The organism is Pseudomonas sp. A-RE-19 (assembly GCF_019956555.1).
Lineage (GTDB): Bacteria > Pseudomonadota > Gammaproteobacteria > Pseudomonadales > Pseudomonadaceae > Aquipseudomonas.
Genome location: NZ_JAHBDQ010000026.1, coordinates 1 through 55,719 on the forward strand (window position 1 = coordinate 1; position 55,719 = coordinate 55,719).

50 protein-coding genes, 2 tRNA genes, 1 rRNA gene and 2 pseudogenes are annotated in these 55,719 nt (G+C 59.1%); 24 read left to right on the top strand and 31 right to left on the bottom strand.

The annotated features are described in order from the left end of the window. Positions 1-204: 204 nt before the first annotated feature. The 4 genes from rrf to KGB14_RS17600 all read left to right on the top strand — a co-directional run bounded on the left by rrf (position 205) and on the right by KGB14_RS17600 (position 4,033). Positions 205-320, top strand: a 5S ribosomal RNA gene (gene rrf, locus KGB14_RS17585). 147 nt (positions 321-467) lie between these two features. Beyond that, positions 468-1,127 (top strand): paraquat-inducible protein A, encoded by a 660-nt coding sequence (locus tag KGB14_RS17590; protein WP_223488024.1) that lies wholly within the window; start codon positions 468-470, stop codon positions 1,125-1,127. Further along, positions 1,114-1,737, top strand: a complete 624-nt coding sequence (locus KGB14_RS17595; RefSeq protein ID WP_223488025.1) for a paraquat-inducible protein A — start codon at positions 1,114-1,116, stop codon at positions 1,735-1,737. Before KGB14_RS17590 ends, KGB14_RS17595 begins: the two co-directional genes overlap by 14 nt. Beyond that, the gene (locus KGB14_RS17600; protein WP_223488026.1) at positions 1,730-4,033 is read left to right on the top strand and encodes a PqiB family protein; all 2,304 of its coding nucleotides are present in this window, start codon (positions 1,730-1,732) and stop codon (positions 4,031-4,033) included. Before KGB14_RS17595 ends, KGB14_RS17600 begins: the two co-directional genes overlap by 8 nt. Before the next feature lie 113 nt (positions 4,034-4,146). Here KGB14_RS17600 and mksF read toward each other — a convergent pair whose 3' ends face one another. From mksF to mksB, 3 genes are read right to left on the bottom strand one after another with little or no spacing between them, the layout of a single operon-like run. Next, entirely contained in the window at positions 4,147-6,987 is a 2,841-nt protein-coding gene (gene mksF / locus KGB14_RS17605) for an Mks condensin complex protein MksF (RefSeq protein ID WP_223488027.1), read from the bottom strand. Beyond that, positions 6,984-7,685, bottom strand: coding sequence for an Mks condensin complex protein MksE (mksE, locus tag KGB14_RS17610; RefSeq protein ID WP_223488028.1), 702 nt, complete (start codon positions 7,683-7,685; stop codon positions 6,984-6,986). Before mksE ends, mksF begins: the two co-directional genes overlap by 4 nt. Continuing rightward, complete coding sequence (mksB, locus tag KGB14_RS17615) at positions 7,675-8,952, bottom strand: Mks condensin complex protein MksB (protein ID WP_223488029.1); 1,278 nt, start codon at positions 8,950-8,952, stop codon at positions 7,675-7,677. The genes mksE and mksB overlap by 11 nt, the downstream gene beginning before the upstream one ends. A 206-nt stretch (positions 8,953-9,158) precedes the next feature. On the opposite strand from mksB, the gene KGB14_RS17620 reads away from it, so the two are divergent. After that, a complete protein-coding gene (locus KGB14_RS17620) occupies positions 9,159-9,899 on the top strand; it encodes an energy transducer TonB (protein WP_223488079.1) in 741 nt (246 codons plus the stop codon). Then, positions 9,892-10,344: a ribosomal protein S18-alanine N-acetyltransferase gene (gene rimI / locus KGB14_RS17625; RefSeq protein WP_223488030.1), complete on the top strand. Its 453-nt coding sequence runs from the start codon at positions 9,892-9,894 to the stop codon at positions 10,342-10,344. The genes KGB14_RS17620 and rimI overlap by 8 nt, the downstream gene beginning before the upstream one ends. Positions 10,345-10,466: 122 nt before the next feature. Here the strand turns inward: rimI and KGB14_RS17630 are convergent, their stop codons facing one another. Beyond that, complete coding sequence (locus KGB14_RS17630; RefSeq protein WP_223488031.1) at positions 10,467-10,871, bottom strand: serine kinase/phosphatase; 405 nt, start codon at positions 10,869-10,871, stop codon at positions 10,467-10,469. 182 nt (positions 10,872-11,053) lie between these two features. Between KGB14_RS17630 and can the strand changes: the two genes are divergently transcribed. Next, a complete protein-coding gene (gene can, locus KGB14_RS17635; RefSeq protein ID WP_048397734.1) occupies positions 11,054-11,698 on the top strand; it encodes a carbonate dehydratase in 645 nt (214 codons plus the stop codon). Positions 11,699-11,705: 7 nt separating this feature from the next. Here the strand turns inward: can and KGB14_RS17640 are convergent, their stop codons facing one another. The 3 genes from KGB14_RS17640 to KGB14_RS17650 all read right to left on the bottom strand — a co-directional run bounded on the left by KGB14_RS17640 (position 11,706) and on the right by KGB14_RS17650 (position 15,187). Next, entirely contained in the window at positions 11,706-12,230 is a 525-nt protein-coding gene (locus KGB14_RS17640; protein ID WP_223488032.1) for an SET domain-containing protein, read from the bottom strand. A 181-nt stretch (positions 12,231-12,411) separates the two neighbouring features. Next, complete coding sequence (locus KGB14_RS17645) at positions 12,412-13,584, bottom strand: hypothetical protein (protein WP_223488033.1); 1,173 nt, start codon at positions 13,582-13,584, stop codon at positions 12,412-12,414. A 184-nt stretch (positions 13,585-13,768) separates the two neighbouring features. After that, positions 13,769-15,187: a short-chain fatty acid transporter gene (locus tag KGB14_RS17650; RefSeq protein ID WP_223488034.1), complete on the bottom strand. Its 1,419-nt coding sequence runs from the start codon at positions 15,185-15,187 to the stop codon at positions 13,769-13,771. Positions 15,188-15,379: 192 nt separating this feature from the next. Here KGB14_RS17650 and KGB14_RS17655 point away from each other — a divergent pair, with 192 nt between their 5' ends. From KGB14_RS17655 to KGB14_RS28685, 3 genes and pseudogenes are all read left to right on the top strand, one after another. After that, entirely contained in the window at positions 15,380-16,693 is a 1,314-nt protein-coding gene (locus KGB14_RS17655; RefSeq protein ID WP_223488035.1) for an MFS transporter, read from the top strand. A 207-nt stretch (positions 16,694-16,900) separates the two neighbouring features. Continuing rightward, a pseudogene (locus tag KGB14_RS28680) lies at positions 16,901-17,539 on the top strand (PAS domain-containing protein); the annotation flags it as partial. A 156-nt stretch (positions 17,540-17,695) separates the two neighbouring features. Continuing rightward, positions 17,696-18,127 (top strand): annotated as a pseudogene (locus KGB14_RS28685) (methyl-accepting chemotaxis protein); the annotation flags it as partial. Positions 18,128-18,161: 34 nt separating this feature from the next. On the opposite strand, the gene KGB14_RS17670 reads toward KGB14_RS28685, so the two are convergent. From KGB14_RS17670 to ggt, 3 genes are all read right to left on the bottom strand, one after another. Then, complete coding sequence (locus KGB14_RS17670; RefSeq protein ID WP_223488036.1) at positions 18,162-18,533, bottom strand: type II toxin-antitoxin system HigA family antitoxin; 372 nt, start codon at positions 18,531-18,533, stop codon at positions 18,162-18,164. Positions 18,534-18,536: 3 nt separating this feature from the next. Then, positions 18,537-18,839, bottom strand: a complete 303-nt coding sequence (locus tag KGB14_RS17675; protein ID WP_223488037.1) for a type II toxin-antitoxin system HigB family toxin — start codon at positions 18,837-18,839, stop codon at positions 18,537-18,539. 275 nt (positions 18,840-19,114) lie between these two features. After that, positions 19,115-20,959, bottom strand: coding sequence for a gamma-glutamyltransferase (gene ggt / locus KGB14_RS17680; protein ID WP_223488038.1), 1,845 nt, complete (start codon positions 20,957-20,959; stop codon positions 19,115-19,117). A 166-nt stretch (positions 20,960-21,125) separates the two neighbouring features. On the opposite strand from ggt, the gene KGB14_RS17685 reads away from it, so the two are divergent. Then, entirely contained in the window at positions 21,126-22,235 is a 1,110-nt protein-coding gene (locus KGB14_RS17685; RefSeq protein ID WP_223488039.1) for a DUF2817 domain-containing protein, read from the top strand. Between the two features lie 115 nt (positions 22,236-22,350). Here the strand turns inward: KGB14_RS17685 and KGB14_RS17690 are convergent. Both KGB14_RS17690 and KGB14_RS17695 read right to left on the bottom strand, forming a co-directional pair. Next, positions 22,351-22,427 (bottom strand) — tRNA-Met (locus tag KGB14_RS17690). A 116-nt stretch (positions 22,428-22,543) separates the two neighbouring features. Next, positions 22,544-24,601 (bottom strand): methyl-accepting chemotaxis protein, encoded by a 2,058-nt coding sequence (locus KGB14_RS17695; protein ID WP_223488040.1) that lies wholly within the window; start codon positions 24,599-24,601, stop codon positions 22,544-22,546. A gap of 323 nt (positions 24,602-24,924) precedes the next feature. Here KGB14_RS17695 and KGB14_RS17700 point away from each other — a divergent pair, with 323 nt between their 5' ends. Further along, positions 24,925-26,139: an MFS transporter gene (locus KGB14_RS17700; protein ID WP_223488041.1), complete on the top strand. Its 1,215-nt coding sequence runs from the start codon at positions 24,925-24,927 to the stop codon at positions 26,137-26,139. A gap of 82 nt (positions 26,140-26,221) precedes the next feature. Here the strand turns inward: KGB14_RS17700 and ychF are convergent, their stop codons facing one another. The 8 genes from ychF to KGB14_RS17740 all read right to left on the bottom strand — a co-directional run bounded on the left by ychF (position 26,222) and on the right by KGB14_RS17740 (position 33,142). After that, a complete protein-coding gene (gene ychF, locus KGB14_RS17705; RefSeq protein ID WP_123501323.1) occupies positions 26,222-27,322 on the bottom strand; it encodes a redox-regulated ATPase YchF in 1,101 nt (366 codons plus the stop codon). Between the two features lie 23 nt (positions 27,323-27,345). Then, entirely contained in the window at positions 27,346-27,930 is a 585-nt protein-coding gene (gene pth / locus KGB14_RS17710) for an aminoacyl-tRNA hydrolase (protein WP_046030136.1), read from the bottom strand. Between the two features lie 169 nt (positions 27,931-28,099). After that, a complete protein-coding gene (locus tag KGB14_RS17715; protein ID WP_223488042.1) occupies positions 28,100-28,699 on the bottom strand; it encodes a 50S ribosomal protein L25/general stress protein Ctc in 600 nt (199 codons plus the stop codon). A 142-nt stretch (positions 28,700-28,841) separates the two neighbouring features. Further along, positions 28,842-29,783, bottom strand: a complete 942-nt coding sequence (locus KGB14_RS17720; RefSeq protein WP_003171603.1) for a ribose-phosphate pyrophosphokinase — start codon at positions 29,781-29,783, stop codon at positions 28,842-28,844. Positions 29,784-29,829: 46 nt separating this feature from the next. Then, positions 29,830-29,904: transfer RNA gene (locus KGB14_RS17725), tRNA-Gln, on the bottom strand. Between the two features lie 37 nt (positions 29,905-29,941). Beyond that, positions 29,942-30,793, bottom strand: coding sequence for a 4-(cytidine 5'-diphospho)-2-C-methyl-D-erythritol kinase (gene ispE / locus KGB14_RS17730; protein WP_223488081.1), 852 nt, complete (start codon positions 30,791-30,793; stop codon positions 29,942-29,944). A 2-nt stretch (positions 30,794-30,795) separates the two neighbouring features. Beyond that, complete coding sequence (lolB, locus tag KGB14_RS17735; protein WP_223488043.1) at positions 30,796-31,413, bottom strand: lipoprotein insertase outer membrane protein LolB; 618 nt, start codon at positions 31,411-31,413, stop codon at positions 30,796-30,798. 4 nt (positions 31,414-31,417) lie between these two features. Further along, on the bottom strand, positions 31,418-33,142 hold the full coding sequence (locus KGB14_RS17740; RefSeq protein WP_223488044.1) for a tetratricopeptide repeat protein: 1,725 nt from the start codon (positions 33,140-33,142) through the stop codon (positions 31,418-31,420). Positions 33,143-33,324: 182 nt separating this feature from the next. On the opposite strand from KGB14_RS17740, the gene hemA reads away from it, so the two are divergent. From hemA to KGB14_RS17770, 6 genes are all read left to right on the top strand, one after another. Then, positions 33,325-34,614, top strand: coding sequence for a glutamyl-tRNA reductase (gene hemA, locus KGB14_RS17745; RefSeq protein ID WP_223488045.1), 1,290 nt, complete (start codon positions 33,325-33,327; stop codon positions 34,612-34,614). Further along, positions 34,611-35,693, top strand: coding sequence for a peptide chain release factor 1 (prfA, locus tag KGB14_RS17750; protein WP_223488046.1), 1,083 nt, complete (start codon positions 34,611-34,613; stop codon positions 35,691-35,693). Before hemA ends, prfA begins: the two co-directional genes overlap by 4 nt. Continuing rightward, the gene (prmC, locus tag KGB14_RS17755) at positions 35,694-36,524 is read left to right on the top strand and encodes a peptide chain release factor N(5)-glutamine methyltransferase (RefSeq protein WP_223488047.1); all 831 of its coding nucleotides are present in this window, start codon (positions 35,694-35,696) and stop codon (positions 36,522-36,524) included. Next, positions 36,518-37,273 (top strand): molybdopterin-synthase adenylyltransferase MoeB, encoded by a 756-nt coding sequence (locus tag KGB14_RS17760; protein WP_223488048.1) that lies wholly within the window; start codon positions 36,518-36,520, stop codon positions 37,271-37,273. Before prmC ends, KGB14_RS17760 begins: the two co-directional genes overlap by 7 nt. Further along, positions 37,266-38,069, top strand: a complete 804-nt coding sequence (murI, locus tag KGB14_RS17765) for a glutamate racemase (RefSeq protein ID WP_223488049.1) — start codon at positions 37,266-37,268, stop codon at positions 38,067-38,069. Before KGB14_RS17760 ends, murI begins: the two co-directional genes overlap by 8 nt. Positions 38,070-38,173: 104 nt before the next feature. Further along, positions 38,174-38,692: an acyloxyacyl hydrolase gene (locus KGB14_RS17770; RefSeq protein WP_223488050.1), complete on the top strand. Its 519-nt coding sequence runs from the start codon at positions 38,174-38,176 to the stop codon at positions 38,690-38,692. A gap of 137 nt (positions 38,693-38,829) precedes the next feature. Here the strand turns inward: KGB14_RS17770 and KGB14_RS17775 are convergent, their stop codons facing one another. The 6 genes from KGB14_RS17775 to KGB14_RS17800 all read right to left on the bottom strand — a co-directional run bounded on the left by KGB14_RS17775 (position 38,830) and on the right by KGB14_RS17800 (position 44,514). Further along, the gene (locus tag KGB14_RS17775; protein WP_007905822.1) at positions 38,830-39,135 is read right to left on the bottom strand and encodes a YkgJ family cysteine cluster protein; all 306 of its coding nucleotides are present in this window, start codon (positions 39,133-39,135) and stop codon (positions 38,830-38,832) included. Positions 39,136-39,201: 66 nt separating this feature from the next. After that, on the bottom strand, positions 39,202-39,972 hold the full coding sequence (locus KGB14_RS17780) for an SDR family NAD(P)-dependent oxidoreductase (protein WP_223488051.1): 771 nt from the start codon (positions 39,970-39,972) through the stop codon (positions 39,202-39,204). A 64-nt stretch (positions 39,973-40,036) separates the two neighbouring features. Beyond that, on the bottom strand, positions 40,037-41,455 hold the full coding sequence (gene phrB / locus KGB14_RS17785; protein ID WP_223488082.1) for a deoxyribodipyrimidine photo-lyase: 1,419 nt from the start codon (positions 41,453-41,455) through the stop codon (positions 40,037-40,039). Positions 41,456-41,475: 20 nt separating this feature from the next. Then, positions 41,476-42,417: a MerR family transcriptional regulator gene (locus KGB14_RS17790; protein WP_223488052.1), complete on the bottom strand. Its 942-nt coding sequence runs from the start codon at positions 42,415-42,417 to the stop codon at positions 41,476-41,478. After that, positions 42,417-43,376 carry a YbgA family protein gene (locus KGB14_RS17795; RefSeq protein ID WP_223488053.1) on the bottom strand — a complete coding sequence of 320 codons (960 nt, stop codon included), beginning with the start codon at positions 43,374-43,376 and terminating at the stop codon, positions 42,417-42,419. The genes KGB14_RS17790 and KGB14_RS17795 overlap by 1 nt, the downstream gene beginning before the upstream one ends. Positions 43,377-43,527: 151 nt before the next feature. Next, positions 43,528-44,514 carry an NAD(P)/FAD-dependent oxidoreductase gene (locus KGB14_RS17800; RefSeq protein WP_223488054.1) on the bottom strand — a complete coding sequence of 329 codons (987 nt, stop codon included), beginning with the start codon at positions 44,512-44,514 and terminating at the stop codon, positions 43,528-43,530. 196 nt (positions 44,515-44,710) lie between these two features. Between KGB14_RS17800 and KGB14_RS17805 the strand changes: the two genes are divergently transcribed. After that, complete coding sequence (locus KGB14_RS17805) at positions 44,711-45,619, top strand: TIGR01777 family oxidoreductase (RefSeq protein WP_223488055.1); 909 nt, start codon at positions 44,711-44,713, stop codon at positions 45,617-45,619. A gap of 8 nt (positions 45,620-45,627) precedes the next feature. Continuing rightward, a complete protein-coding gene (hemH, locus tag KGB14_RS17810) occupies positions 45,628-46,653 on the top strand; it encodes a ferrochelatase (RefSeq protein WP_223488056.1) in 1,026 nt (341 codons plus the stop codon). Between the two features lie 88 nt (positions 46,654-46,741). Here the strand turns inward: hemH and KGB14_RS17815 are convergent, their stop codons facing one another. Further along, positions 46,742-48,016, bottom strand: coding sequence for a uracil-xanthine permease family protein (locus KGB14_RS17815; protein WP_223488057.1), 1,275 nt, complete (start codon positions 48,014-48,016; stop codon positions 46,742-46,744). 2 nt (positions 48,017-48,018) lie between these two features. After that, positions 48,019-48,657, bottom strand: coding sequence for a uracil phosphoribosyltransferase (gene upp / locus KGB14_RS17820; RefSeq protein WP_223488058.1), 639 nt, complete (start codon positions 48,655-48,657; stop codon positions 48,019-48,021). Between the two features lie 175 nt (positions 48,658-48,832). On the opposite strand from upp, the gene KGB14_RS17825 reads away from it, so the two are divergent. Next, positions 48,833-49,390: a hypoxanthine-guanine phosphoribosyltransferase gene (locus KGB14_RS17825; RefSeq protein WP_223488059.1), complete on the top strand. Its 558-nt coding sequence runs from the start codon at positions 48,833-48,835 to the stop codon at positions 49,388-49,390. Between the two features lie 100 nt (positions 49,391-49,490). Here KGB14_RS17825 and dauA read toward each other — a convergent pair whose 3' ends face one another. Then, positions 49,491-51,212 carry a C4-dicarboxylic acid transporter DauA gene (gene dauA, locus KGB14_RS17830; RefSeq protein ID WP_223488060.1) on the bottom strand — a complete coding sequence of 574 codons (1,722 nt, stop codon included), beginning with the start codon at positions 51,210-51,212 and terminating at the stop codon, positions 49,491-49,493. Between the two features lie 151 nt (positions 51,213-51,363). Here dauA and KGB14_RS17835 point away from each other — a divergent pair, with 151 nt between their 5' ends. Together KGB14_RS17835 and KGB14_RS17840 are read left to right on the top strand one after the other, a co-directional pair. Further along, positions 51,364-51,849: a leukocidin/hemolysin toxin family protein gene (locus tag KGB14_RS17835; RefSeq protein ID WP_223488061.1), complete on the top strand. Its 486-nt coding sequence runs from the start codon at positions 51,364-51,366 to the stop codon at positions 51,847-51,849. 63 nt (positions 51,850-51,912) lie between these two features. Next, positions 51,913-52,200, top strand: a complete 288-nt coding sequence (locus KGB14_RS17840) for a PA4642 family protein (RefSeq protein ID WP_223488062.1) — start codon at positions 51,913-51,915, stop codon at positions 52,198-52,200. 135 nt (positions 52,201-52,335) lie between these two features. Here the strand turns inward: KGB14_RS17840 and mqo are convergent, their stop codons facing one another. Both mqo and KGB14_RS17850 read right to left on the bottom strand, forming a co-directional pair. Beyond that, positions 52,336-53,844 carry a malate dehydrogenase (quinone) gene (gene mqo, locus KGB14_RS17845; protein WP_223488063.1) on the bottom strand — a complete coding sequence of 503 codons (1,509 nt, stop codon included), beginning with the start codon at positions 53,842-53,844 and terminating at the stop codon, positions 52,336-52,338. A 739-nt stretch (positions 53,845-54,583) separates the two neighbouring features. After that, positions 54,584-54,817, bottom strand: a complete 234-nt coding sequence (locus tag KGB14_RS17850; RefSeq protein ID WP_223488064.1) for a hypothetical protein — start codon at positions 54,815-54,817, stop codon at positions 54,584-54,586. Between the two features lie 205 nt (positions 54,818-55,022). On the opposite strand from KGB14_RS17850, the gene KGB14_RS17855 reads away from it, so the two are divergent. After that, complete coding sequence (locus KGB14_RS17855; protein WP_105347963.1) at positions 55,023-55,607, top strand: YajG family lipoprotein; 585 nt, start codon at positions 55,023-55,025, stop codon at positions 55,605-55,607. Positions 55,608-55,719: the final 112 nt, after the last annotated feature.

Sequence of the window (55,719 nt, forward strand, 5' to 3'; positions counted from 1 at the left end):
GCTGTGAGGCGTTGAGCTAACCAATACTAATTGCCCGTGAGGCTTGACCATATAACACCCAAGCAATTTGCTGACCTGAAGAGGCACCAGATTGCGGTGTGTGAAGACGAAACGAACCGAAAGTTCGAGTAAAAACACACAAACTATCGCATACCCATTCGCTGGAACGTGATCCGCAAGGAGAACGCGCCGGCTACCGAATTTCTTGACGACCATAGAGCATTGGAACCACCTGATCCCATCCCGAACTCAGCAGTGAAACGATGCATCGCCGATGGTAGTGTGGGGTTTCCCCATGTGAGAGTAGGTCATCGTCAAGATTAAATTCCGAAACCCCTATCTGCGTATGCAGGTAGGGGTTTTGTTTGTCCGCTGGAAAAAGCACGCTGGCGACAATACAAAATTGCACAGTTATTTTCGAGTCAGGACACTAGAATAGGTCCAACTTTTTTGGAGCCAGAGCCCTTATGCCAGATCCGGTTGACGCCCCCGGGCTGTCAGATGTACCACTGGACGACTTGGTAGCGTGTCATGAGTGCGACTTGCTGATGCGCAAGCCTGAGCTTGCTCATGGCGAGAAGGCCATCTGTCCACGTTGCGGTTATGAACTGTATGCCCATCGACACAATGTCGTGCAGCGCAGTCTTGCCTTGGTCATTGCCGCACTATTGTTGTTCATCCCTGCGAACTTTTTACCGATCATGCAGCTCAATGTACTCGGACAATCGTCGCACGACACTGTCTGGAGTGGCGTTGTCGGTCTGTTCGATACCGGTATGCGAGGTGTCGCGGTCGTGGTGTTTCTCTGCAGCATGGGGATTCCGCTGCTCAAGCTGCTTTGCCAACTGGTCGTATTACTGAGTATTCGCTTCGATATCGGACGCAGTTACGGTTTGCTGCTCTATCGCATTTATCACCATCTACGGGACTGGGGGATGCTCGAGGTTTACCTCATGGGCGTACTGGTTGCGATTGTCAAATTAGCCGATATGGCGGCGATCACCGTAGGTCTTGGTCTGGCGTGCTTTATCAGTTTGTTGTTGGTTCAGGTTTGGCTGGAAGTGGTGATGTCACCGCACCAGATCTGGCAGGCTTTATCAGGAGAAGATGCCCATGCGGGCGATTGATGCGGGCATTTTGATTTGTGCCGAATGCCACGAGTTGAATAAGCAGGAAGCCGATTCCGACGAGCAGGTCTGCACCCGCTGCGGTGCGCTGGTTCACGCTCGCCGCCCGAACAGCCTGATGCGTACCTGGGCGTTGTTGATTACAAGCGCGATTCTCTACATCCCGGCCAACGTGCTGCCGATCATGACCGTCAATTCCCTGGGCCAAGGCGATCCGAGCACCATCATGTCCGGTGTGATCCAACTGGTTCAGCACGGCATGATTCCAATCGCAGCCGTGGTTTTTATCGCCAGTATTCTGGTGCCCACGTTCAAGCTGGTGGGGATAGGTTTGCTGCTATTTTCGGTGCAGCGCCACCAGCCACTCTCGGCGCGCCAGCGCATTTGGATGTACCGCTTTATCGAGTTCATCGGCCGCTGGTCGATGCTGGATATCTTTGTGATCGCCATCCTGGTGGCGGTTGTGAATTTCGGACGGCTTGCCAGCGTCGAAGCCAATCTTGGCGCCATCGCCTTCGCCAGTGTGGTGATTCTGACGATGCTTGCCGCAGTAACTTTCGATCCCCGACTGATTTGGGATAACACGGAGTCGGACGACGACCATGACTGATTTGCCTAAAGCGAAAACCCGACCGGCCTCGAACTGGTCTGCCATCTGGGTGTTGCCCCTGATCGCCTTGATCATCGGCGCCTGGCTCGGCTGGCGTGCCTACAGCGAAACCGGCATCGAGATACAGGTGCGCTTTGAAAGCGGTGAAGGCATTCAGGCCAACAAGACCGAAGTCGTCTACAAAGGTATGTCGGTCGGTAAAGTGAAAGCCTTGAAACTCGATGACGAAGGCAGCTCCAAAGGGGTGATTGCCACCATCGAGATGAACAAGGACGTGGAGCAATACCTCAGGACCAGCACACGCTTCTGGCTGGTTAAACCGAGCGTGACGCTGGCCGGTATCACGGGCCTGGAGACACTGGTCTCGGGTAACTATGTAGCCGTCAGCCCAGGCGAAGGCGAGCCGACCCGCAAGTTCAAGGCCTTGGCCCATGAGCCTCCGCTGTCAGACGCCAAGCCCGGCCTGCACCTGACCATCAAGGCTGATCGCCTTGGCTCGCTGAATCGCGGCAGCCCGGTGTTCTACAAACAGATCCAGGTCGGTCAGATCAAAAGCTACGAGCTGTCCGCAGACCAGAGCACTGTCGAACTCAAAGTCTTCATCGAGCCGACCTACGCCAACCTGGTGCGCAAACACACGCGTTTCTGGAATGCTAGCGGCATCAGTATCGACGCCAACCTCTCCGGTGTGAAAGTGCGTAGTGAGTCCCTCGCCAGTATCGTCGCCGGTGGTATTGCGTTTGCCACGCCGGAAAACCGCAAGGACAGTCCACCTACCGATCCAAGCCTGCCGTTCCGTCTCTATGAAGACTTCGATGCAGCCGCCGCCGGTATTCGGGTCAAGGTCAAACTCAGCGATTTCGAAGGCCTGCAGGCCGGCCGTACGCCGGTGATGTACAAAGGTATTCAGGTCGGTAATTTGAAAATGCTCAAGATTGATCCGGACCTGTCCAGTGCGACCGCCGAGTTGACGCTTGATCCACTGGCCGAGGAATACCTGGTCACCGGCACACAGTTCTGGGTGGTCAAACCGTCGATTTCCCTCGCCGGTATCACCGGCCTGGAAGCACTGGTCAAAGGTAACTACATCGCCGTGCGTCCTGGCGACAAGGGTGGCGCACCGCAGCGCGAGTTCGAAGCTCGAGCCAAGGCGCCGCCACTGGATCTGCGTTCACCGGGCCTGCACCTGGTGCTGTTCACCGAGAACCTCGGTTCACTGGAAGTCGGCAGTCCGATTCTCTACAAGCAGGTTAAAGTCGGTTCGGTACAGAGCTATCAATTTTCCCGCACCAAAAAGCAGCTGGTGATCGGGGTGCACATCGAGAAGGAATACGAAGGGCTGGTCAATGCCTCGACACGCTTCTGGAATGCCAGCGGCATAACGCTCACCGGTGGGTTGACCGGCGGCATCCAGGTCAAAAGTGAGTCGTTGCAAAGCCTGCTGGCCGGCGGTATCGCCTTCGAAACCCCGGAAGCGAAAGCGCCGTTGCAGAAGCGAATTCCACGTTTTCGCCTGCATGCCAACCATGACGAGGCAACGCAGAAAGGCACCGTGGTGACGATCAAGGTCGATCGCGCCGATGGTCTGCGCAGCGGCACGCCGATTCGATACAAAGGTCTGGACGTTGGCAAGATTGAAGACGTCGACCTCAGTGATGACCTGCAATCGGTGCTGCTGAGCGCGCGGATCACCGAAGTGCCGGAGCGTATCGCTCGGGTGGGCAGTCAATTCTGGGTGGTCAAACCTGAGCTCGGTCTGATTAAAACCTCGAACCTTGAGACGTTGGTCACCGGGCAATACATCGAGGTACAACCGGCGCCGAAGAACCTTGGCCCGCAGAAGAACTTCGTGGCCCTGACCAATCCCCCGGAAACCGCCAAGGAAGAGGCTGGTTTAAGCCTGGTGTTGAGCGCTGCTCGTCGCGGCTCGCTGAAGACCGGTGTGCCTGTTACCTATCGCGAAATCACGGTAGGCAAGGTGACCGGCTATGAACTGGGCCAGACGGCTGATCGGGTGTTGGTGCACATCCTGATCGAACCGAAGTACGCACCACTGGTTCGCAGTGGCACGCGGTTCTGGAACACCAGTGGTTTTGGTTTTGACTACGGCTTGTTCAAAGGCGCGACCATACGCACCGAATCGCTGGAAACGCTGATTCAGGGCGGCATCGCCTTCGCCACGCCGGATGGCGACCGCATGGGTGTCCCGGCGCGGCCCGAGCAAACGTTCCCGTTGTTCGACAAGTTTGAAGATGAATGGCTGACCTGGGCGCCGAAGATTTCGCTCGGAAAGTAAGAGTGCCTGGCTATACGCCTTCGCGGGCAAGCCTCGCTCCTACAATGAAAAGATAAAAAAAGGCCGCGATCCATTGGATCGCGGCCTTTTTTATGGCTTTGGATTAAGTCAAATCAGACCGCATCCAGCTCTGGCTCATCAGCTTGTGCAACAACGGTTGCCTTCACTTCATCGTGACGACGGATGTACTTCCAGTCCGCCTCGTCGATGTAAATGCCGTTCGGGCCGCTGCCGCCTTCCAGGTCGATGGCGACACTGGCGCAGACTTGCGGCTTCACACTCGCCAGGATCGGCACGAAGCCCAGTTGCAGGCTGGTTTCCAGCAGCGCTGCCTGGTTCTTCTCGTCGATGTCCGCTGCCTCGTCGAGGTAGTACGGCAGGCGCACGCGACCGGCCTGGTCGCGATCCATCAAGTGCAGCAACAAGTACATGTTGGTCAGCGCCTTGATGGTCATGGTGGTGCCGTTGGAGGCGGCGCCGTCGATATCGGTGTGGATCACCGGCTGGCCGTTGACCTTGGTGATCTCGAACGCCAGCTCGAACAAATCCTTGAGGCCAAGCTGGTTGTGGTTCGCGGCCACCAGCCGCGCCAGGTATTCCTTGGCTTCTTCGTTCTTGTTGTCCTGATCGGCGCTTTGGCTCAGGTCGAAGACGGAGAGGGTTTCGCCTTCTTCGTACTGACCGGCACTGTGGATGATCTGGTCAATGTGCTTGAGCGCTTCCTTGTTCGGCGCGAGCACGATGCGGAAGCTTTGCAGGTTGGAGACCTGACGCTTGTTGATCTCGCGGTTGAACAGCGCCAATTGATGTTCGAGGCTGTCATAGTCGCTGCGGATGTTACGCAGGGTCCGGGCGATGTCGGTGACCGCCGCACGGCGCGCCTTGCCGAGGGTCAGGGCTTCGTCGGTGCGGTGTGCGTAGGCGTTGATCAGCAGTTGCAGGCGACGCTCCATATCGTCTTCGCTGTCGAACTTGGCCACGCCCTTGAGGCGAACCTGAGCGTAGAGCGCGTCGATCTGCCCGTCACTGCGCAGCAAACCTTGCCAGCTGTCCTGATAGTCATTGAGCAGCGGCAGCAGGTTGTCCATGGAGTCGTCGACCGGGTCCATGAACGGCGTGCCGAAGGGCAGGTCGGCCGGCAACAGCTGACGGCGGCGCAGGGCGTCGTCGAGGGTGCGTTGCTTGGCTTCCATGTCGCCGATCTGCCGTCCGACCAGTTGCAGCTTGGCCGACAGTTGCTGGACGCGTTCGGTGAAGGCATCGCTGGAACGCTTCAATTCGTCCTGAGCGGCTTCCATCTGCGCCAATTGCTCAAGCTTGTCGCCTTCTTCGGCGCTCAAGGTTTGCGCGCGGCGGAAATCTTCCAGGGCTTTCTGCGCATCCAGCACTTGCTGGTACAGCGCTTCGGTCTGGGTCTTGCTGGCCGCGCGGTCGGCTGCCACGGCCGCTTGAGTTTTCAGCTGCTTGAGTTCTTTTTCCAGGCGGTCTTTCTGATCGCGCAGCGCTGCGCGGTCGGCCAGGGCCTGCAGGGCAGGGGGCTCGATGTGCGAGATGTCGATGGACAGGCCCGGCACTTCGAAACGCTCGCCTTTGAAGCCATCAAGGATCAGTTCCATGGATTTGACCCACTGACCCTCCTCGTCCAGCGTAATGCCGTGTTCGCCCAGTGGCAGGCTGAACAACGCGCTGTTGAAGAGCCGCATCAGGCGCTCGACGTCCTGTTGCGAGAACTCTTCACGCAAACGGGCATAGCTGTTGTTGTCGGCGTGATCGAGTTGCTGTTTCACCGACTTCAGGCGTTTTTCCAGATCCCGCAGGCGTTCTTCCAGATCCTCGGCCGAGAACTGCCGCGACTGGGCCAGCGCACCGGCCAGTTCGTCGTGCGCATCCTTGGCCGCGAGCAGTTGTTGCTCAAGGACTTTGACGTCATCGACCAGGGCGAAGCGATGCTTGAGCACCGACAACTCGCCGAGCCAGCGCTGGATGCCGGTGATTTCCCGCTCCAGGCGCATCAGTTCCTGAGTGCCACCGCGTTGGTCGTTTTGCAGGGCGTCCTGCTCGTTGCGGTAGTGCTCGGCCTGAATCGTCAGTTCTTCCTTGCGCGCGCTGGCGTAGTCCGACCAGGTCCCGAGCAGGGAGTCGAGCAGCGGCGACAGGCGATGCAGTTTGCCGCGCAGGATGTCCCGCTGCTTCACACCGTTGGCCAAGGCTTCGACCAATGGGCCGGCAGCGACCAGGGAGTTGTAGTCCTGTTCCATGCGACGGACATCGCGGAAGGCTTCTTCGCACGCGGCGATGTAATCGACGCTGCCGGAACGCAGGCTGTGTTCGAAAGCATCGAGGAACAGTTGCTTGAGCTTGGCCGCGGTGATTTCGCGCATGTGCAGCAGGTTGATGAACAGTGCGCGGAAGGTTTTCAGGCTCTGCTCGCTGGTGGAGCGCAGCGGGATCAGGGTCAGGTCCAGCGGAATCGAGGTGTGACCGCCCACCAGCAAACGACGCAGTTCATCCGGCTTGAGTTCGTAGGCTTTCAGGCCTTCGCGCTCGAGGTTGGTGAACAGCTCTTTTTGCCGCAGGCAGGTGTCGTCTTTCTGATAATGAGCCAGGTCGAGCTTGCCGGCGTAGGCAAAGAACTGGTGACCGAAACCGCCGCCCGGGCCGCGGCCGACCACGCCAATCACGTGCGGGCCGTGGGGCAGGGACACTTCCACCAGGATGTAGCTGGTGTCGGAGGCGAAGTAGAAACGCCGGGATTGCTCCAGGCTGTACTTGCCGAAACTCATGTCCGACATGCGCGCCAGAATCGGGAACTGCAAGGCGTTGATCGAGGCGGATTTACCGAGGTTGTTCGCGCCGTAAACCGACAACGGCTCTTCCAGCGGGAACAGGCCAAGGCTGTAACCGGCGGTGTTCAAAAGGGCAAAGCGGCGAATGCCGTAGCGTTCCTTGCTCATGCGTCGGTCTCCTGTTCTTCGGCAATGGCGCGGGCCAGGGCGTCTTCTTCGCTTTCTTCAGCGAAGTCGCTCAAATCCAGCGGGTCGTCGGTTTGCAGCAGCTTCTCGTCGCTGTCGTCGTCGATCAACACCGGAACTGGCAATGGCAGCACGCTGTGCAGGCTGGCGGCCAGATCACGGTCCTGCTGAACCGACAGGCACACGTCGAGGAAGCGGTGCATCGGCGGCAGGAAACGGTAGATACCGGGCTCTTCGCTGGCGAAACCGAGCTGGGTCATGCGGCGCATGATCTTTTCTTCCAGTTCGTCTTGAGTCTGGACCTCGGCCTGAATGAACAGGTCGCGGTACTTTTCCAGCAACGAGGGCAATTCATCGCGACCGAGGCTGCCACCGTCGAGCACGGCAATCGGGTCACGGCCCTGATCCGCCAGATGCTCGACGAGGATGAAGGTGAACAGCGCCAGTCGCTGGGCAGTCTTGTTCACCGCCGCAGCAGCGAGGTCCGGGACGAAGTAGTAGAAACCCCGGGTGTCGCAGACCAGCTCAAAGCCCAATGCCTTGAACAGGGTGCGGTACTGGTCCTGGAAATTCGACAATTGGGCGTACAGCTCCGGATCGCGGCGGCTGACGTGATAGCCCTTGAACAGCTCGCGAAAAATTGGCGCCAGCTGGGACAGTTCGGAAAGATCAAGATGCATGTGGAATGCTCGCAGAATTCTCGGGCGCGTCATCGCGGGCCGAGAGCAGGGCGAAGGAGCGCAGGCTGACCTGATGCTCGTGAGTGTGGTAATCGCGGCGTTCCAGACGCTCGCGTTTGAAACGTTTCTCCCGCGACAGGCGCGAGAACCAATAAAGCAATTCGTCGGTGGCGCCGTCCGGCTCCTGCTCCAGCAGCCAGGTCATCAGGTCTGGCATCGGCAGGGCGTCTTCGCAGCGTTCGAGCATTTCCCGAACCGTGCGTGGCGCGCGGGGGGCTTCGCCTTTCTGGGTCTTGTGAGCTTTGGGGAAGCGCGCCGGTTTTGGCTCGAAACGGGCCAAGGCGTACACGTAGGCTTCGACCTGACTGGCGCTGCCAAGGAAGGTGCTTTGCGGGCGAGTGAACATCGGCATCGCGGCTTGCGGCACCGCATCGATACCTTTACGACGGATGGCCGCCAGGGCCAGCGCCGCGCCACGGGTTACGGCATTATGACGACGCGCTTCTTCACGCAGTGGCAGCAGCAATTCGCGGGCATGACGCAAGGTCAGCTGGGCGCTGGTCTGCATTTCGAGGATGCGCGCGTGGGTGCGCAGCAGCATATCGTCGTCGACCAAGTGGCCGAGGCGCTGCTGTTCAGTGAGCATCTTCAGCAGGACGTTTTCGACCTTGCGCACGCCTTGTTCGAAGGCGCCGTCGGCATTGACCAACTGAATCATCGGTTCGACGTATTCGTCCCAGGTCGCCAGCACTTCAGCGTAGCGCTGACGCAATGGAATTTGCCGGTCGCTGGTCTTGGCCCGTTCCGCGACGGCCACCAAAGCCTGTTCGTCGTTGGCGAGTTTTTTCAGTACATCCCGCACGCGCATGTCGAGCAAGCGCAACTGGCGCGCCAGATCGTTGCCGTCGCGAATGTCGAAGGCGTCCTGGATGTAACCGGCCAGGCGCTCGAGATGGCGCAAATAGGCTTCGATTTCCAGGCACAGGCCCAGACGGTGTTCACGGCGCAGGTAAGCGAGGAAGTCGTGGATCTGCGCGTTGAGCTCGAAACGGTTCGGGCTTTTCGCCACGGGAACCAGAATGTCGAGGCGGATCCACACGTCCAGCAGGCTGGTGATGTCCTGCGGTGTGCTGTCCAGTTGCTGGGCGGCCAGTTGCGTGCGCAGTTCGTTGAGGCTCAGGGTGCCTTGGTCGAAGTGCTCGCACAGTGGCTCCAGAAGTGCCCAGTGTTCAGCGAGGGCGCGCAAGACGCGCTTGGGTTCGATCATCGGAATGGCCGGCTGGTTGGCAATTAAAAGCGACGATTGTACTGCATCGCAGCCGTGTCGATTCACTCTCGGGATGGACTGTCGGCTTTCTATCGATCAAGCGTGGGCGATCTTGAGCGAAGGGCGGTAGAATCACCGCACTTTAGTTATCCACAAGTGGCTGACCTTTGCTTATCGAGTCCCGTCGCCGCGCTTATTTGACCGCCATGCAGGTGGTCAACTGGCTGCCGCGCACCGAATTGCCCTTTGCCGCACCATCGCGGCCCGAACTGCTGGAGATGCCCGAGCCGTTGGTCATCGCCCCGGTTGTACAGGCTCCTGTGGCTGAGGCGCCCGTAGAACATGCGGCCAAACCGGCCGAACGGGTGAAGATCGAGGTGCCACGGCCATCGTTGGCCAGCACCCGCACGAACGCCAAGGTCGAAGAAGAGGAGGCGCCGGTCGTCGCCAAGGCCCCACACGTTCCGCCACCGCGTTTCGCCCTGCAATTGTTGCGCGCCGGTCGCTGCCTGTTGCTGGTGGAGTTACCCACAGGCGAAAGCTTCCAGACCCGCGATCCGGCCTATCTGTTGCTCAAGGACATGTTGCGCGCCGCCGGTCTGCCGGACAGCCCGCAGATTGTCGGCGAGCCGGTGCGTTGGCCGCTGCTGGCGCGCGGCACCATGGACCAAGGGCCGGAAGCGGCTCGGGATTTTGTACAAGGCTTTCTGTCGGCCCGTCTGGAAGACGCTCCGTGCGTCTGCCTGTGGCTGATCGGCCTGCCGGCGGTGCGTTTTGCCGGTGAGGCGAACGCCGAATCCTTCAACCGCGAACTTCAGGTCGAAGGTCTGGGTTCGGTCTGGGCCCTGCCGGGTCTGGAATTATTAATGGAAGAGCCACAGCGTAAGGCTGATGTCTGGCAAGCCATGCGTCGGCTGATGGCGCGCTGGAAAGAATCGAATGAGTGACGCTGTATCGTTCCGCCCGATGATCGAGGCGGACCTGGACGCTGTACTGAAAATCGAATATGCGGCTTACAGCCATCCCTGGACCCGCGGGATTTTTCTCGATGGCCTGGGCAAGTACCAGATCTGGCTGATGTTCGAAGGTCAGCAGCAGGTCGGTCATGGCGTGGTGCAGATCATTCTCGACGAGGCGCATCTGCTGAACATCACCGTCAAACCGGAAAATCAGGGCCGAGGCCTGGGTTTGACGCTGCTGGAGCATTTGATGTCGATTGCCTACAAGGCAGAGGCGCGGGAATGTTTTCTGGAAGTGCGTGATAGCAACCGGGCGGCATTTCGGTTGTATGAGCGGTATGGGTTCAATGAAATCGGACGTCGGCGGGATTATTACCCGGCGGTGGGTGGGCGCGAAGATGCCGTGGTCATGGCGTGCACTTTGGTGGACTGACCCCGCGTAGGAGCTGCCGAAGGCTGCGATCTTTTGATTTTTGTGTGTCGCGACAATAAAAGATCAAAAGATCGCAGCCTTCGACAGCTCCTACATTATTGGCGTCCGGTCAGACCTGTGGATCAACGCTTGCCATCCATCGGATCGCGCCGCGCCAATTCCGCCTCATCCAGCCCGTTGCCTCCGCCGATGTCGTCTTCATCGACAATGCTCAGATCCCAATCGGCCTGCTCGCCTTCGCCCGCTTCCTTGGCATCCCGGGCACCGTCTTCACGGATCAGGGTTTCCGGGCTCAGGTCGTCATCGGTGGGGTTGTGGTCATCGGCCGAGGCGCCGGTCATGCCAGCCTCGCGCACGCGTTCCCGGGGCATCAGATGCTCGCGTTCTTTCTCTGGCAGCTCATCACCGATTTTCGCGCTGGGTTCTTCCTCGTCGAAATCCAGCTCATGCACTGAGCCCATGCGGTCTTCGTTGTCGTCGACGGGCTCGGGTTGCGCCGCATCGAACGGACGTCGTGAATCAGTCATGGCAATTCCTCATACTGTAGGCCTTACTACGGTTGACCCACTGGACGCCTCAGAATTCCGCCAGCATGGAGGCCGGCTAGCGGTTATATGCATCATGGCATCAGAGGGGATCTGCATCGCGCGCGTGACCCCGACGGGTGGTCGTCTGTCAAAGTTGTGCATCATTATCGAGGCTTCATTGCATGAACGAATTACAAGATCTGATTGATAACAATGAGCGCTGGGCCGACGCGATCACCCAGGAAGATCCTGATTTCTTCGCCAAGCTGGCCCGTCAACAAACCCCGGAATACTTGTGGATCGGTTGCTCCGATGCCCGCGTGCCGGCGAACGAGATCGTGGGCATGTTGCCAGGCGACTTGTTTGTGCACCGCAACGTAGCCAACGTGGTGCTGCACACCGACCTCAACTGCTTGTCGGTGATTCAGTACGCGGTCGATGTGCTCAAGGTCAAACACATCCTCGTCACCGGTCACTATGGCTGCGGCGGTGTGCGCGCCTCGATGCAGGACCGTCAGTTGGGCCTGATCGACGGCTGGCTGCGCTCGATTCGCGATCTTTATTATGAAAAACGCGATGAACTGGCCAAGTTGCCCACCGAAGAAGAACGGGTGGACCGCCTCTGCGAGCTCAACGTGATCCAACAGGTGGCCAACGTCGGTCACACCAGCATTGTGCAAAATGCCTGGCATCGCGGGCAGAGCCTGTCGATTCACGGTTGCATCTATGGCATCAAGGACGGTCGCTGGAAAAGCCTGAACGCCACCATCAGTGGTTTCGAACAGCTACCGCCGCAATACCGTTTGCGTCCGGTCGAGGCGTTGTAAAAGCCTTTCAACCGAGACTTCGTCGACGCCAGTGTTGGAAAAACTGTTCTCCATTGGCGTTCGGCGACTCGTCATAGCCGATGATCCAGCCACGGCAGCAGGGACAACCGCAGCGGCAGGCGAACTGTCGCAGCAGCTTGTCTTCTGTCGCGGCGAAATCCATCGTCAGCCGGTCACCCTTTTTGATGTCTTTGAGCGCCCATAACCACAGCTCGCTCATGTCGAGAAAGACGTTGGGGTCGCAGGAGTGGCTTAGCAGACCGCAGAAGCGCGGATCGTAGACGTGGATTCCCGGCGCCAGCTGCCGGGTGTGTCGGCAGCGATAGGGCAACAAATGCCCGGAAACCCGGCAGATTCGGCTGATGCGGGGGAACTCGCGCAGTGCCGTGACCGCTGTTGCCGAGCCCTCAGTGTTGTAGAGGATTTCGAAGTCGTCCTTGGAGGGGAATCCAAGGCGAAGGGGCAACTCTACAAATGGATAAATGCCATTGGGTGGCGGTGGAGGTATTCCTTGTTGGACGTGGTCTCTCATAACAATCCTTGTCAGATGGGTGCTACAACCTCTTTCAGCTGACATCCGGTCAGCTCTGCAGCACGTGGGTACGCCCCAAGCCTCTCGTAAATGAAACAATTGTTCTACTGTCAGATATGACAGGCGAAAAAGGCTCTTTCCCGTGTCAGCCATGGCTCACACGGGAAAGACTTCAGCGGGTTTACAAGTGTGGGGCAGGGGCGGAGGTCGCCAGGGATGGGGTCTTCAGCTGTTTCAGCTCAGATTTGACCGTGGGAGTTGCGCACTGGGCCACTGCCTTTTCAGGCGTCAGATTGCGAATCGAGGTGTAGAACAGTTCGCAGGTTTTTTCTTTCTGGGTCACCTGCCAGGTCTGGGTGCAGCTTTTCAGCTGAACGGTAGGGTCGGTGCCCGGTTTGCTGCCCATCCCCGCCTGCCAGCACGCGGCGCTCAAATCCTGCCCCATGACTTTCAGCCCCGCGGCGTCGGCCTTGGCCTGGGCATCGCTGCCACTGTAGGCCGTCGGATCGGCGGCGTACCAGATGTAGCTCGGGTGGTTGGAACCCAGTACTGGCACTTTTACACCCGCGCTCGGGCTGATGGTTGCCAGGCCCAATATGTCCACGGTCTGCCCGTATTGTTGCTTGATCCAGTTACGCACCGGTGCGCCGAAGGCAACCATTGGCAACGTCGCGCCGCTGGTGTTCTGGCTGACTTCCTTGACCATGGTGGTCTGGTAGTCCGTGAAGTAGTTGTAGACGCCTTCCAGGTCCTTGCCGGCGCTGGCTGGCGCGGCAATCGGCGCGATGTCGATGATGGTCTGATAGCCCGGTGTCTGGTCGGCGGGGATGCCGTTGGCGGTCAGTAGCGTGGCCCAACGGTCGGTGGTCTTGGACTCCAGGTAGTCCTGGGCCTGGATCAGCGAATAATCCGGCGGGAAGTGCAGCAGTTCAACGCTTTTGCGGTTTTCCAGCGCCATGCCCAGCGGCAGGAACAGGTACCAGCTAAAAGTCCATTTACCATCGGCATTCAGCTTGCTGGCGCCGTTGTAGGCCAGATCGCCGGCATCGAGCAGCGCGGCCAGTGGTTTTTCATAGCCTTTGGGCACACCGCTGATATTGGCGTAGAGGTGCTTGTTGTCGGTTTTGACCACCACTTTTGCGGTTTTGTAGCCATCGCGCTGGACGCTTTGGGTCAGGTAATGCTCAACGGTCTGCTCCAGTGTCCAGTTGCGATAGCAGATGACATTGCAGTTGTTGGGGTAGGAAAACAGCCGCGTGACGCGTTCGGTACTGCCCAGCTTCAGATCGACGTCGGCGTGGGCGGCGGCACTCAGGGTGAGTGCGGCGAGGGTGAGTCCTGCGAGTTTGAACATGCTCAGATCCTTTTCAGCGTGAGCCCTCGGAGGCGGGGCGGGTACATACTGAAACTACTTGTGTCGAACGGTCCAGTGCCCAGGTGAAAAGATCGCTCGTTTCACCGGCAGCCCGGGACGATGAGTGCTCGATGTGGGAGCGAACCTGCACCCACACTGTAGCCATGATGATCTGAAGGTCCGTTTAAGGCATCACCGGCGCCATATACGTAAGCGTCGTCCCCAGTGCCCACAGCAGAAATAGCACGAGTGGCGTGTGTACCAGCAATTGCACGAACGAAAACCCGATCAAATCCCTCGCCTTCAACCCGAGCACGCCCAGCAGCGGCAGCATGTAGAACGGGTTGATCAGGTTCGGCAGGGCCTCGGCGGCGTTGTAGATCTGTACGGCCCAACCCAGGTGGTAGTTCAGGTCGTTGGCCACTTGCATGACGTATGGCGCTTCAATGATCCATTTGCCGCCACCGGACGGGATGAAGAAGCCGAGGATGGCCGAGTACACGCCCATCAACAGGGCGTAGGTGTCGTGGGACGCGATTTGTACGAAAAAGGTCGAGATGTGGTGGGCCAAGGTCTGTCCGTCGGTGCCCTTGACCACGGTCATCAGTGCGGCGATCGAGCCATACAACGGGAACTGGATCAGCACGCCGGTGGTGGTCGGCACTGCGCGGGCCACTGCATCGAGGAAGCTGCGCGGGCGCCAGTGCAGCAGCGCGCCCAGCATCAGGAACAGGAAGTTGTAGGTGTTCAGTCCGGAAATCGCGCTGATCGCCGGTTTGGTCGCAAACTCATGAAACAGCCATCCGGCCGCCAGCAATGCCAGCACAATCGTCAGCAGCGGGCTGTATTCCAGCCATTCGCCGGGACGGGTGCGCGGTGGCGGCGCCGGCAGGCTGAAACTCGGATCGATGCCGCAGGCCTTGGCGTCGCGGGCTGTCGCCGGGCCGGGAGCGGTGGCGTAGGCCACGATCAGCGAGACCACGATCAGTGCCAGCAGCAACACACCCGACTGCCAGAGAAAGATCGTTTGAGTGAAAGGAATGACGCCTGTGATCGACAGAATCGACGGTGGCAGGCTGGCCGGGTTGGCCTGTAATTGTGCCGCGGACGATGACAGACCCAGGGCCCAGACCGCCCCTAGACCGAGATAGGCGGCGGCACCGGCAGCGCGGTAATCCATTTTCAGATCGGTACGGCGGGCGAGGGCGCGCACCAGCAACCCGCCAAACACCAGTGACAAACCCCAGTTCAGTAACGACGCGACCATGGAAATCAGCGCCACCCAGGCCACGGCGGAGCGGCCGTTTTTCGGGATTCGTGCCAGGCGATCAATCAGTTTCACCGCCGGTGGCGAACTGGCGACCACGTAACCGCCGATCACCACGAACGCCATCTGCATGGTGAACGGAATCAGGCTCCAGAACCCGTCACCAAAGGCCATGGCGGCGTCGGTGGGTTTGGCGCCCATGATCATGGTCGCCACAGCGACGATAATCACCGCCAGGGCGGCGAATACCCAGGAGTCGGGGAACCAGCGTTCGGCAAAGTTTGAACAGAGCAGGGCAAAGCGTGCATAGCGGCTATCTTCGATATCAGCGGCCACGGGAGTACCTCGTTTTTATGTTTATTGTGGTGTTCAGGGCTGCAAAGGCCCTTGCGGTCGTTGCCAACAGTAAATCAATCGATTTGTTGCGGTGACGCTGTTTTGTGCATTTGGGACTATGGTCTAACGGGTTGTCCACAAGCGCATTTGCGTAGACCATGGGCGCCTTGGTTCCTGCCAGAGTTCTTTTTCATGACTGCCAACACCGATGCGCGCCCGGCGCCCTTCACCCGCTCGGACTACAAGACCCTGGGGCTTGCAGCCTTGGGCGGTGCGCTGGAAATCTACGACTTCATCATTTTTGTATTTTTCGCGCTGACCCTCAGCCAACTGTTCTTCCCGCCAGAAATGCCCGAGTGGCTGCGTCTGCTGCAAAGCTTCGGGATCTTTGTCACCGGCTACCTGGCGCGCCCGTTAGGCGGGATTCTAATGGCGCATTTCGCCGACCGACTGGGACGCAAGAAGGTTTTCAGCCTGAGCATCCTGATGATGGCATTGCCGTGTCTGCTGATCGGGATCATGCCGACCTACGCTCAAATCGGCTATTTCGCACCGTTATTGCTATTAGCCCTCAGAGTCTTGCAAGGCGCGGCAGTGGGCGGTGAAGTGCCGAGCGCCTGGGTGTTCGTCGCCGAGCACGCGCCGGTCGGGCATCGCGGTTATGCCCTTGGCTTCCTGCAGGCCGGGCTGACTTTCGGCTATCTGATCGGCGCCTTGACCGCGACTTTTCTGGCGCAAGTATTCACCCCGGTGGAAATCCTCGATTACGCCTGGCGCTACCCGTTTCTGCTGGGCGGTGTGTTTGGTGTCATCGGTGTCTGGCTGCGTCGCTGGCTCAGCGAAACCCCGGTATTCATGGCGATGCAGGCCCAGCGCGAGGCTGCTGTCGAACTGCCGCTGCGCACGGTCCTGCGTGAGCATCGCCTGGCGATGCTGCCGGCGATGATCCTCACCTGCGTGCTGACCTCGGCCGTGGTGGTGTTCGTGGTCATTACTCCGACCATGATGCAGAAAACCTTCGGAATGACCGCCGGCCGTACTTTCGCCCTGAGTGCCTTGGGCATCGTGTTTCTGAACATCGGCTGTGTACTCGCCGGGCTGCTGGTCGACCGCATCGGCGCCTGGCGCACGGTGATGCTGTATAGCCTGCTGCTGCCCTTGGGCATCGGCGTGCTCTACACCTGCCTGATCATTGAAGGCCAGTGGATCGGTTTGGCCTATGCGGTGGCCGGCCTCGGTTGTGGGGTGGTCGGCGCGGTGCCGTCGGTAATGGTCAGCCTGTTTCCGGCGCGGATTCGCGTCTCGGGGATTTCTTTCACCTACAACATTGCCTACGCGGCCTGGGCGAGCATCACACCGCTATTGTTGATCGGTCTGATGCCGTGGAGCCCGTGGATTTGTGTGATCTTCTGCGCGGTAATGGGGGCGGTGGGTATCAGCAGCGCGGTGTATTTCGGCGCACGAATGCCGCGAATTGGACGTTGCTCGGTGGCCGGTGCGACATGAGGGTGTTCATATTGCCACTATTTTTGTAGGACAACCCTGAAGCACTCTTCAGAAAATATCTCCAAGGCCGATGGCTAGGCTGTAAGCCGCTTTCTATTCCAGCCATCGGTACTTCCCATGTTCAACAAACGCTTGAAGCAGGAGCTGTCGGCTCTTCGCGAAGAACTCTCCAGCCTTCAGCAAATCAAGGAGAGCCTGGACAGCGAGATGCTGGTCCTGACCCTCGATCCCGATGGGCGGATTCAATCGGCCAACCAGAACTTCATGGGTGAGATGCTCTACAAGGGCAACGATCTGGTCGGCAGGCACATCGAAGATATCGTCCCGGTCCATGTGAAATCAGATGAATTCCACCACCGCTTCAAGGCCGCGATAACCCGTGGCGAGCACTTTGCCGGCGCGGTCCGTTTGCTGCGCGGTAATGGTGTCGAAGCCTGGTTGCGTTCGATCATGCAACCGGTGCGCTCCTCGGACGGCCGGATCAAACACTTCTCGATTTATTCCAGCGACCTGACCCGTACCATCGAGGCCTCCCGCGAACACGAGAACCTGATCGGCGCGCTGGTGCGCTCGACGGCGGTCATCGAGTTCGATCTCAATGGCAACGTGCTGACAGCCAACGAACGGTTCCTCAATGGCATGGGTTACAGCCTGGCGCAGATCCAGGGCAAACATCACCGCACCTTCTGCGCGCCAGAGGAATACAACAGCGCCGAGTATCAGAACTTCTGGCGCCGCCTGAACGCTGGCGAGTTCGTGGCCGGTCGTTTCAAGCGTATCGACAGCCATGGTCGCGAGGTCTGGCTGGAGGCTTCCTACAACCCGGTGGTCGACGCCAACAACAAGCTCTACAAAGTGGTGAAATTCGCCACGGTGATAACCGATCAGGTCAATCAAGAGCAGGCCGTCGCCGAAGCGGCCAACATTGCCTACAGCACTTCCCTGCAAACCGACAACAGCGCCCAGCGCGGTACGACCGTGGTGACTCAAGCGGTGGACGTGATGCGTGATCTGGCCAGGCACATGCAAACCGCTGGCGAAGGCATTGAAGCGCTGAACGAACAATCATTGGTGATCGGCACCATCGTCAAAACCATCAGTGGCATCGCCGAACAGACCAACCTGCTGGCGCTCAACGCGGCCATCGAAGCGGCGCGTGCCGGTGAACAGGGTCGAGGTTTTGCCGTGGTGGCAGATGAAGTCCGGCAACTGGCCTCGCGCACCAGCCAGGCGACCGACGAAATCGTCGGCGTTGTACGCCAGAACCAGGACATGGCGCGCAACGCCGTGGCCCTGATGACCGATGGCAAACTCCAGGCCGAGCAGGGGCTGGCATTGGCGGCGGAGGCGGGCACGGTGATCGTCGAGATCCAGGACGGGGCGCAGAAAGTGGTGAACGCGGTTGGGCAGTTTGCCAATCAGTTATCGACTTGATGTTATCTGTCCGGCGTGAGTAGCCCTAAAAAGATCAGGCCTGCTTCTGCGGCTTGATCAGGCTTTCTGCCGGTATCCCGAATAGATCATGAAGCTTCCAGATCATTGGAAGCGTTAATGCGCGCTTGCCGTTGAGCACTTCATAAACCCGGTTTGTCCGGCCAATGGCTGGAGCCAGATCAGCTGCGGACAGGCCGGACTGCTCCATGCGAAATTTGATCGCGTCGATCGGAGTGGGCAGGTCGACCGGAAATTGCTTCGCTTCATAGGCTTCGATGAGAGTAATCATGATGTCGAAGTAATCGCCTTCGGGGGTTCCCGGTTCAGGCTCATTGTTGAAAAGTGCAGATACGTTCTTGAGGGCTGTACGGTAGTCCTCGTCGGTGTGAATTGGATGAATGTTCATGGGTTACTCCATTTCGACGGTATCAGCGTCGATCCCATCGTACTGCTTGTGGGTGCCGACAAATTTTATGTACACAGCGCCGAAGCGATAGGCCACCGCGACTACTAACCGAAAGTCATTGCCCTTGATGTTGAACACGACTCTGCGACTTTTGAGAATGCTGGCGGTGGCAAAGTGTGCCTTGATGTCAGCAGGCGTCTTCCAGTCCGCTTTCCTTGATTCGTCAATCCAGGCCAGAAAAGATTGTTCTGAGTCCGGGTATCGCTCCCAAAAACTTTTCAGCTGACTGATGGCGATGATTCTCATGACATAATCCTAGTCCCGCGGTGGGACTTGTGCAAGTTGTGGCGGAGTAGTCGACATGTGGAGAGTAAAATCGACTCCTGCAATCAGGCACTGCCGACAGCTGATTTGATGAGATGGGTTAACAGGGCCTTCGAGCTAAAAAATAGGTTTCATACTCTATCTAATGGGTAGCAATTTGAGGGTAGGAAAAGGCTATGCGAGATACTTGATCAGGATTCTTTACCAATAAAAAAGGCTTACCTCCCGGTAAGCCTTTTCTTATTCGCGCGTACGACTCAATCCCCCAACGCTTCCCCCTCACGCCGTGGATCGGCCCCGCCGGCCAACGCAGCTTTCCCCTGCGCATCCTTGACCCGAACAATCGCTTGAGTCCCGCTGGTCATGTCGATCTCGTTCACGTTGTGTCCTTTGTCCTTCAGCGCCTGAATCAGCTCAGCGCTGAACTGCCCTTGTTCCAGTTCCGTCGGGCCGTTACGGCTGCCGAAGTTGGGCAGGCTGATGGCTGCCTGCGGGTCGAGGTTCCAGTCGAGCAGGCCGATGGTGGATTTGGCCACGTATTCGATGATCTGCGAGCCACCGGGAGAGCCGACGGTGGCCAGGAATTCGCCGCTCCGACGGTCGAAGATCAGCGTGGGCGCCATGGACGAGCGGGGGCGTTTACCCGGTTCGACGCGGTTGGCGACTTTTTGTCCGTTCTCTTCGGGGATGAACGAGAAGTCGGTCATCTGGTTGTTGAGCACAAAACCCTGAACCATCAGGTGCGAGCCGAATGCCGCTTCCACGGTGGTGGTCATGGACACAGCGCCGCCTTCGTCATCGACCGCCACCACTTGTGACGTGGAAATGCGCAGCGGCGAGCGGTCGGGTGCATAGGCGACCTGAATGCCGGGAGGGGTGCCGGGCTTGGCCATGCCCATGCTGCGATCACCTATCAAGGCTGCGCGGCTGGCCAGGTAAGTCGGGTCGACCAGGCCTTTGACCGGTACGGGTACAAAATCGGTATCGGCGACGTATTGCGCACGGTCGGCGTAAGCCAGGCGCTCGGCTTCGGCGATCAAATGCACGGCTTCAGGGGCGGGTTCGATGCCCGCCGGTTTGCGGGTCTTGACCGGTTTGAGTGGCGCCAGGGCAAAGTGCGGGTCGCGGCTTTCCAGCGCTTGCAAGGTGCCGAGGATTTGCGCCACGGCGATTCCACCCGACGACGGTGGCGGCATGCCACAGACCTGCCAGCGTTTGTAGTCGGTGCACAACGGCGCGCGTTCCTTGGCCTTATAGCCTTGGAGATCGTTCAGCGCCAGGCTGCCGGGGTTGGCGTGGCCCTGAACCTTGGCGACGATCTCTTTTGCGATCGGGCCTTTGTACAACGCGTCGGGACCTTCCTTGGCGATACGCTTGAACACGGCGGCGAGTGCCGGGTTTTTCAGTGGCGTACCAATAGCTTTCGGGCTGCCATCGGTATTCAGGAAGTAGGCGGCCATGTCCGGCGAGCGCTGGATGAACGCGTCCGCCGCGATCAATTGATGCAGGCGTGGCGAAATGGCAAAGCCTTGTTCCGCGAGTTTGATGGCGGGTTCGAACAGCTTCGCCCACGGCAGGCGACCATGCTTGCGATGCGCCAGCTCCAGCGCCCGCAACACACCCGGCGTACCCACTGATCGCCCGCCGATCTGCGCCTGGGTGAACGGCATCGGTTTGCCGTCGGCTTGCAGGAACAGTTTTTCGGTGGCGCCGGCCGGAGCGGTTTCGCGACCGTCGTAGGTGCGCACAGCTTTGCCATCCCACAGCACAATCAATGCACCGCCGCCGATACCCGACGATTGCGGCTCGACCAGCGTCAACACCGCTTGCATGGCAATGGCCGCATCAATCGCCGAGCCGCCCTCACGCAGCATTTCCCGCCCGGCTTCGGCCGCTAAAGGGTTGGCGGCTGCAGCCATGTGTTTCGAGGCGTGCCGGGTTTGCAGGTCGGCGCGATAACCGGAGGCGATTTCCGGCGCGACCGGCAGGCTAGAGACTGATGGTGAAGTGGGCGGGGCGTTGCAGGCGACGAGGGTTAAAGCGGTGGCGATCAGCGACAGGGCTGACAGGCGATAGCGGCTCAAATGGAAGGCTGAGAACACGCGGGGCACTCCGTCCGTGGGATAAAAGGTCAGGGGACTTTATCGGCCGCAAGGGAGGGACGCAAACCACAGTCCACAGCAAAGATACTTTTGCCCTTCATCAACCGAGATGTTTTCTGTAGGGTCGAGGGCAACAGACTGGCCAGAAGATCAACAAGAGGCAGACATGCAGACGGAGTTTCCAACCCAGCCAAGTTACCGTGAGCTACGTGAACAATTCCTGACGGTAGCGACCGCGGCTGGCGCGACGCTGACCGAGTACCCGCATCCGCTCAAGGGGCCTTTCGCAGAGTCTCTGAGCACTGATGTGGCGGTACTGGGCGATCCTGGCGCCAAACGCCTGCTGATTGTGCTGAGCGGCACCCATGGCGTCGAAGGCTTCTATGGTTCGGAGTGTCAGATCAAGTGGTTACAGGAGCTGGGCAAGCGTTCCCTGCCGGCCGATGTGGCGGTGGTGATGGTTCACCTGATCAATCCCTGGGGCACCGCCTGGCTGCGACGAGTCAACGAAGACAACATCGACCTGAACCGCAATCACCTGAACTTCGAGCGTCCGTTGCCGGACAATCAGGCCTACACAGCGTTGCATGAGATTTATGCCTGCTCTCAGTTAAAGGGACCAGAGCGTGATCGCGCCGATGCCTTGCTCGATGAGCAGATCCGCGAACACGGCTGGCCGGCAGTGATGTCGATCGTCGAAGGCGGCCAGCACAGCCACCCCGATGGTTTGTTCTATGGCGGGCTGGCGCCAGGCTGGTCGAACCGCACATTGCACCAGATCCTTCAACAGCATGTTGCTCACGCCGATGTCGCGATGTGTTTCGACTTGCACACCGGTGCGGGGGAGTACGGTCATCCCATGCTGCTGACCATCACCGAGTCCGCTTATCCGGCGCTCGCCGATGCGCAGGCCATTTACGGGCCGTGGCTCTATACGCTATTGACGGGGGCTGACACCTTGAGCGAAACCGGTGTGGCTGCAACGGCAACTGGCTACACCTCACAGGCGTTAATTGATGCTCTGCCGTCAGTAAGGCTGATGCCGTTCGTTATCGAGTGCGGGACTTATCCGGGGGCGGACGTGCATCGTCATCTGCGCGATGATCATTGGTTGCATCTGCATGGCGACCCGACTGATGCGGTGGGGCGTGGGATCAAACTGAATTTGCTCGAGCAGTTCTATCCCGCGGACAGCGACTGGCAGGCCATGGTCTGGCTTCGTACCTGGCAGATATGGGAACGGGCATTGTCAGCGTTGCCGACGATTCGCTACTGATACGGCTCACGTGTGCTGTGGGCTGTCGTCAGGGAGATCAACGTCCTGAAACGAATGCCACTTTTCTCGAGGCATAAAAAAACGGCCTACCTTTCGGTAAGCCGTTTTTAGTACTTGGTGGCTACACAGGGACTTGAACCCCGGACCCCAGCATTATGAATGCTATGCTCTAACCAACTGAGCTATGTAGCCAAGTGGCGCGCATTATTCACCTGGAACGAAGATGCGTCAAGCGTAAATCTAAAATATTTCTCCACACTTTCAACCGCTTATCCCGCTGACCCGAAAAATCGGGCCAGCGGAGGGTGTCAAACGAGCTGAAATCTCCCGGTATTCGCACTCAAGGCCTTGCTGCCCTGGCTCAAGGTATCTGCCGCGAGGTTCACCGCCCGTGCGCCTTCAAGCAAGCGTACCGCCGCCTGATCGACTTGCTGGATGTTGCCGCTGACTTCATCGGCGGTGCTCGCTTGCTCTTCAACGGCGGTGGCGATCTGCGCCAGGGTATCGGTGACGCTTTGCACCGCGCTGGCGATTTCCCCCAGTCGCTCGCCGAGACCGGTGACCGCTAGCGCATCCGATTGTGCCTGGCCGCAGGCGGCTTCCATCAGGCTGACCGCCTCATTCACGGTGTTGCGCAAGCTGTCGACGGTGCCGGCGATTTGCGCGGTGGAGGACTGGGTGCGTTGCGACAGGCTGCGCACTTCATCGGCCACTACGGCAAAGCCACGACCTTGCTCACCGGCCCGTGCGGCTTCGATAGCGGCGTTGAGGGCCAGCAGGTTGGTCTGCTCGGCCACGCCGCGAATGGTATCGACCACCAGTTGAATCTGTTGCCCTTGCTCGCTGACCCGACCCAATGCCGCCGCAGTCTCGTTCAAACGCTGATTGAGCTGCTGAATGCTCGCCGTCGTGCGTTGACTGTCGCGGCTGCTGTCGGCGGCAATGCGTTGGGTGTGCTGAGCGCTGCCGGAAGCCTGTTCGCAGCTCTGAGCGACACCTTGAGAGGTGGCCGCCAGTTGCGTGGCCGCAGCGGCGATCTGGCTGATCTGCAGCTGCTGAGCCTCGACTTCACCGAGAGCACCACTGGAGTGATCGTTGAGGGTGCGTACCGCATTGCTCAGTTGCAACGTTTCGTGGTCGACCCCCAGCAGACTGTTGCGCAGTTGCACCACCGCGACATTGAGCGCGGTGCTGATCGCCGCCAGTTCGTCGCGGCCTTGCACCGGCACTTGCAGGCTCAGGTTGCCGTCACGCAATGCTTCGGCCAACAGCGTGATGCCGCTGGCGCTGCGACGGATCGAGGCCTGCAAACAGATGAACAGGTACAGCGCTGCCAGCAGCAGGCAGCCAAAGATTGTCGCCACCAGGATGAACTGACGGATGGCCGAGCCATGGTAATAATCCAGCCGTTGATCCAGCGAAATCAACGATTGCTGACGTAGCGAGGCGAGGTCGCCGAGAAGGGCATCGAGGCTGTGTTCGAAGTCTTCCGGTTTAAGGTTGATGCTGCCGCCGAAGACGCCATCGTCCAGTACTTTCAAACCGGCATCCAGGTGTTTGAGGCTGTCGTGGTATTGCCCGGCCCAGGCTTGCAGGGCGCTGGGCAGGCGTGCTTCCAGCAGGCTGGCGGTTTTCACCAACTGCTCCCGGGCATCGCCGATGCGGCTGCGCAAGTCTCGCAGTTGCAGACGGCTTTGCAGGGTGAACTGCCCGGACACCACCGATGCCTGGCCGACCGCGGCGAGGCGACCGACCCGTTCGATCAGGTCCGGTGCATGCTGGGTGGAAATCTGCGTCAGCAACCAGGTTTCCAGCCACGGTGCGAGGGTCAGGCGATTGTCCATGGCGATTTGTTCACGCAAGGCCTGCAGGGCGCTCAAGGCGTTGGTGAAACGATCGTAACCGTCCGGCCACCAGCCGACGCTGCTCAGGCTTTTCGAGTCCAGGCCGGTGAGGGCGGTTTGCAGGGCCTGATAGCGGGTGAGTGTCGCGCCCTCGGCGTCTTCGGTTTTCAGGGTGTTACCGAGGTCCGTGGTGGCTTGGACGACGGCTGGCTGAACCGCGTCGAACGCGGCCATCGCGGCGAGCGTGGCCGGCGTCGGTTGGCGATTGGTTTCAGTGGCGCGCCAGCGTGCGGCGCGGTCACGCTGGGCGGCGAGCAGGTTGTCGAGCGCATCCAGGGCGAGCAATTGACGAACCCCGGCGCGTTCGCCCGAGATCAGGCTCAACTTGTCACGATAGTCCTGGCCGATCATCCACAGGCTGCCCGCGAGTGGCAGGATAAACAGCAGAAACAGCAGCTGAAATTTGCGTGCGAAGCCGAAACGCCCCAGCAGCCCGATCCCCGGTGATAAAAAAGCCTGCATGCCTCATGACTCCTCTGGACACCACGCACCATTGGCGTGCGTCGAGGCCGGTGCGACCGCGACTTGTGCCCTTCTAAAAGGCCTCGAAAGTTCACCTTGGTCCGCTCTGTAGGCCGACTCTGTAGCGAAACTTCCCATTCTCGGTCCCCTTTGTAAGGGGCCGCGTTGAAGCGGATAAGCAAGGCAAGATTCAGACCATGGCGTTGCGCTATCACCTTATTTTTTCAGGTCGTTAGCAGGCTAAGGGGATGGCGCTGTTGCACCGAAAAATGGCACATTGACCGACCTGCCAGTGCGCACCCATCCGCAGTACGGAAACTCTCATGGCCATCAGCAATGTCCAGTCCGCCACGTCGGCGCCCGCCACTTCACAAAGCAGTCCGCTGGTCATGCGCATCATCGGCGCGGTCGCGCTGGCGCATCTGATCAACGACCTGATTCAGTCGGTGCTGCCATCGATCTATCCGATGCTCAAGGCCAATTACGGCCTGACCTTCACCCAGGTCGGTCTGATCACTCTGACCTTTCAACTGACAGCCTCGCTGTTGCAGCCGTGGGTCGGTTACCACACGGATCGTCATCCCAAACCCTGGCTATTGCCCGCCGGTAGCGTTTGCACACTGATCGGCATTCTAATGATGTCGGTAGTCGGTAGCTTCCCGATGATTCTGTTGGCGGCGGGGTTGATCGGTATTGGCTCTTCGACCTTTCACCCGGAAGCTTCTCGCGTGGCGCGACTGGCTTCGGGGGGGCGCTTCGGCTTGGCGCAATCGACGTTTCAGGTCGGCGGTAATGCGGGCTCGGCCTTCGGGCCGTTGCTGGCGGCGGCGATCATCATTCCCTACGGTCAGGGTCATGTGGCCTGGTTCGGATTGTTTGCGGTGTTTGCGTTGTTCGTGCTGTACCGGATCAGCCGTTGGTACGCCAATCACTTGAACCTGTTCAAACTCAAACAAGGTCAGGCCGCGACTCACGGCTTGTCGAAAGGCCGGGTGATCAGCGCGTTGGTGGTACTCGGGTTATTAGTGTTCTCCAAGTATTTCTACATGGCCAGTTTCACCAGTTACTTCACGTTCTACCTGATCGAAAAGTTCGACCTGTCGGTGGCCAGCTCGCAGCTGCATCTGTTCCTGTTTCTCGGTGCGGTAGCGGCGGGGACCTTCTTCGGTGGGCCGATCGGCGACAAGATCGGGCGCAAGGCGGTGATCTGGTTCTCGATCCTCGGTGTAGCGCCGTTCACGCTGCTGTTGCCCCATGTGGACCTGTTCTGGACCAGTGTGTTGAGCGTGGTGATCGGTTTCATTCTGGCCTCGGCGTTCTCCGCCATCGTGGTGTATGCACAAGAGCTGGTGCCGGGCAATGTCGGGATGATTGCCGGGGTGTTCTTCGGCCTGATGTTTGGCTTCGGCGGGATTGGCGCGGCATTGCTCGGGCATCTGGCGGATATTCGCGGCATTGAGTACGTCTACTTCCTGTGTTCGTTCTTGCCGCTCCTTGGGGTATTGGCGATCTTCCTGCCAAGAACCAAAAAAGCCTGAACACGACCGACCCGTAGGGGAGGGGAGACAACAGGCACAAAAAAGCCGCGTATGAACGCGGCTTTTTCTTGCGCGGGTGTTTTTACACGTTGAAACGGAAGTGCATCACATCGCCGTCTTTCACGATGTAATCCTTGCCTTCCAGGCGCCATTTACCGGCTTCCTTGGCGCCGGCTTCGCCCTTGTACTGGATGAAGTCGTCATAGGCGATGACTTCGGCGCGGATGAAGCCTTTTTCGAAGTCGGTGTGGATCACGCCAGCGGCTTGTGGTGCGGTAGCGCCGACGCGGACGGTCCAGGCGCGGACTTCTTCGACACCGGCAGTGAAGTAGGTCTGCAGGTGCAGCATTTCGTAGCCGGCGCGGATTACGCGGTTCAGGCCAGGCTCTTCAAGGCCCAAGGCTTCGAGGAACATGTCTTTCTCTTCGCCGTCTTCCAGCTCGGCGATTTCGGCTTCGATCTTGTTGCAGACCGGAACCACCATGGCGCCTTCTTCTTCGGCGATGGCTTTGACGATGTCCAGCAGCGGGTTGTTCTCGAAACCGTCTTCAGCGACGTTGGCGATGTACATGACCGGCTTGGTGGTCAGCAGATGGAAGCCACGAATCACCGCTTTGTCGTCGGCGCCCATGTTCTTCATCAGCGTGCGTGCTGGCTTGCCGAGGGTGAAGTGAGCGATCAGTTGTTCCAGCAGGCCTTTCTGGACCACGGCGTCCTTGTCACCACCCTTGGCGTTACGGGCGACTTTCTGCAGTTGCTTCTCGCAGCTGTCGAGGTCGGCGAAGATCAGTTCCAGGTCGATGATTTCGATGTCGCGTTTCGGGTCGACGCTGTTGGAGACGTGAATCACGTTCTCGTCTTCGAAGCAGCGGACCACGTGGGCGATGGCATCGGTCTCGCGGATGTTGGCGAGGAATTTGTTGCCCAGGCCTTCACCTTTCGAGGCGCCGGCAACCAGGCCAGCGATGTCGACGAACTCCATGGTAGTCGGCAGGATGCGCTTGGGATTGACGATGACCGCCAGGGCTTCCAGACGCGGATCCGGCATCGGCACGATACCGGTGTTCGGCTCGATGGTGCAGAAGGGAAAGTTCTCGGCCGCGATCCCGGATTTGGTCAGGGCGTTGAACAGGGTGGACTTCCCGACGTTAGGCAGGCCGACGATGCCGCAATTGAATCCCATGGTATTTCCCCGAGGAGTTAGAGTCAGGCCTTCTGGCTGTGCAGGTTTTTCATCGCGCGGTTCCATTCACCCGCGAGGATATCCGGCAGCACGCCGAGGGCAAAGTCGATGCTGGCATCGAGTTTTTCCTGTTCGGCGCGTGGCGCACGACCCAGGACGAAGTTTGAAACCATACTGGCAACGCCCGGGTGGCCAATGCCAAGCCGCAAGCGGTGAAAGGTATTCTGATTACCCAGTTGCGCAATGATGTCGCGCAACCCGTTGTGACCGCCATGGCCGCCGCCCTGTTTAAGTTTGGCAACGCCCGGAGGCAGGTCGAGTTCGTCATGCGCCACCAGAATTTCTTCCGGCTTTATGCGAAAGAAGCCGGCAAGTGCCGCGACGGCCTGGCCGCTGCGGTTCATGTAGGTGGTGGGAATCAGTAGACGAACATCCTGACCCTGATGCGAATAGCGCCCGGTCAGGCCGAAATATTTGCGATCGGCCACAAGGTTTACGCCTTGTGCGTTCGCGATGCGCTCAACAAAAAGGGCCCCTGCGTTATGCCGGGTCTGTTCGTATTCAGCGCCTGGATTTCCCAGGCCAACGATCAGTTTGATGGCAGTCACGATAGGGGCCCTTCCTTGAAGTGGTGGATAACATCGCCGCCTTCAGGGAGTGCGGCGAAAGCGGACGACAAGTGCTCATTTACCATTATGTAAACTCCGCGTTCTCGCCCGCTTTCTCGCTACGCTCTAGTCCGCGATGTTTCCGGTCACTCCGGCGTACAGAGTGAAATTACTCTGCAGCGCCTTCTGCAGCTTCTGGAGCAACACGTGGAGCGTGAACGTTGGCAACAGCCAGGTCGTTACCGTGAGCCAGAGCAACAAACTCAACGCCTTTAGGGGCTTTGAGGTCGGACAGGTGAATGATCGAGCCGACTTCGGCATCAGCCAAGTCAACTTCGATGAATTCAGGCAGATCTTTTGGCAGGCAGGACACTTCGATTTCAGCAACAACGTGCGAAATCTCGCCGCCTTTCTTCACTGGAGCAGCTTCGTTGATGAAGTGCACAGGAACGATAGCGGTCAGCTTTTGGCCGGCAACTACGCGTACGAAGTCAGCGTGCATCACGTGGCCTTTGGCCGGGTGACGCTGCAGAGCCTTGATGATTACGTTTTGCTTGGTGCCGCCAACGTTCAGCTCGATGATGTGGCTGTAAGCCGCTTCGTTTTCGAGCAGTTTGGCAACTTCTTTGGCCAGCATGCTGATGGATTCAGGGGCTTTTTCGCCACCGTAAACTACAGCTGGAACCAGGCTTGCGAGACGACGCAGGCGGCGGCTCGCACCTTTCCCCAGGTCGGAACGCACTTCAGCATTCAGAGTAAATTCGTTCATGTTGTATCTCCAAAATAACCACATTCGCCCCAGCGTTTGCGACCAGCGCTAAAGGCGATATGGGCAAAAAAGCCCCGCCCCGACAGGAATGCCGGGGCGGGGCGCTTTTCGTCAACAAGATGTAATGAAAAGGGCAGGGCCCTTAACGGAACATCGCGCTGATCGATTCTTCATTGCTGATGCGGCGGACCGCCTCGGCAACTACCGGTGCGATATCCAGTTGGCGGATACGCGCACAGGCTTGTGCTGCAGCGGACAGCGGGATGGTGTTGGTCACCACCAGCTCGTCCAGCACGGAATTTTCAATGTTTTCGATCGCCCGACCCGACAGCACAGGGTGCGTGCAGTAGGCGAAAACCTTGGCAGCGCCATGCTCTTTCAGGGCCTTGGCCGCGTGGCACAGAGTGCCGGCGGTATCGACCATGTCATCGACCAGAATACAGGTACGCCCTTCGACATCACCGATGATATGCATCACTTCAGAGTGATTGGCTTTCTCACGGCGTTTGTCGATGATCCCGAGGTCCACGCCCAGGGATTTGGCAACAGCCCGTGCACGCACGACGCCACCAATGTCCGGGGACACGATCATCAGGTTTTCGAAGCGCTGATCTTCAATGTCATCCACCAGTACCGGGGAGCCGTAGATGTTATCTACCGGAATATCGAAGAAACCCTGAATCTGGTCAGCATGCAGATCAACCGTGAGAACACGGTCGATGCCGACTACGGTAAGCATGTCAGCAACGACTTTCGCGCTGATAGCCACACGTGCGGAACGCGGACGGCGATCCTGACGGGCATAACCAAAGTAAGGAATAACAGCAGTGATACGAGTAGCCGAGGAGCGGCGGAAGGCATCAGCCATCACTACCAGTTCCATCAGGTTATCGTTAGTCGGAGCGCAGGTCGGCTGAATAATGAAGACGTCTTTACCGCGGACGTTTTCATTGATCTCGGCAGTAATTTCGCCGTCGGAAAACTTACCGACAGAGATGTCACCGAGAGGGATATGCAGCTGACGTACAACACGCCGAGCCAGATCGGGGTTAGCGTTCCCCGTAAAGACCATCATCTTGGACACGCGCAGTACCTGAAGGCTGAGGGTAACCTGGATGAGTATAGGAAAATGGCAGGGGCGGCTGGATTCGAACCAACGCATGGCAGGATCAAAACCTGCTGCCTTACCGCTTGGCGACGCCCCTGTATCTGTTGCAACGAGTACCCAGTACTCGATTCCTTTTAGAGCAGACTTTGCAGCTTGCGATGCAACATCGAAACGTTGCTTCCTTTTGCTACAAACCCTGTAAGGGTCTCTGTCAGAAGGGCCGAGACTTTATCAGCTTCAGCTTTGCTTGGGAAGCCCCCAAACACACAACTTCCAGTTCCGGTGAGTTTTGCTTCGGTAAATTTACCTAACAAATTCAATGCGTTACGTACCTCTGGATAACGCATTGCTACCACCGGCAAGCAGTCATTTCGACTGTTTCCCTTGGGAACGGGGCGCACTTTAATGGGAGGAGTGTTACGTGTCAACAGTGGATCTGAAAAAATTTCTGCTGTACTTACAGATACTTGCGGCACCAGCACGAGATACCACGGTTCTTCGGGGTCTACGGGGGTGAGTTTCTCCCCCACGCCCTCGGCAAAAGCCGCGTGTCCACGCACGAAAACCGGGACGTCGGCGCCAAGCGTCAGGCCCAGCGCGGCCAGCCGATCCTCATCCCAATCCAGTTGCCAGAGATGATTAAGGCCCAGCAATGTGGTTGCCGCATTCGAACTGCCACCACCGATTCCACCGCCCATGGGCAGGATTTTTTCGATCCAGATGTCGATGCCCAGTGAGCAACCGGATTGCTCCTGAAGTTTTTTTGCAGCTCGAACAATTAGATTGCTGTCGTGTGGGACGTCGGCGAATTCGGTGTGCAGCCGAATCACGCCATCGTCGCGAACGGCAAAGGTGATTTCATCGCCGTAATCGAGGAACTGAAAAATCGTCTGCAATTCGTGGTAACCGTCTTCACGGCGACCGAGGATATGCAGCATCAGGTTGAGCTTGGCAGGCGAAGGCAGAGTCAGGCGTGGTGCAGTCATGGTCACTGCCCCAATTTGCGTGGTTGCCATTCCTTGATCACCAGCGTGACATCAAGGTCGGTGCCGTGCAGTTTGATCCGCTCGGGCAGCCAGTAGCCGTTTTGCTCGGCATAGCTGAGGTACTCGACCTGCCAGCCATCCTGTTCGAGGCTGGCCAGGCGGCTGTCGACATCCAGGGTCAGGCGACTCTTGCTGTCCGGGGCCGGGAGCCCACGAACCCACCACGCCAGGTGGGATACCGGCAATTTCCAGCCCAGTTGCTCTTCGACCAGTGCTTCCGGAGTCTGCGCGTCATAGCGGCCCTGATTGGCCACTTCCAGCGAGACTTTGCCCGGGCGACCGGTCAAGCGGGCCGCGCCACGACCCAGCGGGCCGGATAGGCGGATGTCGTAGTAATCCTGGCGTTGCAGCCAGAACAACGTGCCACTGCCCGAATCTTTTGGCGCGCGAATGCCGATCTTGCCGTTGATCTGCCAGCCGTCGAGACTGGTCAGTTGCTGTTTGTGCTCGCGCCATTGGGCCGGGTTGCCTTGACCCTGGACCGATTCACGGGCACCGAAACCCGCGCAACCGGCGAGCAGGGCGATGAAGCTGAAAACGATGATGTGGCGCAAAAACATAATCTTAGAGAGTCTCTGATCCGGTCAGGCGCTTGATAGTGCCGCGCAGGGTGGGGCTGTCGGGCTGTTCCTTGAGGAACTTGCTCCAGATTTTCTTGGCTTCGCGCTGTTTGCCATTGGCCCACAGGACTTCACCCAGGTGAGCGGCGACTTCCTGATCGGGGAAGCGTTCCAGTGCCTGGCGCAAATAACGCTCGGCTTCATCGAGGTTGCCCAGGCGGAAATTCACCCAGCCGAGGCTGTCGAGTACCGCCGGGTCTTCCGGGTTGAGCTGGTGCGCCTGTTCGATCAAGGCTTTGGCTTCGGCGTAGCGCGTGGTGCGGTCGGACAGGGTGTAGCCGAGGGCGTTCAACGCCATGGCATTGTCCGGGTCGCGCTTGATGATCAGTCGCAGGTCTTTTTCCATCTGCGCCAGATCATTGCGTTTTTCCGCCAGCATGGCCCGGGTATACAGCAGATTCAGATCGTCCGGGTATTGCTGCAGGGCTTGCTGCAAGACTTTCCAGGCCTTGTCGCCCTGCTTGTTGGCGGACAGGGTTTCGGCTTCGATCAGGTACAACTGGATCGCGTAATCGGGTTGCTCGTCGCGCTCGGCCGCCAGGCGGCTTTGGGCTTCGGCGGTCTTGCCGTTGTTCATCAGGATATCGGCCTGACGCAATTGCGCCGGCAGGAAATCGTTGCCCGGCCCGACCTGGGCGTACTCGATCAGCGCGCCTTGAGGGTCGTTACGCTCTTCAGCGATACGTCCCAGGTTCAGGTGTGCCGAATCGACATGGCTTTCCCGAGCGATCAATTCTTCCAGGTAACCTTTGGCCTCGTCCCAGGCCTTGGCTTCCAGGCAGACCAGCGCCAGGGAATAACGCAGTTCGTCATCTTCCGGGTATTGCTGCACCAGGCTCGAGAACTCGGCTTTGGCGTCGTCCATGCGGTCCTGTTCAACCAGCAGGCGCGCGTAGGTCAGGCGCAGGCGTTTGTCATCCGGGTATTTCTTGATGCTTTTTTGCAGCAGGGGCAAGGCCTCATCACCACGGTGGAGCCCTTGCAGCAGGCGCGCGCGCAGCAGGATCGGCGCTATTTCGCCTTCTTCCGGCGGATTGTCTTCAAGGAGGGTCAGCGCGCCCTTGGCATCGCCGTCCTGTTGCAGCAGCAAGGCTTTGCCGAAAATCAGTTGATTGTTGTGCGGATGGCGCTGCAGCAGGCGGTCAAAACCTTTCATCAGACCGTTGCGGGTTTCCTGATCGGTATCGGCCGCGGACAAGGCGAGGAAGTCGAAATGCGTATCGCCTTTGCCTTGCAGGACTTTCTCCATATAGACCATGGATTCGTCGTAACGCCCGGCGCGGGCGAGTTGCACGGCAGCCGCCCGTTGCGCCTCCAGATCGTTCGGGGAGTTTTTTGCCCAGATCAGCGCGGTGTCGAGGGCGGCCTGATCGGCGCCCAGGTACTCGGCAATGCGAAATGCCCGCTCGGAGATGCCTGGGTCCTGGGTATTGATGGCCTGGGTCACGTAGTTGTCCAGGGCAATGTCGTAGCGATTGCGCTGGCCAGCCAGTTCGGCGCTCAACAGGCTGAAGATGGTTTCTTCACTGAACGAGCTGTAAACCTTGGGCTTTTCAGGGGCCGGAGTGCTGTCTTCGACCGGCGGCGTACCGTCCGATGAAACGGGAGCCAAGGCCTGACAGCCGCTTAGGAAGACAAAAGCAAGGAGCAACGCGGAGGATCTATTCATATAGGAAGAGGACGACTAACCTGCGGTCGGATCATCATGACACAAGCCTTCGACCAAACATAACCGAGTGTCGATGGATGCCTTTATAGGGGCAGGTAATTGGCGCAATAGTCAGCGGTAGTTGTTCTGGCTCTGTCGAAGTAGGACAATTGCCGGCTTCACGTCACCATCAGCGACTTTGAATGGCCTTCCTTGCACTCGGTATTAACCACAAGACTGCGTCAGTAGACGTCCGCGAGCGCGTGGCCTTTACCCCTGAGCAGCTGGTTGAGGCCTTGCAGCAGCTCTGCCGACTCACCGACAGCCGCGAAGCTGCGATCCTCTCCACCTGCAATCGCAGTGAACTGTACATAGAACAGGATCACCTTTCGGCTGACATCATATTGCGCTGGCTGGCCGATTATCATCATTTGAGCCTCGATGAGCTGCGCGCGAGCGCTTATGTGCACGAAGATGATGCGGCAGTTCGTCACATGATGCGGGTCGCCTCCGGGCTCGATTCGCTGGTGTTGGGCGAACCGCAGATTCTCGGTCAGATGAAATCGGCCTACGCCGTAGCGCGAGAAGCCGGCACCATCGGCCCACTGCTCGGGCGGCTGTTCCAGGCCACGTTCAATGCGGCCAAACAGGTGCGAACCGACACCGCCATCGGCGAAAACCCGGTGTCCGTGGCGTTTGCCGCGGTCAGCCTGGCGAAACAGATTTTCAGTGATTTGCAACGCAGCCAGGCTTTGCTGATCGGCGCCGGCGAGACCATCACCCTGGTCGCCCGCCATCTGCATGAGCTGGGGGTGAAGCGAATCGTGGTCGCCAACCGCACGCTGGAGCGCGCGAGCATCCTGGCCGAACAGTTCGGCGCCCACGCGGTGCTGCTCTCGGACATCCCGGCAGAACTGGTGCGCAGCGACATCGTCATCAGTTCCACCGCCAGCCAGTTGCCGATTCTCGGTAAAGGTGCGGTGGAAAGTGCCTTGAAGTTGCGCAAGCACAAGCCGATCTTCATGGTGGATATCGCCGTCCCTCGGGATATCGAGCCGGAAGTTGGCGAGTTGGACGACGTTTACCTGTATAGCGTCGACGATCTTCACGAAGTGGTCGCCGAAAACCTCAAGAGCCGTCAGGGCGCTGCCCAGGCCGCCGAAGAGATGGTGTCGGTCGGTGCCGAAGACTTCATGGTTCGCCTGCGCGAACTGGCGGCGGTGGATGTGCTCAAGGCCTATCGTCAACAAAGCGAGCGCATGCGCGACGAAGAGTTGCTCAAAGCCCAACGCATGCTCGCCAACGGCAGCAGCGCCGAGGATGTTCTGGTGCAACTGGCTCGCGGCCTGACCAACAAACTCTTGCACGCACCGAGCGTGCAGTTGAAAAAGCTCTCAGCCGAAGGTCGCCTCGATGCGCTGGCCATGGCCCAGGAACTCTTTGCCCTCGGTGAGGGCTCATCGGATAGCTTTTCGGATAAAAAACCGCAATGAAAGCGTCACTGCTCAATAAGCTGGACATCCTCCAGGACCGTTTCGAGGAATTGACCGCCCTGCTTGGCGATGGCGAGGTCATTTCCGATCAGAACAAATTCCGTACCTATTCCAAGGAATATGCGGAAGTCGAGCCGATCGTTGGCACCTATAAACAGCTGCTTAAAGTGCAGGGCGATCTCGAAGGGGCTCAGGCACTGCTCAAGGACAGCGACCCGGACATGCGCGAAATGGCCGTGGAAGAAGTCCGCGAAGCCAAGGAACAATTGATCGAAATCGAAGCCAGCCTGCAACGCATGCTGCTGCCCAAGGACCCCAACGACGGGCGCAACGTGTTTCTCGAAATCCGCGCCGGCACCGGCGGTGACGAGGCGGCGATTTTCTCCGGCGACCTGTTCCGCATGTATTCGCGTTATGCCGAGCGGCGTGGCTGGCGGGTAGAGATTCTCTCGGAGAACGAGGGCGAACACGGCGGCTATAAAGAAGTCATTGCCCGGGTCGAAGGCGATAACGTGTATGGCAAGCTGAAATTCGAATCGGGCGCGCACCGTGTACAACGGGTTCCGGCCACTGAATCCCAGGGTCGCATCCATACCTCGGCCTGCACTGTTGCGGTATTGCCCGAGCCGGATGAGCAGGAAGCGATCGAGATCAACCCGGCGGATCTGCGGGTCGACACCTATCGCTCCTCCGGTGCCGGTGGTCAGCACGTCAACAAGACCGACTCGGCGATTCGTATCACACACTTGCCGTCCGGTATTGTCGTTGAGTGCCAGGAAGAACGTTCCCAGCACAAGAACCGCGCCCGGGCGATGTCCTGGCTGTCAGCCAAGCTCAACGACCAACAGACCAGCGCAGCGGCCAATGCCATCGCCAGCGAGCGTAAATTGCTGGTAGGTTCGGGGGATCGCTCCGAGCGGATCCGCACCTATAACTTTGCCCAGGGCCGGGTCACCGATCACCGGGTCAACCTGACGCTGTATTCGCTCGACGAGATTCTCGCCGGTGGCGTGGATGCGGTGATCGAACCGTTGCTGGCCGAGTACCAGGCCGACCAATTGGCGGCGATAGGTGAGTAAATGACGATCATTGCCAGTTTGCTGCGCGCCGCCGATTTACCCGACTCGCCCACCGCGCGTCTGGATGCCGAATTGCTGCTGGCGGCGGCCTTGGGCAAGTCCCGCAGCTTTCTGCACACCTGGCCTGAACGTATCGTTCCGAGCGAAGCGGCACTGAAGTTTGCCGAGTACCTGCAACGCCGTCGTAGCGGTGAGCCGGTGGCCTATATTCTGGGGCAGCAAGGCTTCTGGAAACTCGACCTGGAAGTCGCGCCCCACACGCTGATTCCGCGTCCCGACACCGAATTGCTGGTAGAAGCCGCGCTGGAGCTGTTGCCGGCCAAACCGGCCAGGGTGCTCGATTTGGGCACTGGCAGTGGCGCCATCGCCCTGGCGCTGGCCAGCGAGCGTCCGGCCTGGAACGTCACCGCCGTGGATCGCGTGCTGGAAGCCGTGGCCCTGGCCGAGCGCAATCGCCAGCGCCTGCACCTGAGCAACGCCACGGTGCTGAGCAGTCATTGGTTCAGCGCTTTGGAAGGCCAGCGTTTTCAGCTGATCATCAGCAACCCGCCCTACATTGCTTCGACCGATCCGCATCTGGTAGAAGGCGACGTGCGCTTCGAACCGGCCAGCGCTTTGGTCGCCGGCGTCGATGGGCTCGACGATCTGCGTCTGATCGTCGCCCAGGCACCGGATCACCTTGAAGCGGGTGGCTGGTTGATGCTCGAACACGGCTACGATCAAGCCGAGGCCGTGCGCGACTTATTGCTGACCCGTGGTTTTGAAGACGTCCACAGCCGCACCGATCTGGGCGGTCACCAACGCATCAGTCTGGGGCGCTTGCCGTGCTGAACGATCAGGAATTGCTGCGCTACAGCCGACAGATTCTGCTGCAACACGTCGATATCGACGGCCAGTTGCGACTCAAGGAAAGCCGCGTACTGATCGTCGGCCTCGGAGGCCTCGGCTCACCTGTTGCGCTGTACCTGGCGGCGGCCGGTGTCGGTGAGCTGCATCTGGCGGATTTCGACACGGTCGACCTGACCAATCTGCAACGCCAGATCGTTCATGACACCGACAGCGTCGGCCTGAGCAAGGTCGATTCGGCGATCCGTCGTCTGACCGCGATCAACCCCGAGATTCAGCTGATCGCCCATCGCACCGCCCTGGATGAAGATTCCCTGGCAGCGGCGGTGGCGGCGGTGGATCTGGTGCTGGACTGTTCCGATAATTTTTCCACCCGTGAAGCGGTCAATGCCGCATGTGTGGCTGCGCGCAAACCATTGGTCAGCGGTGCGGCGATTCGGCTGGAAGGGCAATTGTCGGTCTTCGACCCTCGTCGTCCACAAAGCCCGTGCTACCACTGTTTATACGGGCACGGCAGCGAAGCCGAGCTGACCTGCAGCGAGGCCGGTGTGCTCGGTCCGCTGGTGGGCCTGGTCGGTAGCCTGCAAGCCCTCGAAGCGCTGAAATTGCTGGTGGGGTTCGGTGAACCACTGGTGGGGCGTCTGTTATTAATCGATGCCTTGGGTACGCGCTTCCGTGAATTGCGGGTCAAGCGTGATCCGGGCTGCAGCGTCTGCGGGTCAAGCCATGCGTGAAGCGCCGATTGGAGTGTTCGATTCGGGTGTCGGTGGGCTGTCGGTGCTGGCCGAGATCCAGCGTCTGTTGCCCAACGAGTCTCTTTTGTACTTCGGCGATTGCGGGAATATTCCCTACGGTGAGAAATCCCCGGTATTCATTAGTCAGCGTTGCAGTGTCATGGCGCAGTTCTTTCAGCAACAGGGCGCCAAGGCACTGGTGCTGGCTTGCAACACGGCGACGGTGGCTGGCGTTGCCGACTTGCGGCGCGATTTCCCCGAGTGGCCCATCGTCGGCATGGAACCCGCGGTCAAACCGGCCGCGGCGGCGACGCGCAGCGGTGTGGTCGGCGTGCTCGCCACCACCGGCACTTTGCAGAGCGCCAAGTTCGCCGCGTTGCTCGACCGCTTTGCCACCGATGTGCGGGTCATCACTCAGCCATGCCCCGGGCTGGTGGAGATGATTGAAAATGGTGATTTGCACAGCGAGGCATTGCGTCAGTTGCTGCAAGGGTATGTCGATCCGCTGCTGGCTGCAGGTGCAGATACGATCATTCTTGGCTGCACGCATTATCCCTTTCTAAAGCCGCTGCTTAAGCAGATGATTCCCCAGAGCATCAGCCTGATCGATACCGGTGCGGCTGTAGCGCGCCAGCTTCAACGATTGCTGGCTGAGCGTGAGTTGCTGGCCGAGGGACCTGCTCGCGCTGCCCGGTTCTGGACGAGTGCCGATCCGGAGCATTTCAGAAATATCTTGCCGATACTGTGGAATATGTCTGGCGTTGTGCGAAGCTTCGATGGGGAACGCGCATCGTAAACGGATAATTGGGGGGAGCTTCTGATTAAACGCCGGCTTCTATGGAGTCGTCGGTTGAGCAACAAAAAAAACCATACGAAATTGTTCGGAAAAGGATGTTTCTAATGAAGCGACTATTCTGCTTGGCCGCGATTGCGACCGCGTTGATGGGGCACAGTTTTACTGCACAGGCGGCGGGGGTGGAGTTCGGGGTTGGTCAGACCAGCGATTCGACCATGACCTACCGATTGGGCATGCAATTCGACTGGGACAAGAGTTGGCTGCAGAGCGATATCGGTCGTTTGACCGGTTACTGGAGCGGCGCTTACACCTACTGGGAGGGTGACACCACGGCGAGCAATCACAGTTTGTCGTTCTCGCCAGTGCTGGTGTATGAGTTTGCCGGTCAGACCATCAAACCTTACGTTGAAGCAGGTATCGGCATCGCGGTGTTTGCCAACACCGAGGTCGAAGGCAACAAGCTGGGCAGTGCCTTTCAGTTCGAAGACCGTTTCGGGTTTGGTTTGCGCTTTGCCGGCGGACATGAAGTCGGGGTTCGCGCCACCCACTATTCAAACGGGGGGATCAGCAGTCCGAACGACGGTGTAGAGAGTTACGCGCTGCATTACACGATGCCGTTGTAAGCAACACTGCACCTTTAATGTGGGAGCGGGCTTGCTCGCGAATGCGATTTAACATTCAACACTGAGGTTGACTGACAATCCGCTTTCGCGAGCAAGCCCACTCCCACATTGGATCTTCGGTGGCCTGATGTATTCGCTCACCGATACGCCGTCGCAATTCCCTGGCGTTCGGTGATGCATTCCGGTGCGCCCATTTCGAACTCCCGGCAGATCAGCGGACGTTTCTCGTAGATGGTGCACATCATGCTGTTGCGATCCAGCGCGGCGCACCAACCGTCATCCAGCCGCAGCATGACTTCCCCACCCCAATCGTCGGTATCGATAAAGCGCTCGGGCACACCGGTGTCGGTGATCAGCATCACTTCAAGCTGGCAGCAGCAGGCCGCGCAGGTTGAGCAGGTGACCGCAGGCTCGGCAATTTGCGTGTGGGGAATGGTTTTCATGGCGCGCAGTGTAAGGCAGTGGGCCCGCGCTGTGTGAAAGGCCTGACGGACGCTCAGGCTTCACGGCTAATCTTCGATCGGCGGATTGTTTCGCTCCATGCTCTTGTCGATTTCCAGTCCCGTCTGGTCGGGCTTTTGCGGCAGAGGCCAAAGGACAGGCATGAGCAGCTCCGGCAAGGGGAGTTCCAGTGGCCGATGCTTGAGCATGTCGAAGAGGTATCGCGCAGCTTTGTCCGCCGACCAGTCGAGGTGCATCGGAACGTTGATGTCCAGGGGTGTATCCGTAAACCCTGGGCTGACCACGGTCATTTTGATGTTTTTCTGGGCCAGGTCGATGCGTAAGGACTCGAATAGATGACGCAACCCGGCCTTTGAATCGCCATAGGATTCGGCTCGTGGCAAGGGCAGGTAAGTCACCGAGCTGGCCATGCCCACCAGATGCGGCGCAGTGCCCGCCCGCAGCAGGGGCCGGGCGGCTTCAATGCAATAGCTGCTGGCAAGCAGGTTGGTGCGCACGATGTGCTCGATGATTGACGAGTCCAACTGATTGGCATCGACATATTCGCAGGTGCCCGCGTTGAGGATCATGGTGTCCAGAGAACCCCATTGCTTTGCAATCTGCTCGCCGATTTCGCGCACCTGTTGACTGTTGGTCAAATCCCCCGCAACCACCAGCACCTGTTCGGGATAACGCTGAGACAGGGCTTTCAATGGTGCCAGCGAGCGGGAGCTGACAGCCAGGTGGGCACCGGTTTTCAATATTTCTTCGGCCAGCGCGGCACCGATACCGTTGCTGGCGCCGGTCAACCAGTATCGCCTTGGAGGTGTAAGACTCATCCCAATTCCCTTTTTAACCTGACAATTTCCCGACCCAGTACCGTGTTCATTGCGATAAAGCTTGTCATGATGGCAGGTTCTTGAATGCAGCCAAGGCTCGTTCGCGCGAAGTGCTCAGGTTGACGATAGGCGATGGATAATCCGCCTCACCGAATAATCCATCGAGGCTCGCGGGATTGTGCAGGTATTTTTTGTTCATTTTGTTGATCTGCGGCAACCAATGCTTGATAAAAACCCCTTCGGCATCGAATTTTTCCGACTGGCTCAGTGGGTTGAAAATCCGGAAGTAGGGCGCCGAATCGGTGCCGGTGGACGAACTCCACTGCCAGCCACCGTTGTTTGCCGCCAGATCGCCGTCAATCAGATGCTGCATGAAGAAACGCTCGCCTTCACGCCAGTCGATCAGCAGGTTTTTGGTCAGGAACATTGCCACGACCATGCGCAAGCGGTTGTGCATCCAACCGGTTTCCAGCAATTGGCGCATGGCGGCATCAATGATCGGCAGGCCGGTACGGGCTTGCTGCCAGGCCTTGAGTTCTTCCGGGGCGTCGCGCCAGGCCAGAGCTTCGGTTTCCGGGCGGAAGGCGCGGTGCCGGGAGACCCGTGGGTAGCCCACCAGAATGTGCTTGTAGAATTCGCGCCACAGCAATTCGTTGATCCAGGTGACGGCGCCGGCCTTGCCGCTCTCGAACTCGCCCTGATTGCTGCGCAACGCGGCGTGCAGGCACTGACGAGGGGAGATCACCCCGGCGGTGAGATAGGCCGAGAGCTGGCTGGTGCCGGGTTTTGCCGGGAAGTCGCGCTCACGGTGGTAGTCGTCGATTTGCGCTTCGGCAAAGGTATCGAGACGACGCCGGGCTTCGGCTTCACCGGCCGGCCAGAGGGCACGCAAGCTGTCGCTGGGCGTTTCGAAGCCCTCGACACTCGACGGGACTTCATCGCTTTTGATACCCAGTGATGCCTGGGTGGTGGGGGCGCTAACCAGTTTCGGCAATGACGCATGCAGGCGTTGGTAGCAGACCTTGCGGAACTGGCTGAAGACCTGGAAATACGTACCGGTCCTGGTCAGCACGGTGCCCGGCTTGAACAACAATTGATCGAGGTGGCTGTGAAAGTCGATACCCTCGGCTTTCAGCGCTCGGGCCACCGCCGCATCCCGACGTGTTTCGTGAATGCCATATTCTTCGTTGACGTGCACCGCGTCGATTTTCAGCTGCCGGCAAAGATCGAGCAGCACCTTCGGTGCCTCATCCCAGCGAGAAGCCTTGCGAATCAGCAGCGGGATGTTCAAGGCGTCCAGCGCGTGGCGCAATGGGCTGAGGTTGCGCAGCCAGAAATCCACTTTGCAGGGGGCGTCGTCATGCTCCAGCCATTGCTGCGGACTCAACAAATACACCGCCACACTCGGACCACGGGCCGCGGCAGCCGAGAGGGCGGTGTTGTCGTGTAAACGCAAGTCGCTGCGCAGCCAGATCAATTGCATGGTGGTGTCCGCACGTTTCATTAAATAAGCCCGCGCTGAATAAGGCCCTGATAGGCCGACAGGGGATCTTCGGCCAGGGATAAATCAGCTATGGCAGTGGTTTTTGCGGACAACTCGGTGTGGTGAATGCGTACCGTTGGTCCGGCAATTATTTTTGGGCAGCTGACGCCGTTCAAAAGTTTCGACAGCTGCGAAAGATTCATGGCTTTGCTGGAATACAGCAGTACGCCCCGGGCTTGCAGGTGATCAACCGCCAGCGTCAACTCGCCGGGCGGGAGTGGCCAGTCGAAAACCTCCACCGGGCAATCGGTGCTGCTGATCAGCCAGGCCGTGAGCCATAGATGAGGCTCCATTGGCAGGTCTGAGTGATTGATCAGCAGTAGCGGCGCGGTGCGTAACTGACGGTTGTTATGGTAGATCCTTGCGCCGAATTTGCTGCGTAACCATGAATAGACAAACACCCGCTCCATCTGCGCGCCGAACTGGCCTTGCCAGCGTTGTTCCAGTTCCTCAAGCAACGGCATCAACAGGTGTTCGCACAAAGTGCGTGGCGGGTACAACGCCATCGCCTGGTTCACGGTGTCATCGAGGGTGCGTTCGGCCAGTTGGGTAACCGCTTGCAGCAATGTCTGGCGCAACACTTGCCAATCGTTCCCTACCGGTACGGTCAGCACCTGAGGCGTATCGAGCAGTTGCTTGACCTGGCTGACAGCCACGCCGCGATTGAGCCAGGTGAGGATCGTCAGGATCCGCTGAACGTGTTCGGCGCAGAACAGCCGATGCCCCTTGGGTGTGCGTTGAGGCACGATCAATCCATAACGTCGTTCCCAGGCGCGCAAGGTGACAGCGTTGACCCCGGTCTGCCGGGTCACTTCACGGATGGGCAGCCAGCCTGCGTCCAGCGCCTTCTTGAAGTCGGTGCCGAGGTCTTCGCTGGCGCTGGTGTCCGGTGGGTTTTTCATTAGATCGCGTTTCGCAGGCTGAGGTTTTCCGGGTGCGGTTGCAGATAAACCTGCTGCGCGATGTATGGATCCGGGTGTTGGCGAAAGTAGTGTTTGAGCAATGTCAGCGGCACCACCAGCGGCACGATGCCGTGGCGATACTGGCTGATGACGTGCTGCACCTCCTGCTTGTCTTCAGGGCTGATAGCCTGTTTGAGGTAGCCGCTGAGGTGTTGCAGAACGTTGGTGTGGGTGCGACGCGTGGCGCATTTTTTCAAGGCGGCCATCAGTTCGCTGAAATAGCGCGGGCCGAGCGCTTTGGGATCGGTCCGGCCCATGCTGCCCAGCAAGTTGCCCAAGGTTTTGTATTGCACCGGGTTATGGGCCATCAGCAGGTATTTGTAGCGCGAGTGAAAGTCAGTAAGGCCGCGCCGGGTCAGACCTGTTTGCTGCAACTGTTGCCAGGCGCTGTAGGCGAACACGCGGGTGAGGAAGTTTTCCCGCAGCACTGGATCGTTGAGCCGACCCTCTTCTTCTACCGGTAAATCGGGATGCAGCGCGCAGAAGGTCCGGGCGTAAATTCCACGGCTACCACTGTCCACTGGCGCGCCGTTGGCGTGGTAGACCTTGACCCGTTCCAGGCCACATGAAGGGGATTTCTGCATGAAGATATAGCCGCTGATGTCGCCCAACTCCATCGCCATTTTCTGAGCAAAGCGGGCCAGCGGCAGGGTGACGTTGAGCTCATGATTGAGCGTGCCGACGGCCTCCGGACGTTCCGGGTCGCCGATCAGGCGGATCGGTTCGCGAGGAATGCCCAAGCCGATGGCGACTTCCGGGCACACCGGAACGAAATCGAAATAATCAGTGAGGGTGAGGCTGCACAGCCGTGACGCCTTGTGCCCGCCGTTGTAACGCACTTCGGCTCCCATCAGGCAGGCGCTGATGGCGATTTTGGGTTTCATGGCTGTGTGGGGCATCGGAGCACCTCGAATCCAGACCTGTACAGACTATTAGGTCTGTACAACATTATTTCATCATAGATTCAAAGGTGTACAAGTCAAATTTTTTGTATAGGTTTTTGCGGGGCTGCTGCCTGGGGCGACAGCAGCGGGATGGACTTGAGTCAATTCACTGCAGGTGTTCATGCAGCCGGCGAGCCGCTTCCTGCCCACTGAGCCAAGCGCCCTCGACACGGCCGGACAGGCACCAGTCACCGCACACATACAAGCCAAGATCAGCATCGGCCAGGGCACCCCATTCATGGCTGCTGGCCGGCCGGGCATACAGCCAGCGGTGAGCAAGGCTGAAGGTCGGAGCCGGCATGGCATCGTGCAGCAGTTCGGCAAAGGCACCGTGCAATTGTTCGATCACCGCTTCCTTGGGCAGGTCGATATGCTGGCGGCTCCAGGCACTGGTGGCGTGCAGCACCCAGGTGTCGAGGGTGGTGTCACGTCCCGGCTTGCTGCGGTTGCGCGCCAGCCAGTCGAGGGGGCTGTCCTGCACGAAGCAGCCTTCGATGGCGGTTTCCAGCGGTGTGTCGAACGCCAGCGCGACGGCCCAGGTGGGTTCCATTTTCACTCCGGCAGCGGCACCGGCGAGTTTCGGCGCGGTCGCCAGCAACGCGGTCGCCTGAGGGGCGGGCGTGGCGATGACGACATGACTGAACGGCCCGTGAGTGAAACCGTCGGCGTCTTGCAGATGCCAATGTTCTTCACCGCGATAGACCTCGGTGATGCGGCAGGCGAAATGCACTTCCAGATCGCCGAGCAGGCCGCGCGTGATCGCGCTCATGCGTGGCGTACCGACCCAGCGGGTCTGTTCGTCCGGCGAGGGTCTGAGCTGGCCGCCGTGGAAGGTGTAGAGCTGCGGCGTCCACACCGCGACCCAACCGTTGGCTTGCCAGCGCTGGACTTCGGTGACGAAGCGGCGATCACGAGCAGTGAAATACTGCGCGCCCATGTCCAGGGCGCCCGCATCGCTGCGCTTGCTCGACATGCGTCCGCCACTGCCGCGGCTTTTATCGAAAAGTTGAACGACATGCCCGGCCTCCGTCAGGGCCTGGGCGGCTGAGAGTCCGGCGATGCCGGTGCCGATGATTGCGATAGGTACAGTCATAGGGGCCTCGTTTACCTTTCTGTACAGACTACGCCGTGGTTGAAACCTGTACAATATTGTTTTTTGGTATAACTTTTAGCGTCCTCGTTCTGACAGCTTGGCCTATTGTTAAACACAGAGCCTGCCCGATACCAAAGATCCCTGCTTATAAAAATAGACTAGTGATCAGGGTAAAACGCCACGCGAGGAAGATGTCATGCACATATTGCTGACCGGCGGTACTGGTTTGATAGGACGTCAACTCTGCCAACACTGGTTGAGTCAGGGACATCGTCTGACAGTGTGGAGTCGCACGCCTGCAAAAGTCGCCCAAGTCTGTGGCACTCAAGTACGTGGAATCGCGCGGCTTGAGGACCTCGGTCAAGCACCGGTGGATGCCATTATCAACCTTGCGGGGGCACCGATTGCCGATCGGCTCTGGACTCATAAACGCAAAGCGTTGTTGTGGAGCAGCCGGATCACGTTGACCGAAACGCTGCTGGCCTGGCTCGAAAGCCGCGAGCAGAAACCGAAGGTGCTGATCTCCGGCTCGGCAATCGGTTGGTACGGCGACGGTGGCGAACGGGAGCTGACTGAAGAATCTCCCCCCGTCATCGATGATTTCGCCAGCCAGTTGTGCGTCGCCTGGGAAGAAACCGCACAGCGCGCCGAGGCCTTGGGCATTCGGGTGATTCTGATCCGTACCGGGTTGGTGTTGTCCGCCGAGGGCGGCTTTTTGTCGCGGCTATTGTTGCCGTTCAAACTGGGGCTCGGCGGGCCGATCGGCAGCGGCCGGCAGTGGATGCCGTGGATTCATATCGCGGATCAAATCGCCCTGATTGATTTTCTTCTGCACCGCAATGAGGCCCGCGGTCCATATAATGCCTGCGCGCCCAAACCGGTGCGCAATCGCGAATTCGCCCAAATATTGGGTAGCGTGTTGCATCGTCCGGCGTTCATGCCGATGCCGACCCTCGTGTTGAAGGTGGGCCTGGGCGAGTTGTCATTGTTGCTGCTGGGTGGCCAGAAGGCCATGCCGGCTCGCTTGCTGGAAGCGGGTTTCACTTTCCGGTTCACTGATTTGCGCGCGGCATTGGACGATCTGTCCAACCGCCTTAAGAAATAGGACGTTGCATGACCGATCACGCGTTGCTTCTGGTCAACCTGGGTTCACCTGCTTCCACTTCGGTGGCAGATGTGCGCAGCTACCTCAATCAATTTCTGATGGACCCGTATGTGATCGACCTGCCATGGCCGGTGCGGCGTTTGCTGGTGTCGCTGATCCTGATCAAACGCCCTGAGCAGTCAGCCCACGCCTATGCTTCGATCTGGTGGGAGGAGGGCTCGCCACTGGTGGTGCTCAGCCGTCGCTTGCAACAGGCCATGACCGCCCAATGGACCCAAGGGCCGGTGGAACTGGCGATGCGTTACGGCGAGCCGTCGATTGAATCGACACTGGTGCGGCTGGCTGCCCAGGGGCACAAGAAAATTACCCTGGCGCCGCTCTATCCGCAGTTCGCCGACAGCACCGTGACCACGGTGGTCGAAGAAGCCAGGCGCGTGGTGCGAAATAATAATCTCGATGTGCAATTCTCGATTCTTCAGCCGTTCTACGATCAGCCGGAATACCTCGAGGCCTTGGTCGCCAGTGCCAAGCCTTATCTGCTGCAGGATTACGATCACCTGCTGCTGAGCTTCCATGGCTTGCCGGAACGGCACCTGACCAAGATCGACCCCACCGGTCATCATTGCTTTAAAAGCGATAATTGCTGTCAGAACGCTTCACCGGAAGTATTAACCACCTGCTACCGCGCCCAATGCCTGCGCACCGCTTCCGAGTTTGCCCGGCGCCTGGGCTTGCCGGACGGCAAGTGGTCGGTGTCGTTCCAGTCGCGTCTGGGGCGAGCCAAGTGGATCGAACCCTACACCGAAGCGCGCCTCGATGAGTTGGCCAAAAGCGGCGTGAAGAAAGTTCTGGTGATGTGCCCGGCGTTTGTAGCCGATTGCATCGAGACCCTTGAAGAAATCGGTGATCGTGGGCGGGAGCAATTCCGCGAAGCGGGAGGGGAGGAGTTGGTATTGGTGCCTTGCCTCAACGATGATCCGCAGTGGGTCAAGGCGTTGAGCACCTTGTGCGAAAGGGCGCCATTGGCGCTTTAAAAGCTTCGCGGGCAAGCCTCGCTCCTACAGGTTTTGCGCTGACCTTGTAGGAGCGAGGCTTGCCCGCGATGGCATTCTTGAGGCTGGCTTACAACAACGACTCTTCCGCCTTCTTGTGCTTCCAGCTGTCATTACCCGGCAGCAACAGGTTCAGCGCAATCGCCACCACCGCGCACAGTGCGATGCCTTTGAGGCCGAAGTCGTCGGGGCCGGTGCCGGTGCCGACCAGTACGCCGCCAATCCCGAACACCAGCGTCACCGAGACAATCACCAGATTGCGTGCTTCGCCCAGGTCGATCTTGTGGCGAATCATTGTGTTCATCCCCACCGCAGCAATTGAACCGAACAACAGGCAAAGAATGCCGCCCATCACCGGCACCGGGATGCTTTGCAGCAGTGCACCGAACTTGCCGATGAACGCCAGGCTGATCGCGAAGATTGCCGCCCAGGTCATGATTTTCGGGTTGTAGTTTTTGGTCAGCATCACCGCGCCGGTCACTTCGGCGTAGGTGGTGTTGGGCGGGCCGCCGAACAGACCGGCCGCGGTGGTGGCAATGCCATCGCCGAGCAGCGTGCGGTGCAGGCCGGGCTTCTTCAGGTAATCACGACCGGTCACGCTACCGACTGCAATCACGCCGCCGATGTGTTCGATCGCTGGCGCGAGGGCCACCGGAACGATGAACAGAATGGCCTGCCAGTTGAATTCCGGCGCCGTGAAGTGTGGAATCGCGAACCATGGTGCGGCAGCAATTTTCGCGGTATCGACCACCCCGAAATAGAACGCCATCGCAAAACCCACCAGCACGCCGGAGATGATCGGCACCAGGCGGAAAATGCCTTTACCGAATACCGCAACGATCAGGGTGGTCAGCAGCGCCGGCATCGAGATCAACATCGCCGTCTGGTAAGGAATCAGTTCAGTGCCGTCGCCGGCCTTGCCCATCGCCATGTTGGCGGCGATCGGCGCCATGGCCAGGCCGATGGAGATGATCACCGGGCCGATCACTACCGGTGGTAGCAGGCGGTCGATGAACCCGGTGCCTTTGATCTTCACGGCAAGGCCGAGGAAGGTGTAGACGAAACCGGCCGCCATCACACCGCCCATGGTCGCCGCCAGGCCAAACTGGCCTTTGGCGAGAATGATCGGCGTGATGAAGGCAAAGCTTGAGGCCAGGAACACCGGCACCTGACGCCCGGTGACGATCTGGAACAGAATCGTCCCAAGGCCTGCGGTGAACAGCGCCACGTTCGGGTCGAGGCCGGTAATCAATGGCATCAACACCAGCGCGCCAAAGGCCACGAACAGCATCTGCGCACCCGACAGCACTGTGCGCCAGAGCGGATCGTTGAACTCTTGCTGCATGCTCAAGCGTCCTTCTGCTTGGTGCCGAAGATCTTGTCACCGGCATCGCCCAAGCCTGGGATGATGTAACCGTGTTCATTCAGTTTCTGGTCAATGGAAGCGGTGTAGATGGTCACGTCCGGGTGAGCCTTCTCCACAGCGGCGATGCCTTCGGGGGCGGCGACCAGGACCATCGCGCGGATGTCCTTGCAGCCGGCCTTTTTCAGCAGGTCGATGGTGGCGACCATCGAGCCGCCGGTGGCGAGCATCGGGTCGATGATCATCGCCAGGCGCTCGTCGATTTCCGGCACCAGTTTTTCCAGATAGGTGTGGGCTTCGAGGGTTTCCTCGTTACGGGCCACGCCCACGGCGCTGACCTTGGCGCCGGGGATCAGGCTCAGCACGCCTTCGAGCATGCCGATACCGGCACGCAGGATCGGCACTACGGTAATCTTCTTGCCGGCGATTTTTTCGACCGACACCGTGCCGCACCAGCCTTCGATGTCGTAGCTTTCCAGTGGCAGGTCTTTGGTGGCTTCATAGGTCAGCAGGGCGCCGACTTCCTGAGCGAGCTCACGGAAATTCTTGGTGCTAATGTCGGCGCGGCGCATAAGGCCAAGTTTATGACGGATCAGCGGATGGCGGATCTCGAGGATGGGCATGGGAAAGGCTCCGGCGGCGGGCAAAAAAACCGGCCTAGGTTAATCTATCCGAGGGTGTTGTCCTATAGACATACAGTACGTTAGTCCACAAACGCTTGATCTGGCCTCGCTTGATGCGTACCTTTGCCCGCTTTTCCGAATCCGTCCCTCCCCCTCAAACCCCCTGGAGAGCGCCATGTCTGCTGATCTCGAGCATATCCGTCAAATCATGCGAGAGGCTGACTGCCTGTACACCGAAGCTGAAGTCGAGGCGGCCATCGCCCGCGTCGGTGCACAAATCAACGACCAGCTGGCTGAGAGCAATCCGGTAGTGTTCTGCGTGATGAATGGCGGGCTGATTTTCTCCGGCAAGCTGCTGACGCATCTGAACTTCCCGCTGGAAGCGTCCTACCTGCACGCCACCCGTTATCGCAACGAAACCAGCGGCGGCGACCTGTTCTGGAAAGCCAAACCGGAAGTCTCGTTCATCGATCGTGACGTGTTGATCATCGACGACATCCTCGATGAAGGTCACACCCTGGGCGCGATCATCGACTTCTGTAAACACGCCGGTGCCCGCGCCGTGCACACCGCCGTGCTGATCGACAAGGACCACGACCGCAAGGCTCGCCCGGACCTGAAAGCCGACTTCGTCGGCCTGCCGTGCATCGACCGTTACATCTTCGGTTACGGCATGGACTACAAAGGCTACTGGCGCAACGCCAACGGGATTTTTGCCGTTAAAGGCATGTAAGCAGGGTGACGGTCTGGGGGCGATTTGCCGCCAGGCACGTTGAAGCGTGAAGGCAAGGCCTCACATCGGGACGCGTGCGCAGTTTGTTTGAACTGCGCGCTCAGTCCAGCCCGGCGAGCCAGCGTTCGCTTTTGCGTCGAGCCTGTTCCAGGTTGTTCACGTAGGCCAACTGGCGCTGTTCCCGATGGATGCCCGCGCGCCTGAATTTCAGGCGTACCCGTGGAGCGGTTCCGACCAGAATCAGGCCGATGCCGTCGGTGCGGTAATCCCTGAGGATATTGTCGAAGGCCGCCAGCGCCGTCATGTCCAGCATGGGCACGGCACTCATCTCGACGATCACCACTTTGACCTCCGGGCTGAATTTGCGCAGCACGCCCAGGGCTTTTTCCGCCGCGCCGAAAAACAGCGGCCCGCGTATCGCATAGCAACGAACATGCTCCGGCATATCCTGTAAGGCTTGATGGAACTCGCGAGGCAGTTCGGCGGTGTCCGTGAGGTCGCTCATGCGTTTGATGAACAACCCGGCGGCCAGCAGCAGGCCGACGGCGACAGCCAGCACCATGTCGAACAGCACCGTCAGGCTCAGGCAGGTCAGCAAGACCAGCACATCGCTGCGCGGGGCGATGCGCAAGGTGTGCACGACGTGCCGGGCCTCGCTCATGTTCCACGCCACCATCACGAGCAACGCCGCCAGCGCGGCCATCGGCAAGTAGCTGAACAGTGGCGCGAGGACGAGTATCGCCAGCAGCACCACCGCACTGTGGATAATCGCCGCCAATGGCGAAAACGCCCCGCTGCGCACGTTGGTGGCGCTGCGGGCGATCGCCGCGGTGGCGGTAATGCCGCCGAACAGCGGTGCGACCAGGTTACCCAGACCTTGACCCAGGAGCTCGGCGTTGGGGTCGTGTTTGCTGCCCGTCATGCCATCGGCCACCACCGCGCACAACAGCGATTCGATGGCGCCGAGCATGGCGATGGCGAAGGCTGGCGCCATTAACTGGCGGATCAGGTCGTAAGACAGGTGCAGCGGCTGGCCGTAGGGCCCTGGCAGATTCCACGGCCAGTCGAAGCTCGGCAGAAACGGCGGAATGCCGGGGTGGCTGACGCCATCGACGATATAGCTGAAGCGCTCCCCCAGCGTCGCCACCGGTAACCCGCCGCTTTCCAGGGCCAGCCCCAGCACTGCGCCGATGGCCAGCGCCACCAGATGCCCCGGAATCCTCGGCACAAAGCGCGGCCAGACGATCAGAACCACCAGGCACATGACACCGACGATCCCGTCCCCCAGGCGAGCGCTGGGTAACGCCTGGAGCAACCCACCTAATTGCTCGATGTAATGTTCGGCATGCCCGGTGGTACTCAGGCCCAGCAAATCCTTTAATTGAAGGGTGGCGATGACAATGCCGATCCCGGCGGTAAAGCCCAGGGTCACTGGATAAGGGATGTACTGAATCAGCCGTCCGGCCCGAATCAGCCCCAAGGCAATCAGGATTGCCCCGGCAAGCATGGTGCACAGCAGCAGGCCACCCAGACCATATTGTTGGGTGATCGGCAGCAGTATCACCACGAATGCGGCTGTCGGCCCGCTGACATTGAAACGCGAGCCTCCCGTCAGGGCGATCAGCGGGGCGGCGATCAGCACCGTATACAGACCTTGCTGGGGCGCTACCCCCACCGCAATCGCCAGGGCCATGGCCAGAGGGATGGCGATAATCCCGACCGTCACCCCGGCACTGATATCGCCGCGCAAGCTTCTGAGGCTATAACCTGCGCGCCAGGTCTGACGCCAGGCGGCGAACAACGGAGGCATGGAGAATGACATGGGGACTCCACAATAGACGGTGCACTGTCGAAATAGGGCTGAAAGCTCTTTCAGTATGCCCAGCCTTGTCTTCCAGAGTATTGACCTGGATCGGTTATTCGCCCGGATGATCCTCATGCTAGAGTGCTCGGCCTCGCCCCTGGAGCCCGTCATGAGTCTTTTGATCCGCAGCTGCGCCGCCCTGTTGCTGACCCTCAGCCTGCCCCTGGCCGCCGCTCCGGCACCCATGCACGCGCAGTTTTTGCCCCCGGATGACTTGACTCTGCGTGACGTCGAACCCGAGCAACAACAACTGTTGCAGATCACCGATTATTCGGTGGTGATCGGCAGCCAGCGCCAGTCCAACCAACAGCCGATACCGGTCACGTCGCCCTTGTTGATCCGCCTCAAGGGCAAACCCTTGAACAAAGGCGCGACCATCAGCCAGGTGTTGGTCAACTTCGATGGCGAAAGCAAAAGCCTGAAAAAGCCGATCTACGATGAGAAAAGCAAGACCCTGACGCTCTACTACCCGCTGTCCCAATACCGGGTGGTGATCGACTTGCTGCGCAACGACACGGTGTATTGCCAGTTTCTGAGTTACGCCAACGGTCATATCTGGGCCGATCTGCACACAGGCAGCGTTCGTGCGCGTTGAGCCCTGTGCCCGCGCAGGGGTAAACTGCCCGCCCCGTGAAATGTCTGCGAGCTGGAGTCGGCAATGCGTAAAGATAAGAAGCAAGTGATTGGTGACGAGATCGGCGATGCGCAGATCAAACTGTTCCTCGATTTCGAGCCAGTCGACGCTACTTCACCCTCGCTGCACAAACTGATCAAGGCGTACCGCGGCCTGCGCATCGATGACTTCGAGCGTTTTCTGACGTTCTTTGCCGAAGCCGGCTACGATCTGAATGGCAAGGATGAGCACGGTAATGACTTTGTTGCCCTGATTCAGGATCAGCGCAACGCCGCCGAGTACATCGAGCTGATCAACAAGGCTCGCGGTTAACCCTTACCTGTAGGAGCCAGGCTTGCCGGCGAAGGCGTCCGTGAGATCGCTTTCGCCGGCAAGCCTGGCTCCTACAGAAGGCATAAAAAAACGCCCCGCCCTCAATGAGGACGGGGCGTTTTTTATGCCGCCGAATCAAGCGTAGCTTTCGGTCTCGTTACTGGCTTCAACCAGTTCCAGCGCAACGTTGTTGTGCGCATTGATCTTGCGATACAGCGCCGCGTCGGTTTCCAGAACCTTTTCCCGAGCCGGGAAGATTTCCGCCAGTTTGGCAGCCCACTCACCGGACGCTTTGTTCGGGAAGCATTTTTCGATCAGCTCAAGCATGATCGAAACCGTCACCGAAGCGCCTGGGGACGCGCCGAGCAGGGCAGCAAGGGAACCGTCCTTGGCCGCGACCAGTTCGGTACCGAACTGCAGAACGCCGCCTTTCTTCGGGTCTTTCTTGATGATCTGCACCCGTTGACCAGCCACTTCCAGGCGCCAGTCTTCGGCTTTCGCCTGTGGATAAAAGCGACGCAGGGATTCCAGGCGCTGCTCCATCGACTGCATCACTTCGCTGACCAGGTACTTGGTCAGGTCCATGTTGTTTTTCGCCACGGCCAGCATTGGGCCGATGTTGCCGGCGCGGACCGACATTGGCAGGTCCATGAACGAACCGTGCTTGAGGAACTTGGTGGTGAAGCCGGCGTAAGGCCCGAACAGCAGGGATTTCTTGCCATCGACCACGCGAGTGTCCAGGTGTGGCACCGACATCGGTGGCGAACCTACTGCAGCCTGGCTATAGACCTTGGCCTGGTGGTGCTTGACCACTTCCGGGTTGTCACAACGTAGCCATTGGCCGCTGATCGGGAAACCGCCGAAGCCTTTGCTTTCTTCGATGCCCGACGCTTGCAACAGTGGCAGTGCCGCACCGCCGGCGCCGAGGAACACGAATTTCGCATCGACGTCACGGGTATTGCCGCTGTTGACGTCCTTGATGCTGACAGTCCAGCCGCCGTTGTTACGCTTGAGGCCCGTCACACGCTTGCAGTACTTGACCTGGGCATCGGGTGCGCTGGTCAGGTGCTTGAGCAATTGGTTGGTCAGGGCGCCGAAGTTGACGTCGGTGCCGTTCATCACGCGGGTGGCGGCGATGACTTCGTCAGCCGGGCGACCCGGCATCATCAACGGCATCCACTCGGCCATGGTGGCCTTGTCTTCGGTGTATTCCATGTCCGAGAAGGCGTGGTGCTTGCTCAGCGTCTTGAAACGTTCCTTGAGGAAGGAGACGCCGTCTTCGCCCTGCACGAAGCTCAGGTGCGGCACCGGGCTGATGAACGATTTGCACGAGCCGAACGTGCCTTTCTTGGTCAGGTAGGACCAGAACTGCTTCGACACCTCGAACTGGGTGTTGATGTGCACGGCTTTCTTGATGTCGACGGTGCCGTCGGCGGCCTGTGGCGTGTAGTTCAGCTCACACAGCCCGGCGTGACCGGTACCGGCGTTGTTCCACGGATTGGAACTCTCCGCGGCACCGGAATCCATCAGCTCGACGACTTCCAGCTTGATCGCGGGGTCGAGCTCTTTGAGCAGTACAGCGAGGGTGGCACTCATGATGCCGGCCCCAACCAGTACTACGTCGACTGCTTCGTTATGCGCCATTTAACGCGTCTCCAAAATCTGCAGCACCAAATTGTCGGCATAGCTGCCAGGAGTGACGGGGCGTGTCAGTGATGCCCCAGGTACCCATGGCCAGGATCGCCATGTCCGAATCTTCGCAATTTTTCGCAACTTCGACGGATGCATGCGGCCTGGCTTCAAGAGTCACATGAACTCATTTCGGCGCGCGGCTGGCAATTCGACTTATGGTCGAGACATCCGTTTGTGCAACCAAATCCGTAGCGGACAGGCTTCAGGCTCCGGTGTTCGAGGAATACTCGGTCCTGTGTCGTTGGGCTGTTGTAGACGCTAATGGTGCATGTTCAGACGCAAAACTATTCATTTGCTCGCCACACTCTTGTGAAGTTGTGAAAACCCGTTTTTTTCACGCTCTTTTGAAGACGTGAACCTCAAAAAAGGGCTGTCCCAGCCTGGCACCGTGCCCGGATGGATTGCCGTCATGGGATACATGACAGGCAAAACGGGCAAACAGCTCAGTAACCGAGCGTAATGACAGCTCTGCAGATTCGCGAAAAGTGGTGATTTGCTTAAGAAACAGCAAGCGCGCCAGCTTCACTCGATCTGTGTGGGCGGCTCTCTGTGGGCGGTGCGGGGGTGTCAATACCGAGGCATTAACGGTGCTGCGAGGCCCGATCAGGAGACGTCCTTATAATCGGGGGGAGATTGTATCTAAGAAACGCAGGGAAATGGTCGTGTTTAATGACTTTTATTAGGCGTCCGGTCAGGTGGTCAACAGTTGCTGCGCACGCGCACGCGGCTGGTGCTGGCTGACACGGGCGCTGGCGGGCAGGGGATGGTGCAGCCAGTTGAGGCGGATTTCTTCGATTTCGACCCAGCCATCGCCCATGGGCTGCAGGCTGCACTGTTTGAATGCCTGGCAGTGGCCATCGCGGTCGAGCAGGGCAAAGCAGCGATGCAGTGGGCGTGGCGCGAACAGGGAGATGAGAAAACGCATGGCAACGTACCTTGTGGGTGACTGCCGTGAAGCTTGCCAGTGGGCGATGACGTGCCTGTGTCCGGGCGATGACAGATGTGTGACAGGAACCGCGCTCTGCCGGGTTTGTCAGAGATTTCAGTAATCGTTGTTCGAAGCTAGTTCGCCGCAGTGGCGCACCGCTATACTGCGGGCACTGTTAGTGCCTGATTCTGGAGAGAAGAGCATGTTGCAACGCCTGTTGTTCGGTTTGATCACTGTGACCAGTTTGACCCTCGTCGGCTGCGCCCACAGCCCGCAACAACTGAACCCGGAACCCAAGCTGACGGCTCAGCTGGCGCCGGTCGGTCATGGTCAGCCGGTGGTGGTGCGTGTGGTGGACGGTCGTCCGTCGCCAACCTTGGGAACCCGTGGTGGTCTGTATCCGGAGACCAGTGCGATCACCGTTCAGGGCGCGCAGATTCTGCCGAAATTGCAGGCTCAGGCTGAAGCGGCCGTGCGCTTGCTGGGCTTTACGCCGACGGCCAATGCGCTGAATGCGCCGCAATTGACGGTGACTCTGGCCGAGCTGAAGTATCAGTCGCCCAAAGAAGGCCTGTATGTGACTGAGGCAACCATTGGCGCGACGTTCCGTTCGGATGTGCAGAATGCCAACCGTCGTTACAGCGGTCGCTACGGTGCATCGCTGGATCAGCGTTTTGGCATGGCGCCGAATCAGGAAACCAATACCAAGCTGGTCAGTGATGTGTTGAGTGATGCGTTGACCCGCTTGTTCAAGGACCCGACGATTGGTCAGGTGCTTGCCGAGTAACGGTGCGGCTTGTTTAAAAAAACCGGTGTCAGTAATGGCACCGGTTTTTTTTATGCCCGCAGATTCATTGTAGGAGCGAGGCTTGCCCGCGAAGACGGCCTGACAGCCAACC

What these genes read in the sequence shown, in the direction of transcription:
- KGB14_RS17590 (WP_223488024.1), top strand. Translation starts at nt 468, where the DNA reads ATGCCAGATCCGGTTGACGCCCCCGGGCTGTCAGATGTACCACTGGAC.
- KGB14_RS17595 (WP_223488025.1), top strand. Translation starts at nt 1,114, where the DNA reads ATGCGGGCGATTGATGCGGGCATTTTGATTTGTGCCGAATGCCACGAG.
- KGB14_RS17600 (WP_223488026.1), top strand. Translation starts at nt 1,730, where the DNA reads ATGACTGATTTGCCTAAAGCGAAAACCCGACCGGCCTCGAACTGGTCT.
- mksF (WP_223488027.1), bottom strand. Translation starts at nt 6,987, where the DNA reads ATGAGCAAGGAACGCTACGGCATTCGCCGCTTTGCCCTTTTGAACACC.
- mksE (WP_223488028.1), bottom strand. Translation starts at nt 7,685, where the DNA reads ATGCATCTTGATCTTTCCGAACTGTCCCAGCTGGCGCCAATTTTTCGC.
- mksB (WP_223488029.1), bottom strand. Translation starts at nt 8,952, where the DNA reads ATGATCGAACCCAAGCGCGTCTTGCGCGCCCTCGCTGAACACTGGGCA.
- KGB14_RS17620 (WP_223488079.1), top strand. Translation starts at nt 9,159, where the DNA reads ATGCAGGTGGTCAACTGGCTGCCGCGCACCGAATTGCCCTTTGCCGCA.
- rimI (WP_223488030.1), top strand. Translation starts at nt 9,892, where the DNA reads ATGAGTGACGCTGTATCGTTCCGCCCGATGATCGAGGCGGACCTGGAC.
- KGB14_RS17630 (WP_223488031.1), bottom strand. Translation starts at nt 10,871, where the DNA reads ATGACTGATTCACGACGTCCGTTCGATGCGGCGCAACCCGAGCCCGTC.
- can (WP_048397734.1), top strand. Translation starts at nt 11,054, where the DNA reads ATGAACGAATTACAAGATCTGATTGATAACAATGAGCGCTGGGCCGAC.
- KGB14_RS17640 (WP_223488032.1), bottom strand. Translation starts at nt 12,230, where the DNA reads ATGAGAGACCACGTCCAACAAGGAATACCTCCACCGCCACCCAATGGC.
- KGB14_RS17645 (WP_223488033.1), bottom strand. Translation starts at nt 13,584, where the DNA reads ATGTTCAAACTCGCAGGACTCACCCTCGCCGCACTCACCCTGAGTGCC.
- KGB14_RS17655 (WP_223488035.1), top strand. Translation starts at nt 15,380, where the DNA reads ATGACTGCCAACACCGATGCGCGCCCGGCGCCCTTCACCCGCTCGGAC.
- KGB14_RS17670 (WP_223488036.1), bottom strand. Translation starts at nt 18,533, where the DNA reads ATGAACATTCATCCAATTCACACCGACGAGGACTACCGTACAGCCCTC.
- KGB14_RS17675 (WP_223488037.1), bottom strand. Translation starts at nt 18,839, where the DNA reads ATGAGAATCATCGCCATCAGTCAGCTGAAAAGTTTTTGGGAGCGATAC.
- KGB14_RS17685 (WP_223488039.1), top strand. Translation starts at nt 21,126, where the DNA reads ATGCAGACGGAGTTTCCAACCCAGCCAAGTTACCGTGAGCTACGTGAA.
- KGB14_RS17695 (WP_223488040.1), bottom strand. Translation starts at nt 24,601, where the DNA reads ATGCAGGCTTTTTTATCACCGGGGATCGGGCTGCTGGGGCGTTTCGGC.
- KGB14_RS17700 (WP_223488041.1), top strand. Translation starts at nt 24,925, where the DNA reads ATGGCCATCAGCAATGTCCAGTCCGCCACGTCGGCGCCCGCCACTTCA.
- ychF (WP_123501323.1), bottom strand. Translation starts at nt 27,322, where the DNA reads ATGGGATTCAATTGCGGCATCGTCGGCCTGCCTAACGTCGGGAAGTCC.
- KGB14_RS17715 (WP_223488042.1), bottom strand. Translation starts at nt 28,699, where the DNA reads ATGAACGAATTTACTCTGAATGCTGAAGTGCGTTCCGACCTGGGGAAA.
- ispE (WP_223488081.1), bottom strand. Translation starts at nt 30,793, where the DNA reads ATGACTGCACCACGCCTGACTCTGCCTTCGCCTGCCAAGCTCAACCTG.
- lolB (WP_223488043.1), bottom strand. Translation starts at nt 31,413, where the DNA reads ATGTTTTTGCGCCACATCATCGTTTTCAGCTTCATCGCCCTGCTCGCC.
- KGB14_RS17740 (WP_223488044.1), bottom strand. Translation starts at nt 33,142, where the DNA reads ATGAATAGATCCTCCGCGTTGCTCCTTGCTTTTGTCTTCCTAAGCGGC.
- hemA (WP_223488045.1), top strand. Translation starts at nt 33,325, where the DNA reads ATGGCCTTCCTTGCACTCGGTATTAACCACAAGACTGCGTCAGTAGAC.
- prfA (WP_223488046.1), top strand. Translation starts at nt 34,611, where the DNA reads ATGAAAGCGTCACTGCTCAATAAGCTGGACATCCTCCAGGACCGTTTC.
- prmC (WP_223488047.1), top strand. Translation starts at nt 35,694, where the DNA reads ATGACGATCATTGCCAGTTTGCTGCGCGCCGCCGATTTACCCGACTCG.
- murI (WP_223488049.1), top strand. Translation starts at nt 37,266, where the DNA reads ATGCGTGAAGCGCCGATTGGAGTGTTCGATTCGGGTGTCGGTGGGCTG.
- KGB14_RS17770 (WP_223488050.1), top strand. Translation starts at nt 38,174, where the DNA reads ATGAAGCGACTATTCTGCTTGGCCGCGATTGCGACCGCGTTGATGGGG.
- KGB14_RS17775 (WP_007905822.1), bottom strand. Translation starts at nt 39,135, where the DNA reads ATGAAAACCATTCCCCACACGCAAATTGCCGAGCCTGCGGTCACCTGC.
- KGB14_RS17780 (WP_223488051.1), bottom strand. Translation starts at nt 39,972, where the DNA reads ATGAGTCTTACACCTCCAAGGCGATACTGGTTGACCGGCGCCAGCAAC.
- phrB (WP_223488082.1), bottom strand. Translation starts at nt 41,455, where the DNA reads ATGCAATTGATCTGGCTGCGCAGCGACTTGCGTTTACACGACAACACC.
- KGB14_RS17790 (WP_223488052.1), bottom strand. Translation starts at nt 42,417, where the DNA reads ATGAAAAACCCACCGGACACCAGCGCCAGCGAAGACCTCGGCACCGAC.
- KGB14_RS17795 (WP_223488053.1), bottom strand. Translation starts at nt 43,376, where the DNA reads ATGCCCCACACAGCCATGAAACCCAAAATCGCCATCAGCGCCTGCCTG.
- KGB14_RS17800 (WP_223488054.1), bottom strand. Translation starts at nt 44,514, where the DNA reads ATGACTGTACCTATCGCAATCATCGGCACCGGCATCGCCGGACTCTCA.
- KGB14_RS17805 (WP_223488055.1), top strand. Translation starts at nt 44,711, where the DNA reads ATGCACATATTGCTGACCGGCGGTACTGGTTTGATAGGACGTCAACTC.
- hemH (WP_223488056.1), top strand. Translation starts at nt 45,628, where the DNA reads ATGACCGATCACGCGTTGCTTCTGGTCAACCTGGGTTCACCTGCTTCC.
- KGB14_RS17815 (WP_223488057.1), bottom strand. Translation starts at nt 48,016, where the DNA reads ATGCAGCAAGAGTTCAACGATCCGCTCTGGCGCACAGTGCTGTCGGGT.
- upp (WP_223488058.1), bottom strand. Translation starts at nt 48,657, where the DNA reads ATGCCCATCCTCGAGATCCGCCATCCGCTGATCCGTCATAAACTTGGC.
- KGB14_RS17825 (WP_223488059.1), top strand. Translation starts at nt 48,833, where the DNA reads ATGTCTGCTGATCTCGAGCATATCCGTCAAATCATGCGAGAGGCTGAC.
- dauA (WP_223488060.1), bottom strand. Translation starts at nt 51,212, where the DNA reads ATGTCATTCTCCATGCCTCCGTTGTTCGCCGCCTGGCGTCAGACCTGG.
- KGB14_RS17835 (WP_223488061.1), top strand. Translation starts at nt 51,364, where the DNA reads ATGAGTCTTTTGATCCGCAGCTGCGCCGCCCTGTTGCTGACCCTCAGC.
- KGB14_RS17840 (WP_223488062.1), top strand. Translation starts at nt 51,913, where the DNA reads ATGCGTAAAGATAAGAAGCAAGTGATTGGTGACGAGATCGGCGATGCG.
- mqo (WP_223488063.1), bottom strand. Translation starts at nt 53,844, where the DNA reads ATGGCGCATAACGAAGCAGTCGACGTAGTACTGGTTGGGGCCGGCATC.
- KGB14_RS17850 (WP_223488064.1), bottom strand. Translation starts at nt 54,817, where the DNA reads ATGCGTTTTCTCATCTCCCTGTTCGCGCCACGCCCACTGCATCGCTGC.
- KGB14_RS17855 (WP_105347963.1), top strand. Translation starts at nt 55,023, where the DNA reads ATGTTGCAACGCCTGTTGTTCGGTTTGATCACTGTGACCAGTTTGACC.